Source organism: Bacillus sp. SKDU12 (assembly GCF_010093085.1).
GTDB classification, from domain to species: Bacteria; Bacillota; Bacilli; order Bacillales; family Bacillaceae; genus Bacillus; species Bacillus mexicanus.
Genome location: NZ_MSRC01000010.1, coordinates 57,672 through 115,342 on the forward strand (window position 1 = coordinate 57,672; position 57,671 = coordinate 115,342).

General features: G+C 45.1%; 55 protein-coding genes and 2 pseudogenes (2 of these 57 cut by a window edge). 23 read left to right on the forward strand and 34 right to left on the reverse strand.

Features of this window, described 5'->3' with window-relative positions; genetic code table 11:
• From BTW01_RS10580 to BTW01_RS10605, 6 genes are all read right to left on the reverse strand, one after another.
• On the reverse strand, positions 1-450 hold the 5' portion of the coding sequence (locus BTW01_RS10580; RefSeq protein WP_162102946.1) for a DUF6884 domain-containing protein. It extends 3 nt beyond the left edge of the window; 450 of the gene's 453 nt are visible here — the first part of the coding sequence; the start codon lies at positions 448-450; the stop codon falls past the left edge of the window.
• Between the two features lie 55 nt (positions 451-505).
• Complete coding sequence (locus tag BTW01_RS10585; protein ID WP_162102947.1) at positions 506-1,057, reverse strand: GNAT family N-acetyltransferase; 552 nt, start codon at positions 1,055-1,057, stop codon at positions 506-508.
• A gap of 232 nt (positions 1,058-1,289) precedes the next feature.
• Positions 1,290-2,273: a tRNA dihydrouridine synthase gene (locus BTW01_RS10590; protein WP_162103012.1), complete on the reverse strand. Its 984-nt coding sequence runs from the start codon at positions 2,271-2,273 to the stop codon at positions 1,290-1,292.
• A gap of 671 nt (positions 2,274-2,944) precedes the next feature.
• Entirely contained in the window at positions 2,945-3,244 is a 300-nt protein-coding gene (locus tag BTW01_RS10595) for a YfzA family protein (RefSeq protein WP_162102948.1), read from the reverse strand.
• 535 nt (positions 3,245-3,779) lie between these two features.
• On the reverse strand, positions 3,780-5,180 hold the full coding sequence (gene rlmD, locus BTW01_RS10600) for a 23S rRNA (uracil(1939)-C(5))-methyltransferase RlmD (RefSeq protein WP_162102949.1): 1,401 nt from the start codon (positions 5,178-5,180) through the stop codon (positions 3,780-3,782).
• Positions 5,181-5,292: 112 nt separating this feature from the next.
• Positions 5,293-6,156: a DNA-3-methyladenine glycosylase family protein gene (locus tag BTW01_RS10605; protein ID WP_162102950.1), complete on the reverse strand. Its 864-nt coding sequence runs from the start codon at positions 6,154-6,156 to the stop codon at positions 5,293-5,295.
• A gap of 117 nt (positions 6,157-6,273) precedes the next feature.
• Here BTW01_RS10605 and corA point away from each other — a divergent pair, with 117 nt between their 5' ends.
• Complete coding sequence (corA, locus tag BTW01_RS10610) at positions 6,274-7,233, forward strand: magnesium/cobalt transporter CorA (protein WP_162102951.1); 960 nt, start codon at positions 6,274-6,276, stop codon at positions 7,231-7,233.
• 99 nt (positions 7,234-7,332) lie between these two features.
• Positions 7,333-8,193 (forward strand): NAD(P)-dependent oxidoreductase, encoded by an 861-nt coding sequence (locus tag BTW01_RS10615; RefSeq protein WP_238391411.1) that lies wholly within the window; start codon positions 7,333-7,335, stop codon positions 8,191-8,193.
• A 38-nt stretch (positions 8,194-8,231) separates the two neighbouring features.
• On the opposite strand, the gene pdaA is transcribed toward BTW01_RS10615, so the two are convergent.
• The gene (gene pdaA / locus BTW01_RS10620; protein ID WP_162102952.1) at positions 8,232-9,023 is read right to left on the reverse strand and encodes a delta-lactam-biosynthetic de-N-acetylase; all 792 of its coding nucleotides are present in this window, start codon (positions 9,021-9,023) and stop codon (positions 8,232-8,234) included.
• 100 nt (positions 9,024-9,123) lie between these two features.
• Positions 9,124-9,309, reverse strand: coding sequence for an SE1561 family protein (locus BTW01_RS10625; protein WP_162102953.1), 186 nt, complete (start codon positions 9,307-9,309; stop codon positions 9,124-9,126).
• A gap of 145 nt (positions 9,310-9,454) precedes the next feature.
• Here BTW01_RS10625 and yfkAB point away from each other — a divergent pair, with 145 nt between their 5' ends.
• Both yfkAB and mscC read left to right on the forward strand, forming a co-directional pair.
• Positions 9,455-10,576 (forward strand): radical SAM/CxCxxxxC motif protein YfkAB, encoded by a 1,122-nt coding sequence (gene yfkAB, locus BTW01_RS10630; protein WP_162102954.1) that lies wholly within the window; start codon positions 9,455-9,457, stop codon positions 10,574-10,576.
• Positions 10,577-11,419, forward strand: a complete 843-nt coding sequence (gene mscC / locus BTW01_RS10635) for a mechanosensitive ion channel protein MscC (protein WP_162102955.1) — start codon at positions 10,577-10,579, stop codon at positions 11,417-11,419.
• Positions 11,420-11,454: 35 nt separating this feature from the next.
• On the opposite strand, the gene BTW01_RS10640 is transcribed toward mscC, so the two are convergent.
• On the reverse strand, positions 11,455-12,249 hold the full coding sequence (locus BTW01_RS10640) for a YfkD famly protein (protein WP_162102956.1): 795 nt from the start codon (positions 12,247-12,249) through the stop codon (positions 11,455-11,457).
• A 70-nt stretch (positions 12,250-12,319) separates the two neighbouring features.
• Positions 12,320-13,375, reverse strand: coding sequence for a calcium/proton exchanger (gene cax / locus BTW01_RS10645; RefSeq protein ID WP_162102957.1), 1,056 nt, complete (start codon positions 13,373-13,375; stop codon positions 12,320-12,322).
• A gap of 124 nt (positions 13,376-13,499) precedes the next feature.
• Here cax and BTW01_RS10650 point away from each other — a divergent pair, with 124 nt between their 5' ends.
• Positions 13,500-14,717: an MFS transporter gene (locus tag BTW01_RS10650; RefSeq protein WP_238391412.1), complete on the forward strand. Its 1,218-nt coding sequence runs from the start codon at positions 13,500-13,502 to the stop codon at positions 14,715-14,717.
• 195 nt (positions 14,718-14,912) lie between these two features.
• Here BTW01_RS10650 and BTW01_RS10655 read toward each other — a convergent pair whose 3' ends face one another.
• The 3 genes from BTW01_RS10655 to BTW01_RS10665 are packed head-to-tail and all read right to left on the reverse strand — an operon-like array spanning position 14,913 to position 16,572.
• Positions 14,913-15,740: a YihY family inner membrane protein gene (locus tag BTW01_RS10655; protein ID WP_162102958.1), complete on the reverse strand. Its 828-nt coding sequence runs from the start codon at positions 15,738-15,740 to the stop codon at positions 14,913-14,915.
• 23 nt (positions 15,741-15,763) lie between these two features.
• A complete protein-coding gene (locus BTW01_RS10660) occupies positions 15,764-16,084 on the reverse strand; it encodes a hypothetical protein (protein ID WP_162102959.1) in 321 nt (106 codons plus the stop codon).
• 17 nt (positions 16,085-16,101) lie between these two features.
• On the reverse strand, positions 16,102-16,572 hold the full coding sequence (locus BTW01_RS10665; protein ID WP_162102960.1) for a low molecular weight protein-tyrosine-phosphatase: 471 nt from the start codon (positions 16,570-16,572) through the stop codon (positions 16,102-16,104).
• Positions 16,573-16,774: 202 nt separating this feature from the next.
• Between BTW01_RS10665 and BTW01_RS10670 the strand changes: the two genes are divergently transcribed.
• Both BTW01_RS10670 and BTW01_RS10675 read left to right on the forward strand, forming a co-directional pair.
• Entirely contained in the window at positions 16,775-16,990 is a 216-nt protein-coding gene (locus tag BTW01_RS10670; RefSeq protein ID WP_162102961.1) for a DUF1128 domain-containing protein, read from the forward strand.
• Between the two features lie 169 nt (positions 16,991-17,159).
• Positions 17,160-18,350 (forward strand): MFS transporter, encoded by a 1,191-nt coding sequence (locus BTW01_RS10675; protein WP_162102962.1) that lies wholly within the window; start codon positions 17,160-17,162, stop codon positions 18,348-18,350.
• Positions 18,351-18,389: 39 nt separating this feature from the next.
• Here the strand turns inward: BTW01_RS10675 and yfkM are convergent, their stop codons facing one another.
• Entirely contained in the window at positions 18,390-18,908 is a 519-nt protein-coding gene (gene yfkM / locus BTW01_RS10680; RefSeq protein WP_162102963.1) for a general stress protein 18, read from the reverse strand.
• A gap of 239 nt (positions 18,909-19,147) precedes the next feature.
• Here yfkM and BTW01_RS10685 point away from each other — a divergent pair, with 239 nt between their 5' ends.
• Positions 19,148-23,536: a multifunctional 2',3'-cyclic-nucleotide 2'-phosphodiesterase/3'-nucleotidase/5'-nucleotidase gene (locus BTW01_RS10685; RefSeq protein ID WP_162102964.1), complete on the forward strand. Its 4,389-nt coding sequence runs from the start codon at positions 19,148-19,150 to the stop codon at positions 23,534-23,536.
• Between the two features lie 33 nt (positions 23,537-23,569).
• Here BTW01_RS10685 and BTW01_RS10690 read toward each other — a convergent pair whose 3' ends face one another.
• The 3 genes from BTW01_RS10690 to BTW01_RS10700 all read right to left on the reverse strand — a co-directional run bounded on the left by BTW01_RS10690 (position 23,570) and on the right by BTW01_RS10700 (position 26,449).
• Positions 23,570-24,238, reverse strand: a complete 669-nt coding sequence (locus BTW01_RS10690; RefSeq protein ID WP_162102965.1) for an NAD(P)H-dependent oxidoreductase — start codon at positions 24,236-24,238, stop codon at positions 23,570-23,572.
• A 276-nt stretch (positions 24,239-24,514) separates the two neighbouring features.
• Positions 24,515-25,930 (reverse strand): alanine/glycine:cation symporter family protein, encoded by a 1,416-nt coding sequence (locus tag BTW01_RS10695; protein ID WP_162102966.1) that lies wholly within the window; start codon positions 25,928-25,930, stop codon positions 24,515-24,517.
• Between the two features lie 141 nt (positions 25,931-26,071).
• Positions 26,072-26,449: a DUF1992 domain-containing protein gene (locus BTW01_RS10700; protein ID WP_162102967.1), complete on the reverse strand. Its 378-nt coding sequence runs from the start codon at positions 26,447-26,449 to the stop codon at positions 26,072-26,074.
• 256 nt (positions 26,450-26,705) lie between these two features.
• Between BTW01_RS10700 and ltaS the strand changes: the two genes are divergently transcribed.
• Positions 26,706-28,655, forward strand: a complete 1,950-nt coding sequence (ltaS, locus tag BTW01_RS10705) for a lipoteichoic acid synthase (protein ID WP_162102968.1) — start codon at positions 26,706-26,708, stop codon at positions 28,653-28,655.
• A 32-nt stretch (positions 28,656-28,687) separates the two neighbouring features.
• Here the strand turns inward: ltaS and nagE are convergent, their stop codons facing one another.
• On the reverse strand, positions 28,688-30,046 hold the full coding sequence (nagE, locus tag BTW01_RS10710; RefSeq protein ID WP_162102969.1) for an N-acetylglucosamine-specific PTS transporter subunit IIBC: 1,359 nt from the start codon (positions 30,044-30,046) through the stop codon (positions 28,688-28,690).
• Positions 30,047-30,215: 169 nt separating this feature from the next.
• Between nagE and map the strand changes: the two genes are divergently transcribed.
• The 4 genes from map to BTW01_RS10730 all read left to right on the forward strand — a co-directional run bounded on the left by map (position 30,216) and on the right by BTW01_RS10730 (position 31,934).
• Positions 30,216-30,965 (forward strand): type I methionyl aminopeptidase, encoded by a 750-nt coding sequence (gene map, locus BTW01_RS10715; RefSeq protein WP_162102970.1) that lies wholly within the window; start codon positions 30,216-30,218, stop codon positions 30,963-30,965.
• Between the two features lie 80 nt (positions 30,966-31,045).
• Positions 31,046-31,360: a DUF3243 domain-containing protein gene (locus BTW01_RS10720; protein ID WP_162102971.1), complete on the forward strand. Its 315-nt coding sequence runs from the start codon at positions 31,046-31,048 to the stop codon at positions 31,358-31,360.
• A 108-nt stretch (positions 31,361-31,468) separates the two neighbouring features.
• Positions 31,469-31,624, forward strand: coding sequence for a hypothetical protein (locus tag BTW01_RS10725; protein WP_162102972.1), 156 nt, complete (start codon positions 31,469-31,471; stop codon positions 31,622-31,624).
• 172 nt (positions 31,625-31,796) lie between these two features.
• A complete protein-coding gene (locus tag BTW01_RS10730; protein WP_162102973.1) occupies positions 31,797-31,934 on the forward strand; it encodes a YflJ family protein in 138 nt (45 codons plus the stop codon).
• Between the two features lie 41 nt (positions 31,935-31,975).
• On the opposite strand, the gene BTW01_RS10735 is transcribed toward BTW01_RS10730, so the two are convergent.
• Positions 31,976-32,641, reverse strand: coding sequence for an MOSC domain-containing protein (locus BTW01_RS10735; RefSeq protein ID WP_162102974.1), 666 nt, complete (start codon positions 32,639-32,641; stop codon positions 31,976-31,978).
• A 66-nt stretch (positions 32,642-32,707) separates the two neighbouring features.
• On the opposite strand from BTW01_RS10735, the gene BTW01_RS10740 reads away from it, so the two are divergent.
• On the forward strand, positions 32,708-32,983 hold the full coding sequence (locus BTW01_RS10740; protein ID WP_162102975.1) for an acylphosphatase: 276 nt from the start codon (positions 32,708-32,710) through the stop codon (positions 32,981-32,983).
• Here BTW01_RS10740 and nosA read toward each other — a convergent pair.
• The 6 genes and pseudogenes from nosA to BTW01_RS10765 form a co-directional block, all read right to left on the reverse strand.
• Positions 32,974-34,065, reverse strand: a complete 1,092-nt coding sequence (nosA, locus tag BTW01_RS10745; protein ID WP_162102976.1) for a nitric oxide synthase — start codon at positions 34,063-34,065, stop codon at positions 32,974-32,976. The genes BTW01_RS10740 and nosA overlap by 10 nt on opposite strands.
• A 120-nt stretch (positions 34,066-34,185) precedes the next feature.
• Positions 34,186-34,980, reverse strand: coding sequence for an MBL fold metallo-hydrolase (locus tag BTW01_RS10750; RefSeq protein WP_162102977.1), 795 nt, complete (start codon positions 34,978-34,980; stop codon positions 34,186-34,188).
• A 55-nt stretch (positions 34,981-35,035) separates the two neighbouring features.
• Positions 35,036-35,204, reverse strand: a pseudogene (locus tag BTW01_RS18710) (citrate transporter); the annotation flags it as partial.
• 91 nt (positions 35,205-35,295) lie between these two features.
• A complete protein-coding gene (locus tag BTW01_RS10755) occupies positions 35,296-36,732 on the reverse strand; it encodes an anion permease (protein WP_162102978.1) in 1,437 nt (478 codons plus the stop codon).
• A 127-nt stretch (positions 36,733-36,859) separates the two neighbouring features.
• Positions 36,860-38,122, reverse strand: coding sequence for a pectate lyase family protein (locus tag BTW01_RS10760; protein WP_162102979.1), 1,263 nt, complete (start codon positions 38,120-38,122; stop codon positions 36,860-36,862).
• Between the two features lie 191 nt (positions 38,123-38,313).
• Positions 38,314-38,661, reverse strand: a complete 348-nt coding sequence (locus BTW01_RS10765) for a general stress protein (protein ID WP_162102980.1) — start codon at positions 38,659-38,661, stop codon at positions 38,314-38,316.
• Between the two features lie 241 nt (positions 38,662-38,902).
• On the opposite strand from BTW01_RS10765, the gene BTW01_RS10770 reads away from it, so the two are divergent.
• From BTW01_RS10770 to BTW01_RS10795, 6 genes are all read left to right on the forward strand, one after another.
• Positions 38,903-39,271: a YfmB family protein gene (locus BTW01_RS10770; protein WP_162102981.1), complete on the forward strand. Its 369-nt coding sequence runs from the start codon at positions 38,903-38,905 to the stop codon at positions 39,269-39,271.
• 107 nt (positions 39,272-39,378) lie between these two features.
• On the forward strand, positions 39,379-40,326 hold the full coding sequence (locus tag BTW01_RS10775) for an ABC transporter substrate-binding protein (protein ID WP_162102982.1): 948 nt from the start codon (positions 39,379-39,381) through the stop codon (positions 40,324-40,326).
• Positions 40,327-40,397: 71 nt separating this feature from the next.
• The gene (gene fecD, locus BTW01_RS10780; protein ID WP_162102983.1) at positions 40,398-41,399 is read left to right on the forward strand and encodes a Fe(3+) dicitrate ABC transporter permease FecD; all 1,002 of its coding nucleotides are present in this window, start codon (positions 40,398-40,400) and stop codon (positions 41,397-41,399) included.
• Positions 41,396-42,397, forward strand: coding sequence for a Fe(3+)-citrate ABC transporter permease YfmE (yfmE, locus tag BTW01_RS10785; protein WP_162102984.1), 1,002 nt, complete (start codon positions 41,396-41,398; stop codon positions 42,395-42,397). Before fecD ends, yfmE begins: the two co-directional genes overlap by 4 nt.
• A 12-nt stretch (positions 42,398-42,409) precedes the next feature.
• On the forward strand, positions 42,410-43,213 hold the full coding sequence (yfmF, locus tag BTW01_RS10790; RefSeq protein WP_162102985.1) for a Fe(3+)-citrate ABC transporter ATP-binding protein YfmF: 804 nt from the start codon (positions 42,410-42,412) through the stop codon (positions 43,211-43,213).
• Positions 43,214-43,373: 160 nt separating this feature from the next.
• The gene (locus BTW01_RS10795; protein WP_162102986.1) at positions 43,374-44,393 is read left to right on the forward strand and encodes an NADP-dependent oxidoreductase; all 1,020 of its coding nucleotides are present in this window, start codon (positions 43,374-43,376) and stop codon (positions 44,391-44,393) included.
• A 53-nt stretch (positions 44,394-44,446) separates the two neighbouring features.
• On the opposite strand, the gene BTW01_RS10800 is transcribed toward BTW01_RS10795, so the two are convergent.
• Together BTW01_RS10800 and BTW01_RS10805 are read right to left on the reverse strand one after the other, a co-directional pair.
• Positions 44,447-44,893 (reverse strand): GNAT family N-acetyltransferase, encoded by a 447-nt coding sequence (locus BTW01_RS10800; protein WP_162102987.1) that lies wholly within the window; start codon positions 44,891-44,893, stop codon positions 44,447-44,449.
• Positions 44,894-44,961: 68 nt separating this feature from the next.
• The gene (locus BTW01_RS10805; protein ID WP_162102988.1) at positions 44,962-46,092 is read right to left on the reverse strand and encodes a DEAD/DEAH box helicase; all 1,131 of its coding nucleotides are present in this window, start codon (positions 46,090-46,092) and stop codon (positions 44,962-44,964) included.
• 174 nt (positions 46,093-46,266) lie between these two features.
• Between BTW01_RS10805 and BTW01_RS10810 the strand changes: the two genes are divergently transcribed.
• Positions 46,267-47,823, forward strand: a complete 1,557-nt coding sequence (locus BTW01_RS10810) for an ABC-F family ATP-binding cassette domain-containing protein (protein WP_162102989.1) — start codon at positions 46,267-46,269, stop codon at positions 47,821-47,823.
• A 119-nt stretch (positions 47,824-47,942) separates the two neighbouring features.
• On the opposite strand, the pseudogene BTW01_RS10815 reads toward BTW01_RS10810, so the two are convergent.
• The 7 genes and pseudogenes from BTW01_RS10815 to yfmT all read right to left on the reverse strand — a co-directional run bounded on the left by BTW01_RS10815 (position 47,943) and on the right by yfmT (position 55,584).
• Positions 47,943-48,096 (reverse strand): annotated as a pseudogene (locus BTW01_RS10815) (hypothetical protein).
• Between the two features lie 567 nt (positions 48,097-48,663).
• The gene (locus BTW01_RS10820) at positions 48,664-49,854 is read right to left on the reverse strand and encodes an MFS transporter (RefSeq protein WP_162102990.1); all 1,191 of its coding nucleotides are present in this window, start codon (positions 49,852-49,854) and stop codon (positions 48,664-48,666) included.
• A 65-nt stretch (positions 49,855-49,919) separates the two neighbouring features.
• Positions 49,920-50,342: a MerR family transcriptional regulator gene (locus BTW01_RS10825; protein ID WP_162102991.1), complete on the reverse strand. Its 423-nt coding sequence runs from the start codon at positions 50,340-50,342 to the stop codon at positions 49,920-49,922.
• Between the two features lie 123 nt (positions 50,343-50,465).
• Complete coding sequence (locus BTW01_RS10830; protein WP_162102992.1) at positions 50,466-50,912, reverse strand: YfmQ family protein; 447 nt, start codon at positions 50,910-50,912, stop codon at positions 50,466-50,468.
• A gap of 121 nt (positions 50,913-51,033) precedes the next feature.
• A complete protein-coding gene (locus BTW01_RS10835) occupies positions 51,034-52,923 on the reverse strand; it encodes an ABC-F family ATP-binding cassette domain-containing protein (RefSeq protein WP_162102993.1) in 1,890 nt (629 codons plus the stop codon).
• A 329-nt stretch (positions 52,924-53,252) separates the two neighbouring features.
• A complete protein-coding gene (locus BTW01_RS10840) occupies positions 53,253-54,113 on the reverse strand; it encodes a methyl-accepting chemotaxis protein (RefSeq protein ID WP_162102994.1) in 861 nt (286 codons plus the stop codon).
• A 13-nt stretch (positions 54,114-54,126) separates the two neighbouring features.
• Complete coding sequence (yfmT, locus tag BTW01_RS10845) at positions 54,127-55,584, reverse strand: benzaldehyde dehydrogenase (RefSeq protein WP_162102995.1); 1,458 nt, start codon at positions 55,582-55,584, stop codon at positions 54,127-54,129.
• 247 nt (positions 55,585-55,831) lie between these two features.
• Between yfmT and BTW01_RS10850 the strand changes: the two genes are divergently transcribed.
• Both BTW01_RS10850 and BTW01_RS10855 read left to right on the forward strand, forming a co-directional pair.
• Entirely contained in the window at positions 55,832-57,217 is a 1,386-nt protein-coding gene (locus tag BTW01_RS10850) for an amino acid permease (RefSeq protein ID WP_162102996.1), read from the forward strand.
• Positions 57,218-57,308: 91 nt separating this feature from the next.
• Positions 57,309-57,671 carry the 5' portion of a YjjG family noncanonical pyrimidine nucleotidase gene (locus BTW01_RS10855; RefSeq protein WP_162102997.1) on the forward strand. Its footprint extends 345 nt past the window's final position, so 363 of the gene's 708 nt are visible here — the first part of the coding sequence; the start codon lies at positions 57,309-57,311; its stop codon lies off the right edge, out of view.

A 57,671-nucleotide genomic window follows, 5' to 3' on the forward strand; every position in this document is an offset into this window, starting at 1 on the left:
CAATTCTTGCTTTTCTTCAACAGCCCGATTCAGCGCTTGAAGCATGTAGCCAATGCCTTTGTATGAGGACAGTGGCCAGCGAATATGCTGATGTTCGCCAACGACGGCGTTTAGGACGCTTCGATATTTTTTCCCGCCAAGCATGACGAGCTCTTCGATATCAGAAAATCCCTTTTCGCAAAATTGGCGGCGCAACTTCTCTGTTGTCATGATATCCAAATGACCGGTGCCAAACGTCACATCGTAATTTTCAGATACGATATCATCTGGACGCAGAAATCCGTGCTTCGCCGACAAAATCACCCACTCATCGAAAAATGTTCTTGCATATCGCTCGCACGCTTGATGGAACGGGCTAAGATAAGCGTCTTTCGCCCTTGTTGGTCCGGTATCCGGATAGACGTCCCATATTTTTTTCTTGCCGCAGGGGATGATGCATAGTCGTTTCATTTTTCTCTCCCCCTATTTCTGTTTCATATAAAAAAGGCATTAGGTAAAAATCATTTTACCTTCCAGATGTAAATTCTCCTTTGATCATTGAATACATATATAAATCTTCGAATCTACCACAAGCAAATTCATAATGTCTCAGCAAACCCTCTCTGCTAAAACCTTGTTTTTCTATGAGTTTTATCGAAGGGATATTAGAAGGTTCAATAAGAGCTTCAATCCTTTCCAGCTGCAAGTGGTTATATCCATATTTGACGACAGCTTCTAACGCTTCACTGACGATGCCTTTTCTCCAGTAATCTTTGCGTAATTCATACCCAACCTCAGCTCGATAATGTTTTGCGATTCTATTCAGAAATCCGCAACTTCCTATGACGATGCCAGAATCTTTAAGTGTAATGCCCCATCTGATTCCTGTACCTTTTTCAAATATGGATTGATACCACTTAATCTCTGTACAAACATCACTAGTTGTTTCAAAGGGGGCTAATCCCATCGGCTTTACAACATCTTGATCTGAAAGATACGGTAGCATATCCTTGGCATCTTCAACGTTTACTTCTCTTAAAATCAATCTTTTTGTTTCAATTATAGGAAATTCTTTCATATAATTAACCCCCTTCATTACAGCCCCTATGATTACCATGTATTTTATCTTATCCTTTTATATAAAAAAAGATAGCAAAGACAATGATCCCTGCTATCTTGATTCTTATAAGATTTCAACAATTTCTCGGCAGTTTTTCAAATGATGACAACCGGCAGGAATAATCCGGCGAAATACCGCATTATACCCGTTTAATATCCCTGCCCCGCTCACCTTGAATTGGAATAATTTTTCACTTTAGCTCCGCCCCGTCAAGATACTTTTCCTCAAATTCATCGAGCAATGCACGCACTTCATCCGTTGATTTTGTGTTCATGCATTGGTTTCTTAATTCACTTGCTCCGCGGAATCCACGGAGATAAATCTTGAAAAAGCGAGGAAGAGGCTTGTATGGACGGGCTTCTAATGCTGAATATTGATCATGAAGATCGAGATGCAGCCTTAAGAGATCCAGCAATTCTTTGCTGCTATGCTCTTTCGGCTCCTTTTCAAAGGCGAATGGATTTGTAAAAATACCTCGTCCAATCATAATTCCATCAACACCGTATTGTTCAGCAAGTTTTAAGCCCGTTTCACGATCAGGAATATCTCCATTAATAGTAAGAAGAGTATCCGGTGCCACCTCGTCACGAAGTTTCTTAATTTCCGGGATCAGTTCCCAATGCGCATCTACTTTACTCATTTCCGACCTTGTACGAAGATGGATGGAAAGATTCGCAATGTCTTGCTTCAAGATGTGTGTCAGCCAGTCGCGCCATTCATCCACATCCGTATAACCAAGCCTTGTCTTCACACTTACAGGCAGTCCCCCTGCTTTTGCAGCTTGTATTAATTCTGCTGCAATGTCAGGACGGCAAATCAGGCCGCTTCCCTTTCCATTCCTCGTCACATTAGGTACAGGACAGCCCATATTGATATCCAGACCCTTAAACCCTAATTCCGCCATCCCAATACTCATTTGCCGAAAGTTTTCAGGCTTATCTCCCCATATATGAGCTACCATTGGTTGTTCATCTTCTGTAAACGTCAAACGTCCGCGCACACTATCCTTCCCATCTGGGTGACAGTAACTTTCTGAGTTTGTAAACTCCGTAAAGAACACATCGGGTCTGCCAGCTTCACTTACGACATGGCGGAACACGACATCTGTCACATCTTCCATTGGTGCCAGCACAAAAAATGGTCGTGGCAATTCACGCCAGAAATTATCTATCATCACTCATTCAAATCCTTTCATTAGGGAATACGGCTGCATCATTTATTAAAAAACTGACCATGCTTTCCTTTTTACACTTATAGCACGCGAAAGCATTTCTTATCAAACGATAGTAAATTTTGAACATTTCACTTTTTACACTGAAAAAGTGAACACATTAATTGAGTTAACGTAATAGACACTGTCGCTATAGTTATCCTCATACCATTCATTTCTGATCAACACAGTCAAACTCCTTAACCTTTAATAGGTTCTAAGAGAAATAGTGTGATGATTATCTGCACCTTGTTTATATTGTGGTTTATTAATATTAGCGCTGACCTTCATCTTTCGTAGCGGTCTTACTTATGAACTTTTTGGATAAAAAGGATTCCAACCTAAATAGAATATCATATGAGTTCTCTCTATTACCAATGCAAAATAATTAGCCATATGTCAATATCTTTATAACGTTTTAGTTTTAAAGTTATACTTATAAACAAAATATCTGCATAAAAAATATAAATAATTACTTTTATAAGGCGCCGCCAGAAATCACCTATAAATATGTTTGGATAAGGTTACGATTCGGTAACTCTGATCCAAAACCAATAAAATAGACTGCTGACTAAGTGCCGCAGTCTTCATTCATAAGATTAATAAGAAAGTTTCTTTCATAATTAAATAATGCATCAGAAGTTATTGCTTTCATTTCGAATATCCTTTGTTATACCTGTGATGATTTGTATAATAGTGAAAATCCCCAAGAAAACAGTGACAATATTAAACCATGGATTATCATAGAATGAAAGACATTTTTGAAAGAAATCCAGTTCAACTATGTTTGCCGGGAATCCATTCATTTCTCTATACTTAGGACCCCATCCCGTTAATTCTACAAAATTAAAATAAAGCTGTGAAACTAAAAATGCCAAAACCGTGAGAAACCAACTTCTTTTATATAACGGTCGTTTTTTGTTTACTTTACCCATTTAATCAGTTTCCTTTTCTGCATTTTTTTACTAAGTGTCCATCTAAAATCATTATATTATGAAGCAGCAGATGTGCCAACTTCTTTTCTCACCACCTTCATAAGTCGGTATGTGGACTGTTTTAATTCCAACCTTCAATGATTATCATCGAACGATAAGTGTTAGAGTTTTAACTGTTTAATAACCTTTTTTAGGTCTTTTTTAAGAAACGACCAATTTTTATTATTGGCTGCCGCTATAACGGATTTGAGAACTGGATAGAGTTATGCCGGCACTTTCGGAGTAGTAAAATCTCTTCCCTCTTACTATGTACTTTTCCTAAATCAGACCCTTCCAACAATCCGCATTCCACCGTTCGAGTTGGAATAGACTTTTTCTGCATTTTTCTGCTCGAAATTAGCTGTTTTCATTCGCTTATCTCACGTTTTTTCAACTCTTTTCGTCAGTTAAAATAATAATCTGCACATGAAAAAGATCCGGAAATCGGCAATGTTCTTTCTGCCAAAATCCAGATCTGATGAGAAATTGTTTATTTTTAGTGAGACGATTTCAAAACAAGCTTCGCCACAGCTTCCACATGAGCCGTCTGCGGAAACATATCAACAGGCTGAATATATTCGACGCGGTAGTCCTTCGACAGCGCCTGCAAATCCTTCGCAAGTGTGGATGGGTTGCAGGAAACGTAGACAAAGCGTTTCGGTTTAACTTTTTTGATCGTCTCCAAGAATGTGCTGTCACAGCCGGTTCTCGGCGGGTCAACGATGACGACGTCCGGACGGAAGCCTTCTTTCGTCCATTTCGGGAGCCAGTGTTCGGCTGTTCCTGTTACATATGTGGCATTTGTCATGCCATGTTTTTTGGCGTTTTTCTTGGCATCATCAATTGAATCCTTAATGACGTCCATGCCGCGGACTTCCTTCGCTCCGTCCGCTACCCACATACCGATAGTGCCGACGCCGCAGTATGCGTCAACAACTTTTTCTTTCCCAGTCAGCTGTGTCGCTTTTTTCACTTCGTCATACAGCTTGACGGTTTGCTCCGGGTTGAGCTGGAAGAAGGCGCGGGCGCTCAGTTCAAAGGATACGTCACCGAGCACCTCTTGGATCACTGTTTTTCCGGCGAGCGGTTTTGATTTCTCACCGAAAATAACTGAGGTTTTCGCTCCGTTTACGTTTTGAATAATCGATTTGACCTCTGGCAAGCGCTTTTGGATCGCTTTGACGATTTCTTCCTTGTGCGGAAGGGTTTCTTTCGCCGTTACAAGCACGACCTGCACTTCGCCTGTTTCAAAGCCGACTCTCGTCACAATGGTGCGAACATCGCCTTTTCGTTTCCGTTCATTATAAACAGACACATTAAAATCCTCTAAAATGCGGCGGACGATGCCTGTTGTTTTGTTGGTTGCCGGATGCTGAACGATGCAATCTTTAATCGGGACGATGTCATGAGAATCAAGGCCGTATAAGCCGGCGATGATGCTGCCGCTTTGCGAGCGCCCGATCTGGAATTGGCTTTTGTTGCGGTAATTCCACGGGTCATCCATTCCGATCGTTTCTTTGATGTCCATACTTTCCACTTTAAACTTCGTATGGCGTTCAAGTGACTGAATGACGATGTCGCGTTTTTCACGAAGCTGCTGGCTGTATGCAAGGTGCTGAAGCTGACAGCCGCCGCACTGTTCATATACGGGACAAGGCGGTGCCACGCGGTGCTCCGACGCCTTGCGGATCTTCTTCACGCGGCCCTCCGAAAACTTCGGCTGAACCTTTGTGGCTTGCACGACAACCTCTTCGCCAGGAAGCGCGCCGGGTACAAAGACGACTTTTTTCTTAAAGTAGCCGACACCTTCGCCGTTAATGCCGAGACGCTTAATTGTCAGCGGAAAGGTTTGTCCGACCTTCAGTTCGACGGGCGCCTGTTTCTTTTGTTGATTCACATTGTTCTCTCCGTTTCTATATGAAGCTTTCTGCAGATGGCAGAAAGTGAAATGTTTTTTCACATCTTTCTAGTATAACACGTTTGAAGGATTTCCTTCATTGTCAGACGAATTATTCGATACTCCTCCATAAATACAAAGACGCATAGCTTAAATAAGGCTCCCATTCCTTGCTCATCGCCAGCATGACATCCTTTGCCGGTTTATCGTCCAGCTGAAAATGGCGTTTGATCGCATTCTGGAGGCCTATATCGGCAAGCGGGAATAAATTAGGGCGCCCAAGGCCGAACATGAGAACGTTTTGCACAGTCCACGGGCCAATCCCCCTGATTTTGACCAGTTTCTTCATGATATCTTCATCCGTCATATGCGGCAGTTCTGATAAGTCGAGTTCGCCCTCTGTGATCAGCCTTGATGTATCAATCGCATATTCTGCTTTTTTCATGCTGAATTGCAGATCGCGCAGATCTTGATAATCGAGTTCCGCAATGGTTTCAGGCTTTGGATAGCACCATACGCCGTCCTTCTGCTCGCCAAACGCATGGACAAACCGTTCTGTTAACGTATAAGCGAAGGAAAGATTGAGCTGCTGGTGGATGATGCATTTCATGATGCAGTTGTACACATTGTAGTCCAATACAATAGGCGTGCCGGCATGCTCTTCAAAAATGGCGGACAGACTCGTTTTCGAGAAATGATCGAGCACGTGCTGTAAATCATGTTCCCATTGAAAAATCCGTTTGATTTCCATCATCATCTCTTCCTGATCCATTTCCCCGCTGACAAGAAACTCAGGCGCATCCGCGTTTCCTAACGCCTGTACCTTTACAATACGTACGTCTCCCGCTTGGCTTCTGATCGGCACGCGAATATTCCTCGCTTCTCTATTTACCGCATTGAGAGGATCTAAAGACAGTCTGTCCAGCACGCGGTCAAAATGGTATGGAGGCGTGACAAATACGTTTTCCTTCCACATGAAATCCACCCTTTTTCCGTTTTTGTTCAGTATAACACGCCGCCGGTAATAGGCAGAGAACACCGTATACTTTTCTCATAAAGGCCGCATGATATAATGGCAGGTGGAGGGTTGTTTATGATCAACATTACCGCAATGACAACAGAGCATCAGCTGCTGAAAAATATATCAATCGAACGAGTGGAACAGCCTGATATCGTGTGGTACTGGGTTGACTTATACGGCCCGGAGGATACGGAAACGGCGTTATTGAAAGACTTTTTTCATTTTCATCCGCTTGCCATTGAGGATTGCTTCCAGCATATGCAGCGCCCCAAGCTTGACCATTATGACGGCTATCGCTTTTACGTGATTCATGCGCTGAACAAGGAAACGCTTGAGACGGAGGAAGTCGATATTTTTCAAGGCGAAAAATTTGTCGTCACCTTTCATTTACATGAAACGCCTGGTATTGCCAAAGTTCGAGAGCGTTTGCATGCATCACCGGATATATTGAAAAAAGGGCCTGGACATATTTCTTATATGATCATGGATCAGCTTGTCGATGAGTATTTTCCCCTTGTTTACAAAATTGAAGACCGGCTGAACGAAATTGAAGAAAGCCGCTCTCACAAAACGTATGGAACGCTAATGAACGAGGTGTTTGAACTTAGGACAGATTTGTTGCATCTGAGGCGGACGATTATTCCGATGCGTGATTTGCTATATCGGGTTTTAAGCCTTGAGCAAGTGAAAGAACAGCCGGAAACAAAAGCCTACTTCAGCGACATATATGATCATTTACTAAAATTATCTGAGATTGTGGAATCCAACCGGGACATGACATCCGACTTGCGCGACAGCTACGTGACCCTGAACTCAAATCGGATGAACGCGATTATGATGACATTAACGATTGTGTCGACCATTTTCATCCCGCTCACCTTTATTGCCGGTGTCTATGGAATGAACTTCGACAACATGCCGGAGCTTCACTGGAGATACGGATATTTTGCCGTACTCGGCCTGATGGCAGCTCTTGTCATCGGGATGCTGATGTGGTTTGTACATAAGGGATGGTTCAATATATTTAAATGAGGACAGCAGAAAGCTGTTCTTTTTATGTTGGCAAGCAATTTCCATGCACCTCCTGTTCAGATTGTTTATAATGAGAAAAACATTCAGGGAGTGATCGGATTGAAAATCGCTGTGATCGGACTCGGCAACATGGGACAGCCCATTGCTCGAAACGTGCTTCAAGCAGGCTATGAATTGGCTGTATATAATCGGACGAAACAAAAAACAGAAGATCTTGTAGCAACAGGCGCACAGGCAGTCGACACGCCGCGGCAAGCGGCAGAGTCAGCTGATATCGTTATCACGATGCTTTCAGATGACGATACTGTCAACGCCGTGACATTCGGAGAAGACGGACTGATGGAAGGATTAGCAAAGAACGGCATTCACATCTCGATGAGCACGATCAGTGTTGAGTTCTCAGAAAAGCTTGCTGCGGCCCATGCGGAGAAAGGACAATCTTTCCTTGCCGCTCCTGTGCTTGGCAGGCCCGATGCCGCCGCCAAAGCAGCACTCCGGATTATAACAGCCGGACCGGCGAAAGCGAAGCAAGCCGCCAAGCCTCTGCTTGAGAGTCTAAGCCAGCAAGTATTTGATGTCGGTGAAGAAAGCAAAACGGCAAATGCGGCTAAAATCAGTGTCAATTTCTTGCTCGTCTCCATGCTGGAGGCGTTATCTGAATCATTCTTAATGATGGAGAAGTACGGCTTAGAGCAAAAACAATTTTTAGAAATCGCCAGCTCGCTCTTTGGCTCTCCTGTCTACCAAAATTACGGAACCATCATGGCAGAGCAGAGATTCGAGCCTGCCGGTTTCAAAATGTCCTTAGGGCTGAAGGATACCAATCTGGCACTCGCCGCAGCTAGTCAGGTTTCTGCACACCTCCCTCTTGCCGAGCTGGCCAAGAGCCATTTTGAAAGCGGGATCGAACAAGGCTTAGAAGACCTGGATTGGGCCGCACTGATTAAATGTATAAAATAACAAGAAGGCCTCTCCTTTTTTTGGAGAGGCTCTTTCTATTACAAAGACGGCAGCTTCATTTCTTTCTCAAACATCAAATCATCAAGGCTTTTAAATGTATAGCCTTGTTTTTTCAGGTCTGTGATCGCATCATCCAATGCTTCAGCATTGTCCTTAGATACGGTGTGAAGCAGATAAATGGCTCCTGGGTGCGCCTGCTTGATCATATGATCGTAAGCGTATTTCTTCCCCTTTTGGTTGTTGATCTTCCAATCAACAAAAGCAACCGACCAGAAAACGGTTTGATAGCCAAGGCGTTTCGTTTCTTTCAGCACATACTCACTGAATACGCCGCGCGGCGGGCGCAGATACAGGTTGTCCCGCTTTCCCGTTATTTTATAGACCTCTTCATTGACGGAATCAAGTTCGTCCTGAATTTGGTCAGCAGTTTTTTTGGTCAGATCCGGATGATGAAAGGAATGGTTGCCGATAATATGGCCTTCGTCTGACATCCGTTTAATCAGCTCAGGCTGATCCTTTACGAAATGCCCTGTGACAAAAAAAGTTCCTGTTACGCGATGTTTTTTTAGGACATCAAGCACTTTTGGCGTATAGCCATTTTCATAGCCGTTATCAAACGTTAAGTAAATCGTTTTTTCCTTTGTATTCCCTAAATAAAACGCGTCGTATTTTTCAATTAAACTGTTCAGCTGCTTTCCGGCATCTGGCGGCTGATGATTGACACTTCGTTTAAAGCCCCAATTGATCGGCTCATTCGGCACCGCTTCCGCTTGCGCCGTGCCTCCGACAAGCAAGACGACGAGACAGCATATTGAACACATCCATTTCATGGCCAGCGCTCCTTCTGCATTTTTCCTTATTTTACAGAAAGGGGCCCCATTTTATACTGACGCTTTATGGCAAACAAAAAACCGCGGCGGGCGCGCGGTTTTATTCCCAGTCTTTTTTAAAGCGTTCGTATTTAGCTTCCAGATCATCAAGCATGCTGATGAGTCTGTCTATATCTTCAACATCGGTTGCTTCAGGGTCTAATGAATCGATGACATTCATAAACATGTCAAGTCTATTCTTCAAATAATCAATCTGCTGATCTTTATTGTTTATAGCGTTCCCCATTCTGTTCCTCCATTCATTTTTTATTATGGTAGCTCATTTTTTGCCGTTTTTCAATTGATGCGCTACTTGCGAACTTGGCAAATCAGGTCTAAAATGAACAGTTGGCAGCGTTAGTATGCCCTATTTATAAAGGAGTTAGATAGTCATGACACAAAACACAAAGCTGCGTCCGATTACACCAGAGTTTGATCCGTGGGAAGCCTATATGGATGTGGACCAGTATGGAGACATGCAACTGACAAATGTTGAATTCACAACAACAACACTGTGCAATATGAGATGCGAGCATTGCGCTGTAGGCTATACATTGCAGCCTAAAGACCCGAATGCTCTGCCAATAGATCTTCTGTTAAAACGGCTGGAGGAAATCCCGCGCCTGAGATCCATTAGTATTACAGGCGGAGAGCCGATGCTTTCATTAAAATCCGTAAAAGAATATGTCGTTCCGTTATTAAAATACGCCCGTGAACGGGGTGTGCGGACGCAGATTAATTCTAACCTGACCCTCGACATCGAACGGTATGAATGGATTATTCCGTATCTTGATGTCCTGCATATTTCTCATAACTGGGGTACGGTTGAGGACTTTGCAGAGATCGGCTTTGCCATGATGGACAGAAAACCGACCTTCGAACAGCGCGCGCGCTATTTTGAAAAAATGATTGAAAACAGCCGCACACTTGTGAATGCAGGGGTAATGGTATCTGCGGAAACGATGCTGAACAAACGAACACTTCCGCATATTGAGCATATTCATCGTCAAATCACAGAAGATATGAAATGTCAGCGTCACGAAATTCATCCTATGTATCCAAGCGATTTCGCGAGCGCTCTTGAATCTCTTAGCCTGAAAGAGATGAGACAGGCCATTCACCGCTTGCTGGATATTCGTGATGAAAAGACGTGGATGCTGTTCGGGACACTGCCGTTTTATGCCTGCAGTTCGGACGAAGACGATCAACAGCTGCTTCGCCGGCTGCGCGCGGCGAAAAACGTCACAGTGAGAAATGACCCTGACGGCCGTTCGCGCTTGAATGTGAACATTTTTGACGGAAACATCATCGTGACTGATTTCGGCGATACGCCGCCGCTAGGCAATATTCAGACAGACAGCCTCCCTTCCGCCTTTGAAAAATGGAGAGAGACGAAGCTTGCAAAAGAGCTGAATTGCCACTGCTCGAATGTCCGGTGCCTCGGCCCGAATGTTCTCGTCAAAAACAGTTATTATCAAGATACAGATTTCTCAAAACGTCAAGCCAGGAGTTAGATGCGGATGGAAGAAACATTCACGGAGATTTTCCAGAACAAAATCGTCGATATTCTCCTCGTTGCTGTTATCCTTTGGATCGGTGTCTTTATCATCAACCGGCTGGTGCAGCTGTTTTTTAAACGGACGGACTTTATTGAAGAAAAAAAGGAAAAAACCATTGAAAGCCTTGTCCGTTCTGTCACCCAGTATACGGCGACGATCGGTTTTATCTTTTACGTTATTTCTTTGTTTGTGCATGATTTCGGCAAGATATTAGCCGGGGCGGGCGTAGCAGGTATTGTGATCGGTTTTGGCGCCCAATCGCTGATTAAGGATGTGCTGGCGGGCGTGTTTTTCATTTACGAGCGCCAGCTGCATAAAGGCGATTATGTCACCGTCAACAATTTGTTTAAGGGGACAGTGGAGGAAATCGGCCTTCGCTCACTGCAAATCCGGGAATGGAGCGGTAAACTGCTTACCATCAGCAACGGTGAGGTCAGACAGATAGAGAACTACAATATCGATTTTATGCGAATAACAGAATCTATTCTCATCAGCTTTAAGGAAGATCCGGACCGCGTGTACAGTGTTTTGGAAGGGGCTTGTGACATGCTGAATGAAGAGCTTCGTGATTCATTGAAACGGGATGAATTCGGCAATCCGACAGAGCCCTTTCAAATACACGGGATCACCGCATTGAATAAAATCAATCGCGGCGTCGAATTTACAGTAAAAGGCATGGTGAAAGATGACGATTACTTTAGCGCCAGCCTTGCAGCAAGACGGGTTCTCGTCCGCCAGCTGTACCAAAACAATGTGCAAATGCTTGAGGAAGCGGTCAAAATCGAGCGAACGCAATAAAAAACTGATTCCAAAATGGAATCAGTTTTTTTTATTTATCTTGGCTGTGAGGAAATTTGAAAGCTGAATGTGACGTGGTCTTGAACCGGAATCCATGCTCCGATTCCCTGTGAGGTGACATTTTTTACGACAAGTTTTCGTTTATTCCCTTTCAGCACTAAGTATACTTCTCCGTAAGTCACTTTTCCTTTTTCATTTACTGCCGGTGCATATGCGTTCAGATAACCGAGTTTTTTGGGAGCCACTTTATAAATTTGATCCCGCTTTGTACCCGCTCCGACTACGGTATCAAAAGCAAGCGGAAGATTCGTTTTCTTCATCGCTTTCAGCATCATCATGCTTTTAACGTCTTCCGCATTGGGAACTTTAGCTGTCAGGCCGCCCTTTACCTTGTATTGCTGTTCTTGGGCATAATGCATTTCAGCTGTTTCTTTTCCGCCGCGGTTATCTGCACGATTTGTGTTGATTTTTTTATATTCCCAGTTCGCGACAGTTTCATTTGATTCATAGCCGAGCGCCCATTTCCCAAGAAATATTGTCGCCCGGTAGCCAACCGCAAGCGGTGTACCGGATATGTTGGATTCATTCAGCATTTTGATGAGATGAGGGTTTTCCACCTTCACCTCGGACTGATCGAGCAATTCCTTTGCCAGCTTGCTTGGCTGAAGCATCGGCTGATCCTGTGAAGCATTTGGATACGTGTTTTCCTTGGAAATGCTTGCGACAGAATTAGGAACCTTAAACTGCTTTTTCGCGTGGATAGGCTGAACGCCGAAAAAACTAAAGAATAACAGCACAATAAGTGTGGAATGAAATAGCTTTTTCATCATATCACTCTTTCTATGGCATTTTCCCTTAGTCTTTTCATCACGCGTTGTTGTTATCCAACATTTTTTTAAGTTATAGAAGGAAAAAGCCGATCGCCATAATGATATAGGCAGCAAGCAGTGTCGCTCCTTCAAACCAGTTAGAATCGCCGTCATTCGAAATGACGATCATCAAGAGAACAGACGATACCATCGCCACGAGCTCTGGGAGTGTAAACACAAGCGGCATGCTGACCGGGAAAAAGATGGAACAAATCACAAGAACCGGTGCGACAAACATAGCAATCTGCAGTGTTGAGCCGACTGCGATTTCAACAGCAATATCCATTTTATTTTTGTAGGCCATAATAATGGCTGATGCGTGCTCCGCAGCATTACCGACAATCGCCACGATGATGACCCCGATAAACAGCTCGCTCCAGCCGAACTGTTCAGCCACAGAGTGAAAGGTATGCACAAGGTTTTCGGATATGTACGCCACGACAATCGTTGCCGCAAACAAGACAATCGTCGCCACCTTGCCAGACCATTCCGGCTGCTCCTTTTCTTCGTGCTGGACGGCATTGTTCGGCTGATAAACTCCGCGGTGCGTGACCAGTTTAAAATACAGCGCGGCAACATATAACAGAATCATGATGATGCTGATTCCGATGCTTAAATTGAGCTTGCTCGTATCTCCCATTCCAATAGAAAATACTTCTGGAATCACGAAGGCGACAATGATGGCGAAAATTAGCAGCCCTGAATTATGGCGCGCGTCATGGACATTAAACTCCTGCCGCTTATATTTTAAACCGCCGATAAAAAATGAGAGGCCCGCTACCAGCAAGAGGTTTCCCAGCACTGAACCGGTTAAAGAGGCAAGCACGATTCCTGTCAGGCCTTCCTTTAATGCAAATATGGAGATGATCAGCTCAACCGCATTCCCGAAGGTGGCGTTCAACAAACCGCCGATCCGAGGTCCTGCAATAATGGACAGTGATTCAGTCGCCCTTCCCATATAACTCGCAAGTGCGATAATGGTGACGCAATACACTGCAAAAAGTATGGCAGAAGGCCAATGCATGAAACTGCCGATGACAGAAAGCGGAACACCAGCTGCTACTAAAATAAAAAAGATACGATTCATGGTGAAATGGCTCCTTTTTTATGACTTGTTTTATTTTATTCTTTACAAAAACCTTCATGATTACACGAGGGCAAATGCTCACAGGGATATAGGCTTTTTTCAGGTTGCCGGCTTTTGGAAATCGTTGTACGATCTACATAGATTCCACAGAAGGAGAACAAACACGATGTCACGATGTCATTTCTTTATCCTTGTGTTGCTCGTTTCCATTTCCGGTTTTTCACAAGGCATGCTGCTTCCTGTCATTTCGATTATTTTTGAAACGAATGGGGAATCAGCCGCTATCAATGGCCTGCACGCCACAGGACTGTATATCGGCGTGCTTTTGGCTTCACCGTTTATGGAAACACCGCTCAGAAAGCTCGGATTCAAGCCGCTGATTGTCATTGGCGGAAGCCTCGTGATTGTAAGCCTGTTCGGATTTATTTGGCTCCAGTCTGTTTGGACCTGGTTCCTGCTTCGCCTATTGATCGGAATCGGCGACCACATGCTTCATTTTTCTACACAAACATGGGTAACCTCCATGTCAGCCAAACAAAATCGCGGAAGAAACTTGTCAATTTACGGGCTTTCCTTCGGCCTTGGCTTTGCCGCGGGCCCGTTTATGGTTCCGCTTGTCAAACTGAATCCGGCGCTGCCTTTTATCGTGTCCGGCTGCTTCAGCCTGTTTGCGTGGCTTTTTGTTTTCTTATTACAAAATGCATACCCGGAAACCAGTTCTTACGAAACCAAATCAGATAATAGCTTCAGACGTTTTTATCAAGCCATACTGTTTGGATGGATTGCTTTTATGCCTACATTCGGATACGGCTTTCTGGAGACAGCGCTGAACGGAAGCTTTCCTGTGTATGCACTTCGTTTGGGGATTTCTGTAGACGCAGTGGCACTGATTCTTCCGGCATTTGCGATTGGAAGCATTATCTTTCAGTTTCCGCTTGGCATCCTCAGCGATAAATACGGGCGGCGGAAGGTTCTGCTTGTGATTTTGCTGATAGGGGCGCTCTGCTTTTTCATCGCCGGCGTGTTCCCTTCTCCTTATGTGATTGGCTGCAGCTTTTTTGTGGCAGGAATGGCTGTCGGTTCTACCTTTACACTTGGAATCAGCTATATGACAGATCTTCTTCCACCTCACCTGCTTCCCGCGGGGAATCTGCTTTGCGGCGTTACATTCAGTCTCGGCAGCATCCTCGGCCCGATCGCCGGCGGCTGGTATATGCAAGCATTCGAAAGCGCAAACTTGTTTTATTTCATCACGCTTACGCTTAGTGTTGTGTGGCTGGCCCTTGTGTTTGGCAAACCGAAGAGCTGGTCATCTGCTGAGACCTATTCTTCATCTTCTTAATCCAAAAGCCTCCTGACAAATGTCAGGAGGCTTTTGTTCTAATGATAGCCGTTTTGTCCGTTGGCGCTTCCGCTTGTTTTATGGCTCGATTTGCTTTTCGAATTTTGTTTGTTATGGCTTCCGCCTTTTTTCGTATGTTTGGTCATCACATAGCCCCCCGACTTTTTTTGAACCGAAGTTCATATATAGGGTGCACTAATGATAGGGATTTTCATCAGGAAGCTTTTTACGTTTATGTAAAAGAGCGTTGATTTCTCCTCCCAGGATAATTAAAATCCCGCTCAAGTAGAACCAAATCATCAGGACGATGATACCCCCGATGCTCCCATATGTGGCGCTATAGTTCCCAAACGTGCTGACGTAAAATGAGAACAGGGTGCTGACCACGATCCAGCCGATAGTCGCAAAGACCGCGCCCGGCATAACAAACCTGAGAGACAGCTTTTTGTTCGGCGCAATCACATACAAAGCGGAAAACACAATTAAAAGGACAAGCGGGCTGAGCCCCCAGCGAACCGCGGCCCACACAGATAAAAACAGATCCGATGCACCGGCAAAGTCAGAAGCGAGCCTCCCAATCTCCCGGCCGAATACCGGCAGGAGCAAGGCCACTAAAATCGTAAATACCATAGCAATCGTCAGAAAAATTGAGGTTAGACGAACAATGATAAAAGAGCGGTTTTCTTCCACATCATACGCGTGGTTTAATGAGCGGACAATGGCGTTCATTCCATTAGAAGCAGACCATAAAGCCGCGATTATCCCGAAGGACAGCAATCCGCCATTTCGATTATTTAAGGTTTGCTGGGTAATGGATTCAACGAGGGACATCGCGCTGTCAGGAGCATACTGTTTTACAACTCCCAGAACATCATCGGTCGAGATTGGAAGATACGCGGTGAGCGTCAGTATAAAAATCAAAAATGGAAACAACGACAATAGAAAAAAATACGCCAGCTCCGCAGATTTGCTTTGCCCTTCATGAAGGCTGTATCTGCTGAAAAGCTCTTTCAAGAAGTTCATGTTGTCTCACCTCGGCTATTCGATCATTTTTTAGAAAAGTGCTCTTTCGTTTCTTGTACGAGCTCCATCACTTGCGGTGTTGTTTTTTTCAGCTCTTTCACCTGCTGGCTGACAAAGCCAACTTCATCTGACAGCGTTTGGGCCAGCTTTTTGGCTTTATCCACCTTTGTAATGACTGTGTTTTTCAACAGCTCCGGATTGGTCTTGTATAGTGAAAGTGTATGCTTGCATGTCAGCCATCTCATGCCGCACGCCTGTCTTGTTGGCTTATGAAGCAGTGATAACGCCGCGCCTGCCGCAGCTCCGAGAAACATTCCTTTTAGCATCAAACGTTCGTTATTCATGCAAATTCCCCTTTCACTCACAATTGTTTTTCTTTTTGAATGGCTGCAAGCAAATGCTCACAGCCCGATTTGATTAATTGGCAAACCTCTTCAAAGTTTCCTGTGTAGTAAGGATCAGGAATGTCAGCCAAATCTGAATCGTCAACATAGTCCAAGAGCCTTTTGATATGTGACGTGTTTTTAAAACCTGCCATGCTTCTGAGACTCCCGATATTTTCTGCATCCATCGCAACGATGTAATCAAAATCGGCCAAATCCTGTTCGCTGACTTGACGCGCCAGCATGCCTTCATAGCTGATACCTTCTCTTCGCAATATCTCCTGTGTTCCTTGATGCGGCGGATTACCGATGTGCCAGCCGCCGATACCGGCTGAATCTGTCTTGATTTTCCCCTCTAATCCTTTTTTGGCTGCCAAGTCCCGAAAAATCGCTTCTGCCATCGGAGAACGGCAAATGTTTCCTAAACAAACAAATAACACGCTTATCATGCTGTACAACCTCCCTATTCTTTGCCCTTATTTCTTTAAAAAGAAACCTTTATGACTATCTTAGTAGGAAGTTCATGACCTTTTCAACTGATGTCTCCATTTTTTTCAAGCAGCAGCTAGCTTTTAGAATAGGGTTTTTTTCTGATCGAATTCTGTTAGAATAAAATATACCGAAAATCGCTCAAAGAAAGGATGGAACCACTTGTCCAGTCTAAATACAGAAACATTAACGCAAATGATTGAAGAGATTTCCCAAAAACTGAACATGCTGAACGTCGGCGTGATCAAAGCGGAGGACTTCAGTGATGAAAAGATTGAAGACCTCACATACCTTCACAGCATGGTGATGAAAAAACAATCTTTCAGCCCAAGTGAAATGCAGGCGATCGCACAGGAATTAGCCTCACTTCGTAAATAAATGAGACTGGCCGGTAACTCGGCGAGTCTTTTTTATACATTGCCCCAAAACCAGTGTTTCTTACAACAAACGTCATTCGCATTATTTTATGATGCGGCAGGGGGGCTTTCGCTTTCCGCTATTTGGCCGGTAAAGACCATGTTCGAAAAAGATTTGAAGGAGTACAAGCATGAAAACGACACCAATCAAGACAGCATCCGGAATGTATATCAATTACTTCTTTTTGGGAATGGTCAACATCATTCTCGCATCCAATATGTCTTCTTTAACGAAACAGTGGAATACCGATCCGACCGGCATTAGCTATGTCATCGCCGCTATCGGGTTCGGCAAGCTGCTGACATACGGCATTTCGGGCATTTTATCAGATAAAATCGGCAGAAAACCGCTTGTTGTCGCTTCCGCGGGAATTATGGCCGTCTTTTTAGTCGGTATTCCTTTATCACCAAGCTATGAATTGGCATTTGTGTTCGCTCTATTAGCCGGAGTCGCAAATTCAGCGATGGATGCTGGAACCTATCCAGCCCTAACCGAGCTCTTCCCGGCTGCTTCCGGTTCGGCGAATGTCTTAGTCAAAGCCTTTATGTCTGTCGGGGCCGCGCTTTTGCCGCTTTTGATCACGTTTTTATCAGACCGCAGCCTGTTTTACGGATTTGCTTTTTATCTCCCGGCAGCTGTCTATGCGCTGAATATCATTTATTTATCAACGCTATCGTTTCCTAAGAGACAGAAGAAGCCGACTGACAGCAGCAAACAGAAATCGTCCGCTTTCTTGTCTGAACCTGTTTTTCAGAAAGAAGGCACTGCACTGATCATTATCGGTTTTACATCAACGGCTTTATTTACCGTTTCTCAAATCTGGCTCCCGAGCTACGCGCAAAAGGCTGCCGGTTTAGCTGAAGCAGCATCCGTGCAATTGCTGAGCTATTACAGTATAGGGTCTCTGACATCGGTATTATTATTAGCCGTTTTGCTGAACAGATGGGTAAAGCCAGTCATGATTACGCTCTTATATCCTGTTATTACTTTATGTACGCTTGCAGTCATGCTGACCGTCCATATTCCGGTTGTGCTTGACATCACCGCCTTTTTCTTAGGTTTTTCTACTGCGGGTGTGTTTCAAATTACCATTACCTTAATGACAGAGCTTTTCTGGAAGCGAAAAGGAACCGTTACCGGAATTGTAGCGACCGCTTCAAGCATCGCGTCCATCCTGCTGCCGATTGCCACCGGGCTCATCGCAAAAGCTGGAGGCATCGCCCATATCTTTATGTTCGACTTTGGCATAGCAGTCATCGGAACCGCCGCTGCCGCCTTCTTATATTACAGATATAAGAAACTGACAAGTGTTCAATCATAAGCAATAAAAAAACGGACGCCCGAAAGCGTCCGTTTTTTCTTATTTCTCAAGCAATGCCAATGATTCGCGATTAAATGCCGGAATATCATCTGGTGTACGGCTAGTGACCAATTGGTTTTGGCAAACAACCACTTCTTGGTCCACAACGTTGGCACCAGCGTTTTCCATGTCAATACGAATGGACGTATAACCTGTCGCTTTTCGGCCATCGAGCGCTTTCGCGTTGATTAAAAGCTGCGGTCCGTGGCAAATCGCAAATACTGGTTTTTTATCTGTCATAAATGATTTTGTAAATTGAACGAAACGGTCATCAGCGCGAAGCTGGTCTGGTGAAAACCCGCCGGGAATCAAAAGCGCATCAAAGTCTGAAGGATCGACGTCATCGATGGACGCGTCAACTGTTACTTCCGCGTTCCCTTGCTTGCCTTTAACTGTTTTTCCTTTTTCATTTTCGATAACAGTCAGCTCATGTCCCGCTTCTTTAAAAGCTTTCGCAGGTTCAGTGTACTCACTGTCCTCAAAATAATCTGTTAAAACAACTGCAATTTTTTTTCCCATGATTCATAACCTCCCGCTTAATTTGTCTACATAAAACAATCTACCCCAGCCACACTAAAATAAACATTTTAAGGCCTGACAAACGATAGTCACAAATACCCGATATGTATCACAGATTTTATTACATAATACTCATTTTTCTCTCTTTTACAATTATTATAAAGAAACATCTACAAATAGTTACAAAATATTCTTACAATAGGAGCTGTAACACAATTTCGTTGAAAGGTGGAGAACTGGTGAGAATACAGAAAAGACGAACACACGTCGGAAGCATTCTCCGTATTCTTTTGCCCCCAATTATGATACTTGGCCTAATCCTTCCCACACCCCCCATTCATGCAAAAGAAAACGCCGTCTCTCAGGTACAGCTGAGTATTTTGGCCACGACTGACATTCATGCCAATATGATGGATTACGATTATTACAGCGACAAAGAAACGACCGATTTCGGGCTGGCGAGAACGGCACAGCTAATTGAAAAGCACCGTGAGCAAAACCCGAACACCCTGCTCGTCGATAACGGTGACTTGATTCAAGGAAATCCGCTCGGTGAATATGCGGTGAAATACGAAAAAGACAACATTATCTCCGGCGAGAAAACCCACCCGATTATCAGCGTCATGAATGCGTTACAATACGATGCCGGCACATTGGGGAATCATGAATTTAACTACGGGCTCGACTTTCTCGACAGTACGATCAAAGGAGCCGATTTCCCGATTGTTAATGCCAACGTCAAAACAACAAGCGGCAAACACCGTTATACGCCGTATGTCATGAAAGAAAAAACCGTCACTGATAAAAACGGCCATGAGCAGAAAATAAAGATTGGCTACATAGGCTTTGTTCCGCCGCAAATCATGACTTGGGACAAAAAGAATCTCGACGGCCAGGTTCAGGTGCAGAATATTGTAGAATCCGCTAATGAAACGATCCCGAAAATGAAGGCGGAAGGCGCAGATATCATCATTGCCCTTGCTCACACCGGCATTGAAAAACAGGCGCAATCACCAGACGCAGAAAACGCCGTGTTTGACCTTGCTACAAAAACAAAAGGCATTGACGCGATTATCTCGGGCCATCAACACGGACTCTTCCCTTCCGCCGAGTATGCCGGTGTTTCTCAATTCGATGTAGAAAAAGGAACGATTAACGGCATTCCTGTCGTCATGTCAAGCAGCTGGGGCAAATACTTAGGCGTGATTGACCTCACACTCGAAAAGAAGGACGGCTCGTGGAAGGTGGCAGATTCCAGAGGCAGTATTGAATCCATTGCCAGCACTGTCACATCCCGAAACAAAACAGTCACAAACACCATTCAGCAAACACACCAAAACACATTGAAATATGTCAGAAAACCAGTCGGCAAAACGGAAGCAGATATTAACAGCTTCTTTGCTCAGGTCAAAGATGACCCTTCCATCCAAATCGTGACTGATGCTCAAAGATGGTATGCCGAAAAGGAAATGAAGGATACCAAGTACAAGGACCTCCCCATTTTGTCCGCGGGAGCGCCGTTTAAAGCAGGCGGCAGAAACGGAGCCAATTACTATACGAACATTCCAGCCGGAGATCTTGCTATTAAAAATGTCGGTGACTTGTATCTTTACGATAATACCGTTCAGATCGTCAAGCTGACAGGCAGTGAGGTCAAGGACTGGCTTGACATGTCGGCAGGCCAATTCAATCAAATTGATCCGTCAAAAGGCGGAGATCAAGCTTTGCTGAATGACAGCTTCCGCTCCTATAATTTTGACGTGATTGACGGCGTCACATATCAAGTCGATGTAACAAAACCAGCAAAATACAATGAGAGCGGAAAAGTGATCAATGCCAACTCATCGCGGATCAGCAATCTTTCCTATAAAGGCAAGCCGATCAGCTCAAGTCAGGAATTTCTCGTTGTCACCAATAATTACCGCGCGTCCGGAGGCGGCGGTTTCCCTCATCTGACGAGCGATAAAATTGTCCATGGCTCCGCTGTTGAAAACAGACAGGTGCTGATGGATTACATTATTGAACAAAAAACAGTCAATCCAAAAGCGGACAACAACTGGTCAATCGCGCCTGTTTCCGGAACGAATTTGACGTTTGAATCCTCACTATTGGCCAAACCTTTCGCTGATAAGGCGGACGATGTCGCTTATGTAGGTGAGTCTGTGAATGAAGGCTATGGTGTGTACAAGCTGCAATTCGACGACGATTCAAATCCAGCCCCTCCCAAAGACGGACTGTGGGATCTGACTGTCATGCACACGAATGATACGCATGCCCATCTCGATGACGCAGCGAGACGAATGACGAAAATCAGCGAAGTGCGAAGTGAAACAGATCACAACATTCTCCTTGACGCTGGGGATGTGTTTTCCGGTGATCTGTATTTTACAAAATGGAACGGTTTAGCTGATTTGACGTTCATGAACATGATGGGCTATGATGCCATGACCTTCGGAAACCACGAATTTGATAAAGGCCCGACAGTGCTTTCTGATTTTCTCAGCGGAAACGGTGCAGCCGTAGATCCGGCAAACCTATACCAATTTGCAGCACCGACATTTCCAGTCGTCAGTGCAAACGTAGATGTGGCAAATGAGCCTAAACTGAGACCATTTGCAAAAAAGCCGCAAACCTTTACAGCAGGTGAAAAGAAGAAGCCCGGCATCCACCCTTACATTCTGTTAGACGTTGACGGTGAGAAAGTTGCCGTATTCGGACTGACAACGGAAGATACAGCCACCACATCAAGCCCGGGCAAAAGCATTGTCTTTCATGATGTGTTTGAAACCGCGCAAAACACAGTTAAAACGATTCAGGAAAAAGAAAAAGTAAACAAAATTATCGCTTTAACCCATATCGGACATAACCGCGATCTAGAGCTAGCTAAAAAAGTAAAAGGCATTGACTTGATCATTGGCGGACACACCCATACTCTCGTGGACAAAATAGAGGTTGTGGACAACGAAGAACCGACAATTGTGGCCCAAGCAAAAGATTACGGCCAATTTCTAGGCCGCGTTGACGTCACATTTAATGAAAACGGCGTTGTGCAAACAGATAAATCAAATCTAAGCGTGCTGCCGATTGACGAACATACAGAAGAAAACGCAGAAGCCAAAAAAGAGCTTGATCAGTTCAAAAGTGAATTAGAGGACGTTAAAAATGAAAAAGTCGGCTACACGGATGTGGCGCTTGACGGCCAGCGTGAGCATGTGCGATCGAAGGAAACGAATCTCGGAAACTTTATCGCGGACGGCATGCTGACAAAAGCGAAAGAAGCAGCCGGCGCCAAAATCGCGATCACAAATGGCGGCGGCATCAGAGCCGGCATTGACAAAGGCGATATCACACTCGGCGAGGTGCTGAACGTGATGCCGTTCGGCAATACACTTTACGTGGCCGACTTAACCGGAAAACAAATTAAAAAAGCTCTTGAACAAGGCTTAAGCAACGTGGAAAACGGAGGGGGCGCTTTCCCTCAGGTGGCCGGAATCGAATATACCTTTACATTAAACAAAAAACCTGGACACCGTGTGTTAGATGTGAAAATTGAATCGCCTAACGGAGACAAGGTTAATCTAAATACGGATAATACTTACCGTGTGGCAACAAATCAATTTGTCGGTGCCGGAGGAGACGGATATTCTGTCTTTACAGAGGCTTCCCATAAGGAAGACTTAGGCTACGTTGATTATGAGATTTTCACTGAACAGCTGAAAAAACTAGGAAACAAGGTCTCTCCTAAAATCGATGGACGCATCAAAGAAGTATTCCTGCCGACTAAGCAGAAGGATGGCAGCTGGACACTTGATGAAGACAAATTTGCGATTTACGCTACAAATGCCAACACGCCGCTTGTCTATTATGGAACACACGAAGGATCTCAAGAGAAGCCTATCAATCTTAAAATAAATAAAAACCAGATCAACCTGTTGAAAGAAAGAAAATCTGATCCTTCATTGACAGTATTCAACTACTGGTACAGCATGAAAATGCCAATGGCAAACCTCAAAGCCGCAGACACCGCAATCGGAATTACGTCAACGGGAGAATTGGATGTTTCGCTTGCGGATGTATATGACTTTACAGTGAGACAAAAAGGAAAAGAAATCAAATCATTCAAGGAACCCGTTCAGCTTTCGCTTCGCATGTTTGATATTGAAGAAGCTCATCATCCAGCCATTTACCACGTCGACCGAAAAAAGAAAGCTTTCACAAAGATTGAAAACGGATCAGTTGACAATGACGTTGTAACAGGATACACAAACCACTTCAGCGAATATACCATTTTAAACTCCGGCTCGAATAACAAACCGCCGGCATTTCCATCTGATCAGCCGACAGGCGGTGATGATGGCAGCAATGGCGGAGGCTCTGACAAACCAGGCGGCAAACAGCCAACCAACGGGAATGGAGGAACGGATACACCGTTCGGCACTGAGCCGACAAGCGGTTTCGGAGGAAACGGATCAAACAGATCAGGCACAGACAGCCCGGCTGGCGGCCTGCTTCCGGATACCGCCACATCCATGTACTCGGTCCTTTTGGCAGGACTTCTGATCAGCGCACTCGGAACGGCATTGTATTTGTATCAAAGAAGAAAACAGAATAAAGCAAATCAGACATAAAAAAAGAGCTGCTCGCTTAGCGAGCAGCTTTCTTTATTTAACCCATTTCACAACATCTTCAACAGCAGATCTTGTTTTCGGACGAGGGTCTCGTACACGGTAGCCGAATGCCACCATTACAGAAATATCGAAGCTTCCGTCTTCCAGAAGGCCTTCTTCTTCAAGAATGCTGTGAATGCGATCATACTGGAAACCTTCAATCGGACAAGAATCTACGCCGATTTGCGCAGCGGCAGTCATCATGTTGCCAAGCGCAATGTAAGTTTGTTTTGATGACCAGTCAAACAATGTTCGATCACTTTCAAGCAAATGCAAATCGTCTTTCTGGAACTCTTTCGTTTTGCTGATATAGCCTTCTGCCACGTCCTGAGGCATTTGTTTTACTTCTTTCAAATGACGTTTGATGTAGTCCGCATCAAATTTAATATCCTTCGCTGTACGCGCAAGAATCAGGACGAAATGGCTGGCTGTCGGAAGCTGCTTTTGCGCGCCCCATGTATATTCGCGAAGCTTCTCGCGGAATTCCGGATTTTGAACAACGACAAATTTCCAAGGCTCAAGGCCGAGTGAGCTCGGAGACAGTCTTCCTGTTTCTAAAATAAATTCAAAATCGCTGTCTGACACTTTTTTATTGGGATCAAATTCTTTTGTTGCATGTCTGAAATTGTATGCGTCCAGAATTTGTTTTTTCATATCTGCCATATGAAACACCTCTCCTTTTCATGACTCTATCTCTATTGTAGCCATTATGATAAAGAAGTAAAAGTACGCACATTTTTGTTGGATAGTATCAATTTTGATACTAAACAAAAAAAGCGCACTGCCGCAGGCAGGCGCCTCTTTCATTTTCCTCATCGGACAAAGTTGACAAACCGGGATTTGTCGAGACGCTATTGAAACAAGCTCATATCCTCCAAAAAGGTCACAACAATATTATAAGCACATCAGATCGAAAGACCGAACTCTCTTTCATTAACGTTAGGAATTTTCAGCTTTTTTTTCCTGGTACACTGGGCTCTGTTTCGTTTTTCTAATATCTTTCAAGTAATACTGTTCAGATGTAAAGAATTCGGTATACAGCGCTTTTACCTTTCTGCTCAACAATAACAGTGCAATCACATTTGGAACGAGAATAAAAGCCAATGCTAAGTCCAAAAACCCCCAAATGGCTTTTGCTCCGCCTGCGGCACCTATGATAATAGCTGCTAAATAAACGAATTTGAGCACATGCCCTGCCAGCCGGCCGAACAGAAATTCAGCTTGCTTTACGCCGTAAAAAATGACAACCATTATGGTCGATATAACAAAGAAAACGAGAGAAACAGAGACAAAATACCCTCCGCCAGAACCGAAGTAGTGCTGAAATGCAGCCGTCGTCAGTGCTGCCGGATCATTTGAGGCATCTTTTCCTGTCCAGACATCGGAGGCAAGAACGACAAATGCCGTAGTGGTGCAAATGATCAAAGTATCAATCACAATGCCTATCACAGACCAGAAACCCTGTCTGACAGGATGATCAGTCATAGCCGCCGCATGGGCAATCGGGGCTGTTCCCATTCCGGCCTCATTCGAATACAGCCCGCGGGCAAATCCCCAGCGAACGGTCTCAGCCAGCGCAGCACCCGCGAATCCCCCAACGGCTGAAGAAGAGGTAAACGCATTCGAAAAGATAAGAGAGAAAAACGCCGGGACTGACGACAGATTCATCAGAACAATCAGGAGACCCGCTCCTGCGTATGCCCCTGCCATAATAGGCACGACAAGCTCTGTTACTTTTCCAATCCGCTTTACCCCTCCTATTACCACTAACCCAATCAAAAACGCTATACCGATTCCCGCGTATATCTTATTGAAAGAAAATGTTTCGGCAAGAGAAACTGAAACCGAATTCCCTTGAACCATGATGCTCGGGATCAGTTCAATGATCAGCGCAACAGAAAAAAATACGCCGAGCCACTTCATGCGCAGCCCTTTTGTTATGTAATACATCGGTCCCCCAACAAATTCTCCCTGCTCATTTTTTTCTCTATAATGAACAGCAAGCACACTTTCAGAAAACTTAATCGCCATCGCAAATAAGGCAACCAGCCACATCCAAAATACGGCGCCAGGTCCGCCAAACATAATAGCGGCAGGCACGCCAACTATGTTCGCCGCACCAATCGTAGAACTGAGAGCTGACGTCAACGCCTGAAGCGGTGTGACTGTGCCCTCTCCCTTCGGCTTTTTTCCGACGCTGCCGATTGTCTGTTTGAAAATATATAAAGGATAGCGAAATTGAAAACCTTTCAGCAAAATAGTGAAATACAATCCCGTTCCCGTCAGCAAGATGATTAGCGGCGGTCCCCACAGCCAATCAGATATACGTCCGATCCATTCCAATAGTCGTTCCATCCCATCACCCTTTTTCGTTTATGATTCCTTACCCCACAGATGATTGAACATAAACCTTTTAGACTAAGACCACTGGAACGTAAAGAGGATGGCTGATATTCATCGCCATCCTTCAGACAAGACAAATCAGCTGGAAGAAGGTCAGTTTCGTCCAAGCCGGTCATATACTTTATTTTTATAAAAAGCGGACGCCGGTTTTGAAAACATGCCTTTTTTGTCGACAAGCTTATCAAGCAACACCTGCTTTTCGCTTTTCTTTCTGATTAATTGCTCGCGTTCTTTCTCGTCATAGCATTTTGCGATTAAATGGTCGATGGTCATGAGCTCTTTTTTTAGCGCACCCTCGTCCTCTGCCATTCCTGCATTTTTTAACATACGGTAGCCCATGCGGAGCGATTCCGGCAAGTGTGCCGCATCATCCTTAGGCAGCGGTTTTCCCATTCCCGGCAGGTTTTTAAATTCCCCGTCTTTAATGGCGCGTTTGATTTTATCTTCAGACACAATATGGGCAAAATCCATCCTTCCACCTCTTTTCATTTATGCTTATATTTTATCATACACCCTGACAACATCCATTTTATTCCTTTGTTTACAGTAACAAATCCTATTTTACACTTGGACATATATCAAGCAAAACGTTGATTCGACAGCGTTTTTCGCTATGTTCTCCCCTCGTCGATTTTCACTTTTCTAATCTGCTGATTCATGTTATATTGAATACGTTCGTTTTTTCTATCGTTTCGCTCGAACTGTGATCGGAAAAAGGAGTGTAACAATGAAAACATTTATAAAAGAAAGAGGATTGACCTTCTTCTTAATAGCGGTCGTCCTGTTATGGATCAAAACGTATGTCAGTTATGTCCTGAATTTCAACTTAGGGATAGACAACACGATACAAAAAATATTGCTTTTTGTGAATCCTCTCAGCTCAAGCTTGTTCTTTCTTGGCTTTGGACTCTTGTTCAAGAAAAAATTACAGCAGACAGCCATTATAGTGATTCATTTTTTAATGTCTTTTTTACTGTACGCAAACATTGTGTACTACAGATTTTTCAATGATTTTATTACAATTCCGGTCATGATGCAGGCTAAAACAAACGGCGGGCAACTCGGTGACAGCGCATTTTCGCTGATGAAACCGACTGACGCCTTTTACTTTATCGATACGATCATTCTGATCCTTTTGGCGATCAAAATGAACAAGCCTGCCGAAACGTCCAGCAAAAAATCGTTCCGAATCATTTTTGCGTCATCGATTCTTGTGTTCTTAATCAACTTGGCAGTTGCCGAAACAGACCGTCCTGAATTACTGACAAGGTCATTCGACCGAAACTATCTCGTGAAATATTTGGGAACATACAATTTCACGATTTATGACGCTGTGCAGAATATCAAATCCAACAGCCAGCGCGCGCTTGCCGATTCCAGCGACGTGACAGACGTTGAAAACTACATGAAAGCCAATTACGACGTGCCGAATAACGTGTACTTCGGCAAAGCGGAAGGAAAAAACGTGATTTACGTTTCTCTAGAATCTTTGCAGTCATTTATTATCGACTATAAAATAAACGGCAAAGAAGTCACACCGTTCATGAATAAATTAGCGCACGATAACGAAACGTTCTATTTCGATAACTTTTTCCACCAAACAGGGCAAGGTAAAACATCTGATGCTGAATTTATGATGGAAAACTCTCTGTACCCGCTTGCTCAAGGTTCAGTTTTCGTAAACAAATCACAAAATACGCTTCAATCTGTTCCAGCGATTCTGAAATCTAAGGATTACACATCTGCTGCGTTTCACGGAAACACGCAGACGTTCTGGAATCGTAATGAAATGTACAAAGCGGAAGGCATCGATAAGTTCTTCGATTCTGCCTACTATGACATGAGCGAAGAAAACACGAAAAACTACGGTATGAAAGATAAACCGTTTTTCAAAGAATCAATGCCGCTGTTAGAAAGTCTGCCGCAGCCGTTCTATTCGAAATTCATTTCCCTTTCCAACCACTTCCCATTCGGAATGGATGAGGGCGATACAGACTTCCCGGCTGGAGACTTTGGTGACTCTGTCGTCAACAACTATTTCCAGTCAGCCCATTACCTTGATCAGTCCATTGAGCAATTCTTCAATGACCTGAAAAAAGACGGGTTATATGATCAATCAATTATTGTGATGTACGGAGACCACTACGGCATCTCTGAAAACCACAATAAAGCGATGGCAAAAGTGCTCGGCAAGGATGAAATCACTGATTATGACAATGCTCAGCTTCAACGAGTGCCGCTCTTTATCCACGCTGCCGGCGTGAAGGGCAAAAGAGTTCATAAATATGCCGGAGAAGTCGATGTGGCTCCGACCATTCTGCATTTGCTCGGAGTGGATACGAAAGACTATCTGATGTCCGGTTCTGATATTTTATCGAAAGAACACCGTGAAGTGGTTCCGTTCCGTAACGGAGACTTTATTTCACCGAAATACACGAAAATATCCGGCAAGTATTATGATACGAAAACCGGAAAAGAGCTTGATGAATCTGAAGTCGACAAATCAGAAGACACACTCGTCAAGAAGGAACTTGAAATGTCCGATAAAATTATAAACGGCGACCTGCTGCGCTTCTATGAACCAAAAGGTTTTAAAAAGGTGAACCCTGCCGATTATGATTACACAAAACATGACGAGGATTCTTCCGAAACGTCAACCGATAATGAAGAGAAATAAGTAAAAGCGGAGAGGGTGCCCTCTCCGCTTTTTTATTTCACCGCAGCTCTCAATTCCTCCGCCGCGAATTCCACATTTGGCCCAATGATGACTTGAACCGATGATCCGCCTGATTTGACGACCCCTTTTGCGCCTGCTATCTTTAGCAGCGCTTCATCAACCAAAGCGGCATCTTTCACAGTTAGCCGCAGCCTTGTCGCGCAATGGTCAATGGTTTGAAGGTTTTCTTTTCCGCCGAGCCCCTTCAGCATTATGTTTTCATTCACATCCTGAACAGTATTTTCATCCAGCACTTCACCCACATCATCATCTTCCCGCCCTGGCGTTTTTAAATTCAATGCCTTAATCAGCACATAAAACACGATAAAATAGACTGCCGCATAGCATATACCTATCAGAAGCAGCAGCAGCGGTTTTTCTGCAATTCCGTAGCTAAGCACATAATCGATAGCACCGGCTGAAAAAGAGAAACCCGTGCGAATGCCGAGCCAGTTAACAATAAATAAAGACAGCCCGGTCAGGACCGCGTGAACAGCGTATAAGAGCGGCGATAAAAACATAAATGCAAACTCAATCGGTTCCGTAATCCCTGTAATAAATGCTGTCAAAGCAAAGCCGATCATCATTCCTGCCGTTGCTTTCCGTTTGGAGGGCTTGGCAGTCACAATCATGGCCAGACACGCCGCCGGCAGACCGAACATCATGATTGGGAAGAAGCCGGTCATATATGTCCCTGCTGTCGGATCTTTCGCGAAAAATCGTGCCAGATCCCCTGTCACTCCATTATATTCACCGAATTGGAACCAGAAAATATTGTTCAGCACATGATGAAGGCCAAGCGGGATTAACAGCCGGTTGAACAGGCCGAATATGCCTGCTCCGACGCTCCCAAGTCCCAGCATCCATTCCCCAAACTCGTTAATCCCCGATTGAATCGGCGGCCAAACGATGCCAAATAGGCCTGCCAAAATAATCGTTATAATGGCTGTTACAATCGGCACAAGCCTTCTGCCGCTGAAAAATCCGAGATATTCAGGCAGCTTTGTATCTTTGAAGCGGTTATAGGTGTAACCCGCAATTAAACCGGCAATGATTCCCCCAAACACCGCCATGTTGTTTGTTTTATCAATTGTCTTTGTCGCCGCATCAAGCATCAGATATGATATTGCTCCTGATAATCCTGCGGCCCCATTGCTGTCCTTTGATATCCCGATGGCGATTCCGATCGCGAAAATAAGCGGCAGATGATCAAAAACCGATGTTCCCGCTTGATAGATAAACGGGATATCTAATACATCCTCTCTCCCAAGCGCAAGGATAATGCCCACCGCAGGAAGAACCGCAATCGGAAGCATAAACGACTTCCCGAGCTTTTGTAAAAATGAAAGCATCCCCATCCCCCTCATCCCTTTTTTTCAAATATACCATATGGGATATTTAACGATCTATACCGATTTCCCCGGGTATTTCTTTGTTTTTGCAGGTCCGTGTGTTTCCTATTTTTAAGACAGTTGTGGTAAGCTTAAACTAGATTATTTAAAAAGAAAGCAGGAATGACAGATGATTGTAACAAACGATCAAGAATTAGAAGGCCTGAAAAAAATCGGCAGAATTGTCGCATTGGCGCGTGAAGAAATGAAACAGAAAGCAGAGCCGGGCATGAGCACAAAAGACCTTGACCTGATCGGAAAAGCGGTGCTTGATGAGCATGGCGCCGTTTCAGCCCCTGAAAAAGAATACGACTTTCCGGGCGTGACATGCATCAGCGTAAATGATGAAGTGGCTCACGGCATACCAAGCACTTCCACCATTTTAAAAGCCGGAGATCTTGTGAACATTGACATCTCCGCTGAATTCGGCGGCTTCTATTCCGACACAGGCATTTCATTTGTGCTCGGTGAAGGAGAAGAACGCCTTCATAAGCTTTGCCAATGTGCCGAAGACGCTTTTCAAAAAGGGCTGAAGCAGGCAAAAGCAGGCAAGCGCCAGAACCAAATCGGCAGAGCCGTTTATCATGAAGCACGCTCTCAAGGCTTTACCGTCATCAAAACCTTGACTGGCCACGGAATTGGCAGAAGCCTTCATGAAGCGCCGAACCACATCATGAATTATTATGATCCGTTTGATAACGCGCTTTTCAAAAACGGCACAGTCATCGCGCTTGAACCGTTTGTTTCAACGAAAGCGGAAACGATTGTTGAAGCTGGAGACGGCTGGACGTTCAAGACACCGGATAAAAGCATGGTTGCACAGGTTGAACACACGATCGTCATTACAAAAGACGAACCGATTATCCTGACAAAGCTGTAAAACACATTCCGGTATGGCGAAAGGTTTAACTTCCTCTAATTGCAGGTAAAACACCAATATTCTGCAGGAGGAGGCCTATCATGAACAGAGATCAAGAAAAAATCCAAATTGAAAACGAATTGAATGCCATGCACGGCACAAACAAAGAAGAGATTTTAAAAGACTTTGAGGAATTTAAAGAATACTTGAGTAAACAAGTCAACCGAGGCAAAAAGATGGGATTGGATGACAGCAAGCTTGTGAAAAGCGCCGCAATCCTGGGAGACTACCTCGCTAAGCACGAAGAGCCGCACAACAGTGAAGAAATGCTGCTGCAAGAGCTGTGGAGCATTGCGGACGAAGATGAGAAAAAACATTTGGCACAGCTGCTTGTCAAATTGGTTGATAAGCAATAAAACAAGAGCCGGGCGATATATACGCCCGGCTTTTTTGATATTGTCACAGCCCGGCTCCTCCAGATATGCTACACTACTATTATGTCTGTGAAAGGAGCCTTTATCTGCATGTGGTTTATTATTTTCGGCATCATTTTTTTCATTGAAGGCATCATGATAACCGTTTACGGCGTAAAGAAAAAAAACGGGATGCTCACATATATCGGCATTGTTTTCAGCATTATGACATTCGGCGTTGTCATAGCCAAACTAACCGGCCACTAAATCATATCCAGCCTTTACCCTGCATATACATACAGAAGAACATTCGTGCATCTAGTGCGAATGGCTTAGTTTTTCCCGCACCCCTTTTCAGCATCTTTCCATAGATGTTACAATGCCAATCGCTTGGTAAAATCCTCTCCATTGGGAGAGATAGGGAAAGGAGTTTTCTGACATGCATTACGGCAGTAAAGGCTGGTATGTGGCAGAATTGAAAAAGCAGGGGATCACGCACCACGAAGGAAGAAAGCTTCAGAGCTTTAAAACCTATTTTCTTGCCAACCTGCTCGAAACAAAGAAAAAAACATCTTAAAAATGGTAAAGCCGCGCACATTGATAGGCGCGGCTTTTTTTCTATTCAACAGGCAGCAGCCGGTCCTTTTTTTTCATAAAGGAGGCTTTCCAGCTTGCCGACAGCGCGCCTTCACTTAAAATCCGGTCAATGGCAGCGAGGTTTTTTACGTCATGATATTTGATGCGGTTCGCAAATTGGACTGATATGGCTTTCTCTCCTCTGGACAGCAATTCCAGCTTGGCGTCAGGAGCCACTCTGCCCTCTTCCAAAACACGAAAATAAAAGCCGGTATAGCCGGTTTGCTGTACCTTTAACACCATTTCCTTTACGCCAAACCTTTTCGCCAATTTTACACATGGCTGGCGGGGCTGGCTAATCTGAACAACAGCTTCATCAAGCTGGAATATATCCCCGATGAAAACGTTCTCCTCGGTCAGACCCGCGATCGTCAGATTTTCACCAAATGCGGCGCTGGGCAGCGGTCTTGAGAGGAACTCTTCCCAAAACGGATAATGCGCTGCCGGGTAGACACAGACAGCCTTATCAGGTCCGCCGTGATTGATGAGGTCCGCCTGTCCGTCTCCTTCAAAATTCGTCCGATACAGCATGACAGCGGAATCAGCCGGCCGCTTCATGATGCCAGTTTCGATTTTCTTGCCGTCATACTCAAGCGTCTGCGGCTTTCCCAGATTAAGAGAAAGAACTGAATAATGCGCTGGCTTCATACAAACACATCCCCTTTACAGGTTGTAAAATGATTGATTATCATAAAAAGAAAAGGTGGTTTTCACATGCTTCAATACCGAATCGTTGTAAACGGCCGGGTTCAAGGTGTGGGTTTTCGCTATTTTGTTCAAATGGAAGCTGATAAACGAAAATTGGCCGGCTGGGTCAAAAATCGTGATGACGGCCGGGTTGAGATTTTGGCTGAAGGCCCAGAAAACGCCTTACAATCGTTTGTTGAAGCTGTAAAGAAAGGCAGCCCTTTCTCAAAGGTCACCGACGTCTCTGTCACAGAATCCCGCAGCCTTGAAGGCCATCACCGATTTTCTATTGTTTACTCGTAAGGCTTGTCCTGATAAAAGTAATTTGGCTTAACGATTGAGTTGTCATAGGACCGGTGGAAGATATGTGTGGCAGCTGGCGAAATCGGCGGAATCAGCCACGTCCAGTCTCCCGTCAGCTTTCTGCCCGCTTCTTCCTCCTGATCTTCAAACCGTTTAAACTGGCTTGCGGCCGTATGATGGTCAACGATGCTGACACCTTGCTTTTTATACGAGTGAAGCACAGCTTTATTCAATTCTACAAGCGCCCGATCCTTCCATAAATCCGTATTGTAATCCGTAGAAATCCCGATAACGGACGCCACTTTTTTGAGCATGTCGTACCGCTTGTCATCTGCCAGGTTTCTTGCTCCGATCTCTGTGCCCATATACCAGCCGTTAAACGGCGCGGCATTATAATGAATGCCGCCGACTTCAAGCTTCATATCCGAAATGATCGGTATCCCGTACCATTTCAGCTTCAGATCAGAAAACGCTTCGATTACAGGATGTGTGATTGGAACCTCGATGACAAGAGAACGAGGCAGCTCATACCAGACCGGCTGTTCGTCGCCCTTCATGCGAAAAATGAGCGGCAGCAGGTCAAAATCCGTTCGTTCTCCGCGCCAGCCGAGCTGTTCGCAGGCTGCGGTCAGGGAACAAGAAGCCGGGTCGCCGATTTTTTCTCCGTCTGATTCATACCCAGCATACCGAATCAGCTGATGATTCCAAATCTCGACTTGCTTTTCACCCTTCTCTTCCGGAGGGAAAATTGTAATAGTCGGCCTGATTTTCCCGTTATTGGTTGCGGTTTCAATATGATGAAAGAGAGCGTCGCGCACTTCTTCTTTCGTCGAGACGTCACGCCTGTCAATGACATTCAGCGAATTCCAAAACAATCTGCCAATACAGCGGTTGCTGTTTCTCCAAGCCATCTTCGCCCCGTGCTCAAGCTCTTCCTTCGTATGTACATAGCTTCCTGTCCGGTCAATTTCACGTTTAATGTTATCAAGACGATCGTACGCTTCCTCCCCCTTTCCCAATTCTTGATAGCACACAGCAATAAACGCCTTCGCTTCATTCCAGAGTATTTCTTTTTCTTTCAACAAACTCTCTCCTTCACATCACATTCATGCTTTTCATTGTATCGTTTTTAAGCGGGAAGACAAATGATTTTTCTGTATCTTCTTGGAAAGACAATAAAAAAACACCCGCATGTGCAGGTGTCAAAGAGACGATAGGCGATTTGACAATTCTGTTAAGTCACTGCGAAAGTTTTGGCCGGTCATCGGAATGCCATGCCCGGTCAGCAGTGCTTCCGGTTCAAGGCCGGCGAGCTGCTGAATGGATTCGGCAGCCGTCTCAGTGTCAGGCGTAAAATAAGCCGGCGGTCCATGAAGCTCCTGTTTTTGAATCAAGACATCTGTCATTTTCTCTTGTTCAACCGTAATAACAGCATCACCTGCCACAAGCACGCGTCCGTCCTCGCGGAATAACGAAATATGGCCGGGGGTGTGTCCCGGTGTCGCTATCCATATCCACTCGTCAAGAAACGGTACGGAGCCGTCTTCCGGCAGTACTTGCACATGTGAGGAAATATCAATAGAGTGCCGCGGAAACAGCGGCGACAGCTTGGCGACCAGCCCGCTTTTGCTGTCGGGACGAGCCGGCGGATAATCCGCTTTCCCTGTTACATAGGGCATTTCCCGAGAATGGACATAAACAGGTACATCCCAATGTTCAAGGATCTCTTCGATTGCCCCAATATGGTCAAAGTGCCCGTGTGTGAGGATAATCGCCTTCAGCTGAAACCCTTCACCGAATCTTTGTTTGGCTTCATTGACAATCATGCCGGCTGATTGAGGCATGCCGGCATCAATTAAAACAAATGAGTGAGGTTCAGAAGGCAGCTGAATAAAATAGACATTCGCAATTTGCACAGTCAGGCCGTGCACCCCTTTTGCCGCCTCGAACCCCGTTCCGCTTCTGACTGAAGTCATCGGCATATAAGGATCACTCATAATGACACCTCCGGAATGTTGTATGCCGTTAGTGTGTGTCATTACGCCTGAATTATCATACGGAAATAGAGATCGCGCCTATCAATAGAGCAACAGCCGTCATGACGATAACCACGAGAATCGCCCGCATCAATGCAGCTTTTTAGTGATCGTCAATTGCCCCTCGTCCGACGAATGGATGGCACAGTCGGGCTAAGCATATGAATCGGCTGGCTGATGATAGTTTTTCACCACATTTCTGCCTTACAGGAAGAAATATGGTGTACAGGGGCTTTCTTTAAAATAAAAAAGGCAGACGCGGTCTGCCTTTTTCTTCTACCATATTCCAAGTACTTTCCACCATAATCCGCCGATCACAAGCCATACGACAATATGGACGATCGAGAGGATAAATCCGATGGACCACCATTTGCTTTGCGGAACGTAGCCCGCTCCGAAGAAAACTGGAGCTGCTCCAGCACCGTAGTGAGTCGTTGATCCGAACAAGTTACTGAAGAACGCGAGGCTGAGCGCTGCGAGAAGCGGCGGTGCGCCCGCTGCTACGATGACAGCCAAAAATGCTGAATACATCGCGCTGATATGGGCTGTCGCACTTGCAAAGAAGTAATGTGAATAGAAATACACAACAATTAAAATTAAGAATGCCACAATCCAAGAGAATCCAGATACAGATGATTTCATAGCATTACTGAACCAAGACACCATGCCCAGCTCATTCAGGAAGTTGGCCAGCATGACAAGCGCCGCAAACCAAGTGAGCGTATCCCAAGCGCCCTGTTCTTTTTTGATATCATCCCAAGTCAGAACCTGTGATAATAAAAGAACGGCCAAACCGATCAATGCGGTTGTGGTTGCGTCGATGTTGAAGCTTCCGCCAAAAATCCAAAGCGCAAGCACCAAAAGAAAAACGATCACCATAGAAAGTTCTGATTTCTTAAATGGCCCCATTTCTTTCAGTTTTTCTGTTGCGATTTTCGCCGCATCCGGTGTTTCTTTAATTTCCGGCGGATACAGCTTGTAGATCACAAGCGGTGTGATGATTAAACTTACAAGCCCCGGTACAATCGCGGCAATCGCCCAGCTTGTCCATGTTAAGTCCACCCCTGCGACATCATGGGCCAGCTTGGCAATCAGCGGGTTCGCCGCCATCGCCGTTAAAAACATAGCAGATGTAATCAGATTTCCCTGAAAACCGGTTTTTAATAAGAATGCACCGATTTTTCTCTCTGTTCCATTTGCCGGACTTGATCCAAATGTTTCGGATAATGATCTGATGATAGGAAATATAATGCCTCCTGCACGCGCCGTATTACTTGGAATAGCAGGTGAAAGTATTAAATCACTGAACAGCAGTGAATAAGAAAGTCCAAGGGTTTTCTTCCCGAATTTCTGAACGAATACATACGAAATCCTCGCACCGAGCCCGGTTTTGATAAATCCCCGAGAAATAAAGAATGCGATGACAATAAGCCAGATGGTCTTATTCCCGAATCCGCTTAGCGTATTCTCAATTGATAATGTTCCAGTTAGTGCAGTAACCGCCAATGCAAAAATCGCAATTGCACCCATTGGCAAGGGCTTGGAGATAAAGCCGATAATTGTCGCGACGAATATCGCAAACAAATGCCAAGCTTTAGGTTCAAGTCCGGACGGAGTGGGAATAAACCAGATAATTAATCCCACAGCGACAGTAATCAGTAGTGGAACAAGCTTGACTGCTGACTGTTTTCCTGCGTCTTTTTCTGAAGCCATAAATAGGTCTCCTCCTATATACTTGTTTTCCGATCCCCGTTATCATTTTACTCCTTAACTAAGTTAATAAACATTTTAATTAATTAAAAAACACAAAGGGGAGCAGCCCTTTGTGTTTTTTACTTTCTTAATGTAATTTACCCGCACCCGCTTGATTTATAACATTCGATTTCACCTTTGCGGAAGCGGCGATTGTGCCATGCAGAGAAGGCTTCCAGCCGACAGAAGAACTCAGCCCGTTTGCAGCTGATGCGTTGATCTGTGTGCCATTCAGCAATGTGCCGGAATCATATAAAGCCGTTCCTCCACTGAACACGCTGATCGTTTTAGCAGCCGGAAGTCCCGGTACGTCAATGACATTGTTTTGAGCATAGATTTTAGAAGATTTTCCGATTCCCCACGCATAGTTGAACGCATAACCTGAGGAGCTTTTGCTGCCTTCATAATAGTTATTGTATACGTGCACCTGTCCAAAGCGGACTCTCGGTGCGCGCTGAACGATGTTTTTATATCGGTTGTGGTGCAGCGTAATTTTTAATTTACCGTCATCGGATGTTTTGCTGTCGCTTGATCCGAAAATGGAGCTTTTATCATGGTCGTGATAATCATTGTAAGACATCGTGATATAGTTGGCACCGTTAGAGGCATCAGTTTGGCCGTCATGGTGCTGATATTTTCTGCCGAAATACTTTGGTGATGTGCTGTCCGGACGGGAGCCGTCATTAAATGTACAATGATCAATCCATATGTGTGTGCCGCCGTTTATCGTGATGTTGTCGTATTGCGAGTTCCAGTTTCCTGAGCTGCCGTCAGTCGGATCCCACTGCGGAAAATAATCATAGGCGTCCTGGAATTCAAGATTGCGGATAATGACGTTATCACTCTTGATCTGGAAATTCCCGCCCGCGATTTTGGCATTTGTCCCCGAACCGACAATTGTCGTATTCGAAGGAATGTCGAGCACCACACGTGCTTTTTGGTTTTTCTGAGAGCGTGCTCTCGCCTCCTCTTGTGTTCCCGATGGCTCTTTTTTGCCCCATGTGCTAGGATCATAGGCTTTCAAATATTTATCCAACTCGTACTCTGGATCTTTATAGTCATTTAGGTCAAGCGGCTTCAGATCATCATCCACGTTCATGTCAATCGTTCCCTTGATATAAATGATTTTGGGCGTTGTATTGGTGTTCTTGCCTAATGCCGAGACAAGCTGGTTTCTGTTGCTGACGGTATACACGTTCGAAGACGATGCTTTAGATCCGCCTGTCGTTCCGGTTGAATACGCGCCCCAGCCATCATTTGACCCTAATGCCTGATGGCCTAAATCAGTTGCATTCACGCCAGCGGGAGTCAATCCTAAAAGCAGAGCAGCGGCTAACATTACTTTTTTCATTCGCTCTGAACCCCCAGTTTCTATTTTGTGTGATTTTTCCCATTTTCACATCAAATATAATAGCAAATGGAGGGGCTCTCAGAACCGAAAATGTTCCGCTATCTCATTGCGGCATTCTGCAAACCATATACCGCAAAGACCGCAAAAAAACCCAAAAGGCTCACGGTCGCCTTTTGGGTTCTATCACTGGATTATGCCCAGGATTTCACTTTTTCGTTATCTGTCACAAAGAGAAGCACTTTCCCTTCATCTAAACGTTTTTCGAATTGTGCGGCCTCATCTTTAGAAAAGCCGATTTCATGAATTTTGTTGCGAAGCTCGTCTCCTTTTTTATTAAACATGTTGCCTACCACATGTTTGAGACCTGTTTCTTTGGCTCCGATCGTGTTGGCATTCGTGTTGTCTGCCAGCCGTTCCGTTCTGTCATCGTCGTGAGATAAGACGTATACATCTTCTTTCGCAACACCCATTTGCTGTAATTCTTCTACATCCTTCATGAGCTGTTCGTCGTTTGTATACTCTTTTACAACTGGTTTCATTTCGATCTTCCTCCTTCATGATTATTATATTTCTTTCATACCCGATCCCATGTTGCTGAAACAGATTCTAGAACATTAGGAGAAAAACAGGAAGAATGGTGGTAGCCATTACTTTCCGCGCGTGGTAAAGTAATAGGAATGACGAATATTTTCAGAAAAGTCAAAACTGAAGAGAAACTGCTGCCCGGAGCAAACGATCATGAATGGCTTTATATATCCGTACGAGCAGGAGGTATGTCTAATGCAATATTTTTCACCAGAACAGCAATACAATGCTTGGGTTGTGAGTGATTTAGTCAAACAGATTTTTCATCAGCGCGTCGGCTGTTCACCCGGAATTCACGAGCTTGCAGTCTTTGCCGAGGAACATTTTCATATTGATATCGACTTTGTGTTTTCGATTATTATGAATATCGGCGACATCGAATTTGCTCTCACAGAAGAAATAGAAAAGAAATTGTCCAGCTATCTCGGCACTCTCCTTCCATATGTCAATAATGATATGCTTGAAACCTCTAAAGCCAATGCCAATGCCTATTTATCCCGCCAACACGGCAATACTGTATACCACTTATTTGTCTCAGACGATGCTTTCATGAGAAAGCAGTAACATCACTCTTTCTCTGCTAAAAAAATATTGACATCATAAGCCATACTATTATAGTGTTTACATGTGATAATGATTCTCATTACTAAATCTGAAAAAGGAAGATTGACATGCGGACCTATTCTAACAAGTTAATTGCCATCATGAGTGTTGTATTGATTGCCTGCTTCATCATATCGGGCTGTTCATCCAGCCAAAATAACAGCGGAAGCGGCGAAAGCAAGTCTAAGGATTCAAGAGTGATCCGGCACGAAGAAGGAAAAACGCCAGTAAGCGGCACACCTAAACGGGTGGTTGTCCTTGAGCTTTCATTTTTGGATGCTGTTCATCATCTCGGCATTACGCCGGTGGGTATCGCCGATGATAACAAAAAAGATATGATTAAAAAGCTTGTCGGCAGCTCCATTGATTATACATCTGTCGGCACACGCAGCGAACCGAATCTTGAGGTTATCAGCTCTTTAAACCCAGATTTAATCATCGCTGACGCTAAACGCCATAAAAACATTTACAAACAGCTGAAAAACATCGCACCGACGATTGAATTGAAGAGCCGGGAAGCGACATACGACGAAACGATCGACAGTTTCACAACGATCGCTAAAGCATTAAATAAAGAAAGTGAAGGGAAAGAAAAGCTCGCCGAACACAACAAAGTCATTAACAATCTAAAAGCGGAGCTTCCGAAAGATGAAAACCGTAATATTACTCTCGGAGTAGCAAGAGCTGATTCGTTCCAGCTTCATACGTCATCATCCTATGACGGAGAAATCTTCAGCATGCTCGGCTTTACACACGCTGTGAAGTCTGATAATGCCTATCAAGAGGTAAGCCTTGAGCAATTGAGCAAAATCGATCCTGATATTTTGTTCATCTCTGCCAACGAAGGCAAAACCATTGTAGACGAGTGGAAAACGAATCCGATCTGGAAAAACCTCAAAGCGGTGAAAAATGGACAAGTCTATGATGCGGACCGCGACACGTGGACAAGATTCAGAGGCATCAAGTCTAGTGAAACAAGCGCCAAAGACGTGCTCAAAAAAGTGTATAATAAGTAGGACAAAAGAGAAGCGAGGGGGAAATCCTTGCTTCTTCGTTTTTGACCAGACGCAGTAAGGAAGTGAACCTGTTGTATCATTCTGCCAAACGGCGTTCATCATCAAGACTGATGATGTTCACCATCGCACTCATCATTTTCATATTCGGGCTTGGGCTGAATCTTTCAGTAGGAGCCTCAGACATCGGCATCATAGATTCATTGAAATATCTTTTTGTATGGGATGGTTCAAAGGAACAGCTCATCATCTCTACTCTTCGTCTTCCCCGCACATTAATCGGCGTTTTTGTCGGCGCGAGCCTGGCCGTAGCAGGAGCGCTGATGCAAGCCATGACCAGAAACCCTCTGGCTTCACCTCAAATTTTCGGTGTGAATGCGGGTGCGTCGTTTTTTGTCGTTGCTTCTCTCGTTCTTCTGCCGGCATCATCCTACTCTTCGGTAGTATTCGCTTTTGCAGGTGCGGCTGCTGGCGGTGCGATTGTGTACATGATTGCCTCCTCGGGCGGAATGACGCCTGTTAAGCTCGCGCTGTCAGGAATGGCGGTGCATTTGTTCCTCTCCTCTATGACACAGGCCGTCATTATCTTAAATGAGTCGGGAGAGGATGTGCTGTACTGGATGACAGGCGCGATTGACGGAAGCAACTGGCAGGACGTCATGACCATCGCTCCGTTTTCTGTCATCGGCATCGGACTGGCTCTCGTATTTTCCGGTTCTGTTTCTGTACTTGGTCTCGGCGACGAAACAGCAAAAGGGCTCGGGCAAAATATGAACGGCATCCGAATTCTGATCAGCTTTATCATCTTAATTCTTTCTGGCGCTTCCGTAGCTGTCGCCGGGCCGATCGGCTTTGTCGGACTTCTCATTCCGCATATTGTCCGCAAGCTGATCGGAGAACATTATCAATACGTCCTTCCGTTTTCGGCGCTGTTCGGAGCCATTTTGCTGGTGTACGCAGATGTTCTGGCCAGATGGATTGCATTTCCTTATGAATCACCGGTCGGCATCGTCACCGCGATTATTGGAACACCATTTTTCTTATATTTGGCAAGGAAAGGGCGAAACCTGAAATGAAGAAAACAACTAGAAAACAAAAACGCCCCTTGCTGGCGATACTTATATTGGCTGCACTTCTGATCATTCTGTCCGTCATCAGCATTGGTTTCGGTGCATTATACATTTCACCGGGTGCTGTGTTGGCGAATTTGCTGGGGATAGATCATTCCTTTGAATTCATTATCCAGCAATACCGTCTTCCGCGAATATTATTAGCGATTTTGGCCGGTGCCGGGCTTGCCGCGGCCGGAGCGATTTTGCAGGGGGTCATTCGCAACCCGCTCGCTTCTCCGGACGTTGTCGGCATTTCAAAAGGATCAGGGCTTGCCGCGATGGCGGTCATTCTGGTCTTCCCTGAATCACCGGTATACGTGCTTCCGTTCTCCGCATTTGCCGGCGCAGCCATTATTGCTGTACTATTATTAGTGATAGCCCGTAAAAAAAGCATCCAGCCTTCTTCATTGGCTTTATCAGGCATCGCCTTAGGCGCGGTCTGCCATGCCGGGATGCAATATATGATGGTTAAGTTTCCGGGCGATGTGAATGCTGCACTCATTTGGCTGACAGGCAGCCTTTGGGGAAGAAACTGGGAAGAAGTCAAGCTGCTCGTGCCATGGCTTTTGATTCTTTTGCCGATCGTCTGCATTCTCATACCGAAACTGGATCTTATGTCACTCGGTGATGAGCTTGCGCAGGGTCTCGGAGAAAACGCAAACCGTTTGAGATTCACCCTGATTTTCACCGCGGTTGCACTGGCGGGAAGCTGTGTAGCCGTCGTCGGCTCAATCGGTTTTATCGGCTTGCTTGCTCCGCATATCGCCAGACGGCTTGCCGGAGAAAAAGCTAAATATTTACTGCCTGCATCGGCACTGATTGGTGCTATTATATTATTAATTTCAGATACGCTAGGGCGCGGCATTATGCCCCCCGTTGAAATACCGGCCGGAATATTGACAGCCGTGATCGGCGCGCCTTATTTCTTATATTTATTGAAATTCGAAGCGAGGAAACAGTAGGGAGAGGATACCATGGGAAAACTGGCTGCAGACCAGCTCACTCTTTCATATGACAGCACAGTGATTATTGACGGAGTCGACTTAAAGATAGAAGAAGGAAAAATCACTGCGCTCATCGGCGCCAATGGCTGCGGGAAATCAACAATTCTTAAATCGCTCGCCAGGCTGATGGCTCCAAAAAGCGGTACGGTCCTATTGGAAGGAAAAGATATCCACCGCCAGCCGTCCAAAGAAGTCGCAAAAAAGCTGGCCATTCTTCCTCAAGCTCCTCAGGCCCCTGAAGGATTGACGGTAGAGGAATTATGCTATTTCGGCAGACATCCTCACAAAAAGCTGTTATCCAAGCATACCCAAGAGGATCATGACATGGTAGAGTGGGCGCTGGAAGCAACAGGCATGATTGAGCTGAAGGAACGCACGCTGGATGCCCTGTCAGGCGGCCAAAGACAAAGAGCATGGATTTCCATGGCGCTTGCGCAAGGCACTGATTTGCTGTTGCTTGATGAGCCGACTACGTATTTAGACATCTCACATCAGATTGAGGTGCTCGAGCTGCTGAAAAGGCTGAACCGTGATTATGGCCGCACCATAGTCATGGTGCTTCATGATTTAAATCAGGCCGCTCAATATGCTGACTATCTGGTCAGTGTGCTGGACGGTAAAATCTATAACGCCGGAACACCGGAAGATGTGTTTACCCAGCCATTTTTCCGTGAAGTCTTCGGCTTGGAATGCTGCATCATGAGAAGCCCGATCGACCACAAGCCCATGTGCCTGCCGACGGGACTGTGCCCGAAATTACGGGCGACAACTTAAACATGTTGGACAAAAGCTCAAAACGATAAACGTTTTGAGCTTTTGTTATTCTTTCAGCAAAATTAAAGAACAATTGACGTATACCAGCTTACCTTTTGTATTTCCACTCCTCTCCATGTTACAGTGGTGTCAAATCAAGTAAAGTGATAGGAGGATGAAAATGACAGCATCTCAGCAGCAAATTCAATTAGCAAGACGTCCGAAGGGTGTTCCCGTTCACGAAGACTTCCGTTTTGAAAGCATTCCGGTCCCCGAAGCAAAGCAGGGGGAAGTGCTTGTCAAAACACTTTATGTATCGGTTGATCCTTACATGCGCGGACGTATGCAGGATACAAAATCATATGTTGAACCGTTCGCTCTGGATGAAGCGCTCTCCGGCGGGGTCATCGCTGAAGTTATGTCAGACGGTGATCATTTGAAAAAAGGTGATATTGCCATCGGAAACCTCAGCTGGCAGGAATTTTCCGCTGTAAGCGAGTCCGCTTTGCGAAAAATTGATACAAGTCTCGCTCCCGCTTCGGCCTATCTAGGCATTTTAGGGATGACCGGCTTGACGGCATACTTCGGACTGCTGGATATCGGGCGTCCGAAAGAGGGTGAAACCGTGGTCGTCTCCGGAGCTGCGGGAGCCGTTGGTTCAACGGTCGGACAGATTGCTAAAATTAAAGGCGCGCGAGTCGTCGGCATCGCGGGCTCTGATGAAAAAATCAAGTATTTAAAACAGGAGCTTCAGTTTGACGAAGCCATCAATTACAAAACAGCAAATGACATCCAAAAAGCGCTTGAAGACGCTTGTCCTGACGGTATTGATGTGTATTTTGACAATGTCGGCGGGCCGATTTCAGATGCGGTCATGAATCTGCTTAATGAATTTGCCCGCGTCCCGGTGTGCGGCGCCATTTCTTCCTACAACGCGGAAAGTGAAGCAGACGACATGGGCCCTCGCGTCCAATCAAAGCTGATCAAAACGAAGGCACTGATGCAAGGATTTATCGTAAGCGACTACTCTGATCGCTTTTCTGAGGGAGCAAAACAGCTGGCCGAATGGCTGAAGGACGGCAAGCTCCATTACGAGGAAACGATCACAGACGGCTTCGACAACATTCCTGACGCGTTTCTCGGCTTATTTAAAGGCGAAAACAAAGGAAAACAGCTGATTAAAGTCACTGATCCGAGTTAAATTGCCGTTGAACAAGGAGGTCTTTTTGCCCTCCTTGTTGTGTTTATTCGACATCAGCAGCGAAGAGTCAAAGTGAAAAACCCATCGTCATCAGGTTTCGTTTCTTCCAACTTAAAACCAACTGCTTGAAAGCAAGCCAAACTGATTTGATTGTCTTCTTCGATACATGCAGCCCATTCCCGCACACTAGAAAAATCAGGTTCGTTCAGCAGTTTTTTTAATATTTGTTTTCCGTACCCTTGAAGACGGTACAGAGGATTGACGATCAATCCAATATACGTCCGCTTCTCTCCGAACTCAATAACGGCCATGCCCGCCGGCAGCTGTCCATCATATGCCATGATAACAGTATCTTCTTTATCTTTACTCACTCGTTCATACCATATACCTAATGGCAGCATCCCATCCATTCTCCGTTTCGTATCCTCATTTTTAAACCACTGTTTAAGGATTACCAGCTCAGATTCCTCCATTATTTTAAACCTATCTATTGAGACCATTTCTCATCCCCCTGTATAATATTTTCTATTATTTTACAACAAAAAAAGAGGGCTTTCCGCCCTCCTTTTTATTTTGTCTTCAGTTTTCCGCCTGTATAAACAGCTTCACTCAGCTCCACGCCAAGCTTCTTCGCCATTTTTTTCAGCTTTGATTCTTCCAATTTCGTAACGAGGCTCAGCACGCTGCCTTCTTTTCCGGCCCGGCCTGTTCGGCCTGATCTGTGAACATAGCCATCTTCGTCAGGAATATCGGCATGAATCACGTACGGAAGATTTTCAATATCTAAGCCGCGTGCGGCAATATCAGTTGCCAATAAGAGCGGGAATTCTCCGTCTTCGAATGCGGCAATGATCTTCGCCCGCTCCATTTTTTTCGCTTCACTGTGTAAAACGCCGAGATCGACATGGTGATACGCCAGCTTTTCCGCGTACACACTCAGGTTGCCGATGTCTCTCACAAATACGAGCGCCTGCATGCCTTGAAGTCTTGACAGCTTTTGCAGCAACTTCACCTTGTCGCGCTGGTCGCAAATTAGGTATTGATGCTTCACTTTTCCAGCTTCCGTCTTGCTTCGCTGTACCTTCAGCACTTCAGGCTCTTGCGTCAATTCACGAAGTACATCCTCTGTTTCTTTTTTGAGCGTGGCAGAAAAACAAAGAAGCTGGCGGTCTCTTAATGTTGTTTTAATGATTTGCTTCATCGTTTCGCGATGCTCCGGCAGAATAAGCTGATCCGCTTCATCGAGTACGATTGTTTTCACTTCATGCATTTTGAGCTTCTTCGCTTTAATCAGTTCAAACACCCTGCCCGGCGTCCCAACGATGATATGCGGGTGTTTTTTCAGCTTCTCTAGCTGCTTCTTTACATTCGCCCCGCCGATTAAGGAAGCCGCGCGCAGCTCTGATCCTGCTTTCCAATCCTGAATCACCTGAAAAATCTGCATCACCAGCTCACGGGAAGGCGCTAAAATCACCGCCTGCGGATGCTTCTGGTCAGGCTTGATCCTCTCTAAGACTGGCAGTGCGTATGCAAGTGTTTTACCCGTGCCTGTCGGTGACTCCGCGATAACATCCTTTCCGTCCATGATCAGCTGTGCTGTCTGCTCCTGTACAGGAGTTGGCTTTTGAAAGCCCGAAGTATTCCAATTCTCTTGTATAAATGATTGTGCATTATGTAAAAATGGCCAAGTTTGCGTCATTTTCGTTCTCCTCAATTCTTGAAATCTATTCCATAGTATCTCAAAACCTCGTCCGGAACGCAATTTTTCTTTTTCTTTCCTATACCTTTCAACATTCTGATTCCTCCTTTATAATCAAAAGGGTGAATATTACACGGCGATTGCCCGTGTTTGATAAACGATAGAGGTGTAAATATGAGTATTTTATCTGTAAAGGATTTAAGCCACGGCTTCGGTGACCGTGCCATTTTTAATAACGTCTCCTTCCGTCTGTTAAAAGGCGAACACGTCGGGCTGATCGGCGCGAACGGCGAAGGAAAATCGACCTTCATGAATATTATTACCGGAAAGCTTGAACCTGATGAGGGAAAAGTCGAATGGTCAAAAAATGTTCGTGTCGGCTACCTGGATCAGCATACTGTTCTGGAAAAAGGAAAATCCATTCGTGATGTCCTGAAAGACGCGTTCCATTATTTATTTGCGATGGAAGAGGAAATGAATGAGATTTACAACAAAATGGGTGAAAGTGATCCCGATGAGCTTGAAAAGCTTCTCGAAGAAGTCGGCGTCATTCAAGACGCGCTGACAAACAATGATTTTTATATCATTGATTCCAAGGTGGAAGAAATCGCCCGCGGCCTCGGTTTGAGTGATATCGGTTTGGAGCGCGATGTCACTGACTTGAGCGGCGGACAGCGCACGAAGGTTCTTCTCGCCAAGCTTCTCCTTGAAAAGCCGGAAATTCTGCTTCTCGATGAGCCGACCAACTATCTTGATGAACAGCATATTGAATGGCTGAAACGCTACCTGCAGGAATACGAGAACGCGTTTATCCTGATTTCCCATGATATTCCGTTCTTAAACAGCGTCATCAACCTGATTTATCACGTTGAAAATCAAGAGCTGACACGCTATGCCGGCGACTACCATCAGTTTATGGAAGTCTACGAGGTGAAGAAACAGCAGCTTGAAGCGGCCTACAAAAAGCAGCAGCAGGAAGTTGCAGAGCTGAAGGATTTCGTTGCCCGCAACAAAGCGCGCGTCAGCACGAGAAACATGGCGATGTCCCGCCAAAAGAAACTCGATAAGATGGATATGATTGAGCTTGCGGCAGAAAAGCCAAAGCCGGAATTTCACTTCAAGCCGGCAAGAACGTCAGGCAAGCTGATTTTCGAAACGAAGGACCTTGTGATCGGTTACGATTCTCCGCTGTCACGTCCGCTCAATCTCCGCATGGAGCGCGGCCAAAAAATCGCTCTTTACGGCGCGAACGGAATCGGAAAAACGACATTGCTGAAAAGCCTGCTTGGTGAGATCCAGCCGCTTGAAGGTTCGGTTGAACGCGGCGAGCATCTCTTTACCGGCTATTTCGAGCAAGAGGTCAAGGAAACAAACAACAATACGTGTATCGAAGAGGTATGGAGCGAATTCCCTTCTTATACCCAGTATGAAATCCGTGCCGCACTGGCAAAATGCGGACTGACGACAAAACATATCGAAAGCCGCGTCTCCGTATTAAGCGGAGGCGAAAAAGCGAAAGTCAGATTGTGCAAGCTGATTAATTCAGAAACAAATCTGCTTGTGCTCGATGAGCCGACAAACCACTTGGATGTCGACGCGAAAGAAGAACTCAAGCGCGCCCTAAAAGAATACAAAGGCTCGATTCTGCTCATTTCCCACGAACCAGAGTTTTATATGGATATCGCGACAGAAACGTGGAACTGCGAGTCTTGGACGACGAAGGTGCTTTAATTCATAAAAAAATCCGCCTGCTGAAGGGCGGATTTTTTACTGCCATTTTTTCTGAACGATTCTCAAAAGCTCTCTGTCTTTTAAAATGAGCTGCAATGGCGATGTGAATTCATCAAGTGTCAGCTCTCTTTTGGCAGACAACTCAAAGTCCTCCTCATCAGCCCAAGCGGTGAACCACTCAACTGAAAAGCTGTTTTTCATGACGCTGTGTATATATTGATAGAGCGTTTCTAAACATTTTAAATCTAACTCTGTAGGTACTGGTTTGTCCATTGCAAAAGTGCCTAAATATTCATGAATTTGTACTTGATAAGGTAAAGTGAGATGATTAGAAACATTTCCGATTTCTTCAACATAAATACCAGCTGCCTCAGGCCCTGTCCTTACTGGATGACCTTTATTAGTTGTAGCTTTTGTATGACCAAAAAACCTGTTTTTAATGGTTTTTTTGCAGCTAGGTAATAAAATTGAGTCATTTTTTCTCTTTTCCTTCCTGTTTTAATACTATAATATAAATTAATGACACCAACTATTCATAAAATAGACATTAATCCATTGTGCAAAATAAATGTGCCAAAAAACTAATACCTTGTCAACTATTACTAAAATATATTTTAGGGGAATGCCTTCGGAGAAAACATTGGAAGGCCAGGATTAAAAATATCCTGAACGATGCCCCCAGAAACTGAAAGGGAGCAATAGTTACAGACGTGTAAAAGATGCTTTAATATCGTGATTCCAATAGAAATTAAACGACCTGAGCCCATCATGTACATATAGGACTCAGGTCGTTTAAAACCTTTTTATTCCTGCCTACTTGACAGGAATAACTATTCCTTTTTAATGACCCGCCTTAACTCCGGCAAGATGTTTACGTCCCATGAGAAGGACAAGCATGCCGACAAAAACGACGATTCCGCCTACCGTATATGGTGTGCTTGCGGTAAAGTGTTCTGACAGCATTCCCGCAATCCACGGAGCGAGCGCACCGCCGATAAAGCGGACTGAGCTATAGGCTGAAGACGCGATGGAACGTTCAACCGGCGCAGCACCCATTACAGCTGTTGTCATGATCGTATTCACCATACCGAGGACAGCACCAGCAATAACAATACATGTAATAATCAATGTTTGATGGTCTGTCCAAACCCCCATGACGATGAGAATGACCGCAAAGGCGATAAAAAGTACGACGAGCGAACGCACTGTGCCCAGCGCTTTATGAACGATCGGCGCCGTAAAGACTGACGTAATCGCCAGCAATAAGCCCCAGCCGAAGAAGACATATCCAAGACCGTGTTCATCTAAATCCAGTACGAACGGAGAATAGGCAAGCAAAATAAAAAATCCAAAGTTGTATAAGAATGCAGATGTCGCTATTGTTAAAAGGCCTTTATATTTGAGCGCCTTCATCGCATCAAATACACCGACGCGTTTTGCCGGTGTCGGCAATTTCGGAAGCATGAAAGAAATCGCGATTAACGCAATAAACATGAGGACAGACACTCCGAAAAACGGCGCGCGCCATGAAATACTTCCAAGCTCTCCGCCTGCAAGCGGTCCGACAGAAATCCCGAGACCGAGCGCCGCCTCATACAAAATAATGGCTTTGGCGCTTCCCCCGACTGACACGCCGACGATAACCGCAAGCGCTGTGGAAATAAACAAAGCATTACCTAATCCCCAGCCGCCGCGATAGCCGACTAGCTGAGCAATAGAGCCTGAGCTGCCTCCAAGCCCTGCAAACACAATAATAAAAATAAGTCCGAGAATTAACGTCCATTTCGCGCCGATGCGGCTGGAAATAGCTCCTGAGAAAAACATCATAAATCCGGTTACAAGCAAATAACTTGTAAACAAGAGTGATACTTCACTAGGTGAAGCATGTAATTGTGCGGCGATTGCCGGAAGAATTGGATCGACCAGCCCGATTCCCATAAAGGAAATCACACAGGCAAACGCGACAGCCCATACAGCTTTCGGCTGGCTAAGCAAGCCTGTTTTCTGATTCACTTGTTTTGTTTTATCCATTTGACCTGACCTCCATCTTTATTCCATTAAAAGAAACGCTACTAAAATAGCGTTTAACAAATTTTTCATTCGATTGATTGAATGGCACGTTCCGCTTTATCGTTCATGTCTTGCAGACGTTTTTTAAAGCTTTGGAATGTGCGGATCTTCTCGTCAATCAAATCCAGCTGGTGATTCAGGGTTTCCTGAATTTCCTCCAGTTTTTCTTTCCGTTCCTTTGGATCCAGTGACAACAAATACCCCTCTTTGTTTAACTCTAGCTGGCGGCTGGTTTCCATGAAATGCTGTAGCTCCTGAAGAGAAAAACCAAGTACCTCTTTTGTATTGATGACTTTCTCAAGCTCCTCCATATCATCCTCTGAATAAAGCCTTACGCCGCCATCTGTCCGTTTCGGCGCCGGAATCAAGCCGATTTCTTCATAAAACCGGATGGTCCGCTTTGTCAGCCCGCTTCTTTTGGCCACTTGATCAATCTTCATCCATTCCAAGGTAAATCCCCCTTCGCCGTTTCTGTTATTATTATACACCTTTCAAACCTTTACGTAAACGTTAAGTTTTAAAAACCAATAAAAAAGACGAGTGCATCAATCACCCGTCTTTCATTGTCCTGTCTAAGCTAAACTTCCTGCCACTGACAGAGAATCTTTTTGAAGGCTTTCAGAAAGCAATTGATATGCAATGACTTTCTTCTTGTACTGTTTCACGACGTCGATATGGTCGTCGTAGCGATATACAAACAGCCTGACATCATTTTTGCCTTTTTTCGTATCTATCACCAGCGGCATTCCGCCGTTTTCCGGATGTAAATAACGCTCTTCGTCGCCTGGATAAATATAATATTTCTCCAGAAAGACAGCTTCGTTAAATTGATCAATCACTTTCTGCTTCTCTTCACCCTCGAGACGTTTGCCATCTAGTGAAAGAACAGCATGTTCGTCATTCAGCTTGGCATGTACCGCAAATTTGCTGAGCAGCCATTCTATGACACCTGTTGGAAGACAGGTTAATAAAATTTTCACCAAACTCATGGCGATTAACATCACGATCACCCATGTCATACTTCATCATCTCCAATAGTTTTCCATGTGCTGCTGACACACAATTCTATCCTATCATAAGCAGGGCGCCTCGTTTTTGTACATTATGTGAAAAACACGGCATTCCGCGGGCAGCGCTTTTTCAGCTATCCAGCTCTTCTATCATGAGGGACAATTCTGTCCAGCGGTCCATCGCGGCCTCAAGCTCTTCCGCAGTTTTCGCCTGTTCAGCCATCAGCTCTTGAATTTTTCCGAAATCACTGCCTGCTGCGGCGATGTCAGCTTCAAGCTGCTCATGCTTTTCTTCCAGCTGGGCAATTTTATCTTCAATGCCATCCCATTCAAGCTGGTCTTTGTAAGAAAGTTTTTTCCGTTTCTTCTTCGGCTCGGCTGAAGCCGTTTTTTCTTCAGATACCGGTTTCGGAGCGGTTTTTTTCGCTTTTGACTCCTCCATATAGTCACTATAGGAGCCTTGAAAACGAGAAATAACGCCATTTCCTTCAAACACAATCAAACGGTCGACGACCCGGTCAAGGAAGTAGCGGTCATGGGATACGGTAATGACGACGCCAGGAAATTGGTCGATATAATCCTCAAGGACGCTTAATGTTTCAGTATCCAAATCGTTCGTCGGCTCATCGAGAAACAGGACATTCGGCTCCTGCATGAGAACCTGAAGCAAGTATAAACGGCGTTTTTCCCCGCCGGACAGCTTGCGGATGTACGTTTGCTGCATGGAACGCGGGAAGAGGAAACGCTCCAGCATTTGTTCAGCTGTAATGATATCGCCATCCACTGTTTTGACGATCTCCGCTGTTTCTTTTATATAGTCAATGACCTTTAGCTCGCCATTCATTTCACTATGATCCTGAGTATAGTAGCCGATTCTGACAGTCTGTCCGATCGTAATATGACCGCCGTCTGGCGCATGACGGCCGGCAAGGGTGTTTAAAAGCGTTGTTTTTCCAATGCCGTTGGGTCCTATGATCCCGATCCGTTCACCCGGTATCACCAGCTCATGAAAGCGGTCGACGAGCACGCGGCCTCCATAAGCGATCATCACGTTTTCCGCTTCTATGACCTGTTTGCCAAGACGATAAGAGCCAATCGCAAAGTCGAGTGAGCCCGAGGACTGAGGGCCTTTCTGCTCCTTAAGCGACTCCACTCGGTCAATTCTCGCCTTTTGTTTTGTGGAGCGCGCCTTCGCTCCCCGTCTTAGCCATGCCAGTTCGCGGCGCAGCAGGTTTTGCCGTTTCGTTTCCTTTTGCTCAGCTTGTACTTCCCGTTCCGCGCGTTTTTCTAAAAATACTTCATAGTTGCCTTTGTATGTGTAGAGACTGCCTCGTTCAAGCTCATAAATACGGTTCGTAACACGGTTTAAGAAATACCGGTCGTGCGTCACCAGCATCACGGAGCCGGGGTATTGACTTAAATACCCTTCAAGCCATTCAATTGTTTCATTATCCAAATGGTTGGTCGGCTCGTCTAAAATAAGCAGATCAGCGGGCTGAATTAAGTTTTTGGCAATGGCCACCCGTTTTTTCTGACCGCCTGAGAGCTCGTTGACTTGCTTTGTTACGTCGTTTACACCCAGCTTAGACAATACGGTTTTCGCCAGTGTATTCGCATCCCACGCGTTGTTCGTGTCCATTTTCGCCTGCGCTGCCAGCAGGTGTTTTTGGCGCTGTTCATTTTCGGGATCTTCCCCTAGCTCATACAGCGCTTTTTCATATTCACGCAAGGTTTTCATTACAGCCGATTCACCGGAGTAGATATGCTCCAGCACAGTCTGCCCAGCAGGAAGCTCCGGGTCTTGATGAAGAAATTCGACGTGTACGCTGCCGGATTTCGTGATGTCACCCTCTTCAATAGATTCCAAGCCGGCAATCACTTTCAGCAGCGTTGATTTTCCTGTTCCATTCGGCCCGATTAATCCGATTCTCTCATTCTCTTCAATATGAAAGGAGATGTGGTCAAATAATATTTTATCTCCGTATGTTTTATATACATGTTCCGCTTTTAGTATGCTCATGATTCCTATCAATCCTCACGTAAGTTCATGTGTTCATTTTAAATCAGCCGCTGGAATAAAACTAGTAAAACGTCATACAAATTTCATGGACATGCTGGATAGAAAAAGACCGGGGACGTTTGTCCCCGGTCACATTATTGTTGACAAAAACCTAAAATGTTTTAGGTTTTTGTCCTCTTTTCAGCGTGATTGAAAACCCTTGAACTCTAGGAAGGGCGAGCATCGGAGCGGAGCGAATGTCCTTATTCGTGAGCACCGACGCGCAGGTCTGACAACGAATGCAAGGATTTGCCGACACGCTGAAACCGGGGACGTTTGTCCCCGGCCTCTTATTCTTCCTCTATCGCTTTTTCTGCCATTTTGGCGAGATGCTGCGCGCTTCCTGAAATCTCCTGCATTGTGGCTGAGATTTGTTCAACAGCGGCGGCTTGTCCATCTGTATGCTGATTTATCGATTCAATTGATTCCTCAAGCCCTTTCAGCAGGCTATGGATTTTTTTCGTGATCTGGTCAATCTGGCCGACATTTTCTTTTGAATGTGTCGCTAGCTTTCTGATTTCATCTGCGACGACAGAAAAGCCTTTTCCAGACTCACCCGCTCTTGCCGCTTCAATCGCGGCGTTCAAACCGAGCAGGTTGCTTTGGTCAGAGATGCCTTTCACGGTTACTGAAATATCAGCGATTTCACCGGCGCTTTCGCTTACCTTTTTCGCCTGAGAGGAAATGCCTGTCATTTGAGATGAAAACCCGTTAATTGATTCAGAAATATCGGAAATAGCTGCGGCCGTTTGTTCAACGACAGCTGATAAGCTTTCGGCCACATGATGAAGCTTTGACGATTCCTCAAGGCTCGTTCCGAGACCAACACCCCCAATCACTTTTCCATTTTCGTCGTGGAGCGGGATGGCGCGTGCAATCAATGGAAAGCCGAATAATTCTTTCGGAACCATGCTCGCCTTCTTCTGATTGCTGCGGATGGCGTCTGTGATAATATCTCCCTTCTGCAGCGGATCGCCGGCTTTTACGTTCAAAGAAAAGGTTTTAGCCGGTATATTCACGAGCAGTTTTTCCGTATCGTAAATGCCGATTGTAATATCATCCTGTACCAGACTGTTTAAATAAGGGGCTACTTTGATAAATGCTTCAAGAAGATCTGTGGTTTCTTTTTCCGTTCTTATACTCAATTCCATTCACTCCTTTTGATTAATAAGGGAAGCTGCGTTTCTCGTGCTGGACCGAGATCCATTTAAGTGTCGTAAACTCTTCAAGGCTCCATTCGCCGTTCAAACGGCCGAGACCTGATTGCTTTTCACCGCCGAAGGCCACATTTGGTTCATCGTTGATGGTCGTGTCATTGACATGAATCATGCCTGTTTCAATGCGCTTCGCAAAAGCCACGCCGCGCTCAAGATTTGACGTATGTACGGCACCGCTCAAGCCAAATGGGGTTTCGTTTGCGATGTCCACAGCTTCGTCTTCTGAATCAAACTTCATAAAGGAGACGACAGGTCCGAACAGCTCTTCTTTAGCAATGCTCATGAACGGCTTTACATCTTTTAAGATCGTCGGTTCCACGATTGTCCCGTTAAATCCGCCAAGCTTCACTGGGACAGCGCCTTCTTCAATCGCTCTCTCAACCGATTTCATCAGCCCGTCCGTCTGTCTGCTGTTGATTAAAGGCCCGATGATTGTGTCAGGGTCCATCGGATCGCCGACCTTCAGCGATTCCACTTTTGCCTGATACAGCTCAAGGAACTTGTCATAAATTGAAGAATGAACAAGCACGCGGTTGGCTGACATGCAAATCTGGCCTTGGTGTGTAAATCGGCTGAACACCGATGCGTTAACCGCGTGTTCGATATCTGCATCCTCAAGCACGATGAAGGCGCTGTTACCGCCGAGTTCAAGAAGCGGCTTTTTAAAATGCTTCATCGCAAGCTGGCCGATGTAGCTGCCGACTTTCGTAGAACCTGTAAATGAGATGATCCGCGGCACAGGATGTTCGACAAAACTGTCTCCGATTTCTGCTATGTCAGTGACAACGACATTCAAAAGCCCTTCCGGTATTCCCGCATGCTCGAAAATTTTTGCAATCAGCGTACCTCCGCAAATCGGGGTTTCTTCATGTGGCTTTAACACGACGCCATTGCCTGCTCCGAGTGCGGGTGCCACTGATTTCATAGATAAAAAGAATGGAAAATTAAATGGACTGATAACGCCGACAACACCTGCCGGCATACGATATAATCTATTTTCCTTGCCGTCTATTGTGGACGGAAGTATTTTTCCTTCCATGCGGACAGGGAACGTTGCCGCTTCTTTCATAATGTTTTTGACAAGCCCGATTTCAAATGCTGCTTTGAGCCTTGTCCCGCCAAGCTCTTCCATAATCAAATAAATGATGGCTTCTTCGTTCTCCTCAATATACGCGACGGCTTTTTCTAAAATGGTTCTTTTCTCAAACGGATTGACCGCATCCCATTTTTTCTTCGCCAGTGCCGCTGCCCTGTATGCTTCATCTACATCGTCAGCAGTTGCTTTTTGAAAGGATGTGAATGTTTTTTGAGTGTAAGGATTTTTGTTTTCCAAGACATTGGGGCTGCTGCCCTCCCGCCATTTCCCGCCAATAAATTGTTTATTCAGCTCTTCATATTGAAACATGTCAGCATCTCCTTTTTAACCGCAAGTCAAAATATGTGTGAATCTATTTTTTCTATCGGTTCACACTGGATAAAATTGAATATCATATGAGTAAAATTTCCCATTCTGTCCTACATCAACGCTGTTTCGCTTCTATCTTTTAAAGTAAGAAAATATATGATTGACCGCGCCAAATTCCGACAATATAATACAATAAGAACTGCGTAAAACGATTAGGATATTCTGAATCCTCCAGGAGGAACTTTTAATGAGTTCATTATTTAGAAAAAAACCGCTTGACACATTGAGCGCGCAAAGCAAGTCAAATAGCCTCGCCCGTACGTTAAGCGCATTTGATTTAACCTTGCTTGGCATCGGCTGTGTAATCGGTACCGGGATTTTTGTCATAACAGGGACAGTGGCGGCAACTGGTGCAGGGCCCGCTCTCATCATCTCGTTTATTTTAGCGGGGCTCGCCTGTGCGCTCGCTGCCTTTTGCTATGCCGAGTTTTCGTCTTCGATTCCGATTTCAGGAAGCGTGTATTCATATTCCTATGTAACACTCGGAGAGCTGCTCGCCTTTTTGATCGGATGGGACCTTATGCTTGAATATGTCATTGCACTGTCGGCGGTTGCCACCGGCTGGTCTTCCTACTTTCAATCACTGCTTGCCGGCTTCAGCCTTCATATTCCGGCCGCATTGGCAGGAGCGCCGGGAAGCACACCGGGCGCCGTGTTTAATCTTCCGGCTGCACTGATCATTCTCCTCATCACTGCGATTGTCAGCAGAGGCGTCAAAGAAAGTACACGCTTTAACAATGTCATCGTATTGATGAAAATCGGGATCATTTTATTGTTTATCATCGTGGGAATCGGCTATGTCAAACCGGATAACTGGTCTCCTTTTATGCCGTTTGGGATGAAAGGCGTCATTGTCAGCGCGGCAACTGTATTCTTCGCGTATCTCGGGTTTGATGCGGTTTCTAATGCTTCAGAGGAAGTGAAAAATCCGCAAAAAAACATGCCGGTCGGCATTATTTCGGCTCTTGCCGTTTGTACCGTTCTGTACATCACGGTATCGCTTGTGCTGACAGGTATGATGCCTTATACGAAATTGAATGTCGGTGATCCGGTGTCCTTTGCGCTGAAATTCGTCGGTCAGGACGCTGTTGCCGGCATAATCTCTGTCGGTGCCATTATCGGGATTACAACGGTGATGCTCGCTTTGCTGTACGCTCAGGTTCGTTTGACATTTGCCATGAGCAGAGACGGCCTGCTGCCCGGATTGTTCGCAAAGGTCCATCCGTCATTTAAAACGCCGTTCCGCAACACATGGCTGACAGGTATTGCTGCGGCGGGGATCGCTGGGTTTATTAATCTTGGAACGCTGGCCCATTTGGTGAACATGGGAACATTGGCCGCGTTTACGATCATTTCAATCGCTGTCATTGTGTTAAGAAAGAAATATCCGGAAGTCAAAGCTTCCTTTAGAGTGCCATTCGTTCCGGTTGTGCCGATTATCAGCGCAGGCATCTGCCTTTGGTTCATGTACAGCCTTCCCGGTGTCACGTGGCTTTCATTTGTGATCTGGATCGCTGTTGGAACGATGGTTTATTTCCTGTACGCAAGAAAACACAGCTTATTAAACAAATAATCCTTTTCAGCTGGCGGTGCCTTACCCGCCGGCTTTTTTCTTTTTTCATGTGCTATACTTTGAGTACATATACCGAAAGGGAGACAAACGGATGACACATTACCGCACTTTATTATTTGATATAGATGATACCATCCTTGATTTTAAAGCGGCAGAAGCATTGGCGCTGCGTTTGCTGTTTGAAGATCAGAACATTCCTTTAACAGCTGACATGAAGGAGCAGTATAACATAATCAATCAAGGCCTGTGGAGAGCTTTTGAAGAAGGGAAGATTACACGAGATGAAGTCGTGAACACCCGTTTTTCCGCTTTGTTCAAGGAAAATGGCTATGAGGCGGACGGCGCCTTGCTTGAGCAAAAATACCGAAGCTTTCTTGAAGAAGGACATGAGCTTATGGACGGCGCCTTTGAGCTTATCTCAACTCTGCATCATCAGTTTGATCTGTATATCGTG

Excerpts from the sequence above, each read along its gene's own strand:
- corA (WP_162102951.1), top strand. The coding sequence starts at position 6,274 with ATGATCAACATTACCGCAATGACAACAGAGCATCAGCTGCTGAAAAAT.
- BTW01_RS10735 (WP_162102974.1), bottom strand. The coding sequence starts at position 32,641 with ATGAAGCCAGCGCATTATTCAGTTCTTTCTCTTAATCTGGGAAAGCCG.
- BTW01_RS10850 (WP_162102996.1), top strand. The coding sequence starts at position 55,832 with ATGAGTTCATTATTTAGAAAAAAACCGCTTGACACATTGAGCGCGCAA.
- BTW01_RS10665 (WP_162102960.1), bottom strand. The coding sequence starts at position 16,572 with ATGATAAGCGTGTTATTTGTTTGTTTAGGAAACATTTGCCGTTCTCCG.
- yfmE (WP_162102984.1), top strand. The coding sequence starts at position 41,396 with ATGAAGAAAACAACTAGAAAACAAAAACGCCCCTTGCTGGCGATACTT.
- BTW01_RS10760 (WP_162102979.1), bottom strand. The coding sequence starts at position 38,122 with ATGAAAAAAGTAATGTTAGCCGCTGCTCTGCTTTTAGGATTGACTCCC.
- BTW01_RS10775 (WP_162102982.1), top strand. The coding sequence starts at position 39,379 with ATGCGGACCTATTCTAACAAGTTAATTGCCATCATGAGTGTTGTATTG.
- BTW01_RS10740 (WP_162102975.1), top strand. The coding sequence starts at position 32,708 with ATGCTTCAATACCGAATCGTTGTAAACGGCCGGGTTCAAGGTGTGGGT.
- BTW01_RS10640 (WP_162102956.1), bottom strand. The coding sequence starts at position 12,249 with ATGATGAAAAAGCTATTTCATTCCACACTTATTGTGCTGTTATTCTTT.
- BTW01_RS10820 (WP_162102990.1), bottom strand. The coding sequence starts at position 49,854 with ATGGATAAAACAAAACAAGTGAATCAGAAAACAGGCTTGCTTAGCCAG.
- BTW01_RS10595 (WP_162102948.1), bottom strand. The coding sequence starts at position 3,244 with ATGGGTAAAGTAAACAAAAAACGACCGTTATATAAAAGAAGTTGGTTT.
- BTW01_RS10655 (WP_162102958.1), bottom strand. The coding sequence starts at position 15,740 with ATGAACTTCTTGAAAGAGCTTTTCAGCAGATACAGCCTTCATGAAGGG.
- BTW01_RS10660 (WP_162102959.1), bottom strand. The coding sequence starts at position 16,084 with ATGAATAACGAACGTTTGATGCTAAAAGGAATGTTTCTCGGAGCTGCG.
- pdaA (WP_162102952.1), bottom strand. The coding sequence starts at position 9,023 with ATGAAATGGATGTGTTCAATATGCTGTCTCGTCGTCTTGCTTGTCGGA.
- nagE (WP_162102969.1), bottom strand. The coding sequence starts at position 30,046 with ATGCTTTCATTTTTACAAAAGCTCGGGAAGTCGTTTATGCTTCCGATT.
- BTW01_RS10590 (WP_162103012.1), bottom strand. The coding sequence starts at position 2,273 with ATGATAGATAATTTCTGGCGTGAATTGCCACGACCATTTTTTGTGCTG.
- BTW01_RS10755 (WP_162102978.1), bottom strand. The coding sequence starts at position 36,732 with ATGGCTTCAGAAAAAGACGCAGGAAAACAGTCAGCAGTCAAGCTTGTT.
- BTW01_RS10800 (WP_162102987.1), bottom strand. The coding sequence starts at position 44,893 with ATGGTCTCAATAGATAGGTTTAAAATAATGGAGGAATCTGAGCTGGTA.
- yfmT (WP_162102995.1), bottom strand. The coding sequence starts at position 55,584 with ATGTTTCAATATGAAGAGCTGAATAAACAATTTATTGGCGGGAAATGG.
- map (WP_162102970.1), top strand. The coding sequence starts at position 30,216 with ATGATTGTAACAAACGATCAAGAATTAGAAGGCCTGAAAAAAATCGGC.
- BTW01_RS10795 (WP_162102986.1), top strand. The coding sequence starts at position 43,374 with ATGACAGCATCTCAGCAGCAAATTCAATTAGCAAGACGTCCGAAGGGT.
- BTW01_RS10605 (WP_162102950.1), bottom strand. The coding sequence starts at position 6,156 with ATGTGGAAGGAAAACGTATTTGTCACGCCTCCATACCATTTTGACCGC.
- BTW01_RS10770 (WP_162102981.1), top strand. The coding sequence starts at position 38,903 with ATGCAATATTTTTCACCAGAACAGCAATACAATGCTTGGGTTGTGAGT.
- BTW01_RS10730 (WP_162102973.1), top strand. The coding sequence starts at position 31,797 with ATGCATTACGGCAGTAAAGGCTGGTATGTGGCAGAATTGAAAAAGCAG.
- BTW01_RS10725 (WP_162102972.1), top strand. The coding sequence starts at position 31,469 with ATGTGGTTTATTATTTTCGGCATCATTTTTTTCATTGAAGGCATCATG.
- BTW01_RS10840 (WP_162102994.1), bottom strand. The coding sequence starts at position 54,113 with ATGGAATTGAGTATAAGAACGGAAAAAGAAACCACAGATCTTCTTGAA.
- yfkM (WP_162102963.1), bottom strand. The coding sequence starts at position 18,908 with ATGGGAAAAAAAATTGCAGTTGTTTTAACAGATTATTTTGAGGACAGT.
- BTW01_RS10830 (WP_162102992.1), bottom strand. The coding sequence starts at position 50,912 with ATGACATGGGTGATCGTGATGTTAATCGCCATGAGTTTGGTGAAAATT.
- yfkAB (WP_162102954.1), top strand. The coding sequence starts at position 9,455 with ATGACACAAAACACAAAGCTGCGTCCGATTACACCAGAGTTTGATCCG.
- BTW01_RS10625 (WP_162102953.1), bottom strand. The coding sequence starts at position 9,309 with ATGGGGAACGCTATAAACAATAAAGATCAGCAGATTGATTATTTGAAG.
- BTW01_RS10690 (WP_162102965.1), bottom strand. The coding sequence starts at position 24,238 with ATGGCAGATATGAAAAAACAAATTCTGGACGCATACAATTTCAGACAT.
- BTW01_RS10750 (WP_162102977.1), bottom strand. The coding sequence starts at position 34,980 with ATGAGTGATCCTTATATGCCGATGACTTCAGTCAGAAGCGGAACGGGG.
- BTW01_RS10675 (WP_162102962.1), top strand. The coding sequence starts at position 17,160 with ATGAAAACGACACCAATCAAGACAGCATCCGGAATGTATATCAATTAC.
- BTW01_RS10810 (WP_162102989.1), top strand. The coding sequence starts at position 46,267 with ATGAGTATTTTATCTGTAAAGGATTTAAGCCACGGCTTCGGTGACCGT.
- BTW01_RS10765 (WP_162102980.1), bottom strand. The coding sequence starts at position 38,661 with ATGAAACCAGTTGTAAAAGAGTATACAAACGACGAACAGCTCATGAAG.
- ltaS (WP_162102968.1), top strand. The coding sequence starts at position 26,706 with ATGAAAACATTTATAAAAGAAAGAGGATTGACCTTCTTCTTAATAGCG.
- BTW01_RS10720 (WP_162102971.1), top strand. The coding sequence starts at position 31,046 with ATGAACAGAGATCAAGAAAAAATCCAAATTGAAAACGAATTGAATGCC.
- BTW01_RS10585 (WP_162102947.1), bottom strand. The coding sequence starts at position 1,057 with ATGAAAGAATTTCCTATAATTGAAACAAAAAGATTGATTTTAAGAGAA.
- BTW01_RS10695 (WP_162102966.1), bottom strand. The coding sequence starts at position 25,930 with ATGGAACGACTATTGGAATGGATCGGACGTATATCTGATTGGCTGTGG.
- BTW01_RS10805 (WP_162102988.1), bottom strand. The coding sequence starts at position 46,092 with ATGACGCAAACTTGGCCATTTTTACATAATGCACAATCATTTATACAA.
- yfmF (WP_162102985.1), top strand. The coding sequence starts at position 42,410 with ATGGGAAAACTGGCTGCAGACCAGCTCACTCTTTCATATGACAGCACA.
- BTW01_RS10700 (WP_162102967.1), bottom strand. The coding sequence starts at position 26,449 with ATGGATTTTGCCCATATTGTGTCTGAAGATAAAATCAAACGCGCCATT.
- cax (WP_162102957.1), bottom strand. The coding sequence starts at position 13,375 with ATGAATCGTATCTTTTTTATTTTAGTAGCAGCTGGTGTTCCGCTTTCT.
- BTW01_RS10835 (WP_162102993.1), bottom strand. The coding sequence starts at position 52,923 with ATGAGCATACTAAAAGCGGAACATGTATATAAAACATACGGAGATAAA.
- mscC (WP_162102955.1), top strand. The coding sequence starts at position 10,577 with ATGCGGATGGAAGAAACATTCACGGAGATTTTCCAGAACAAAATCGTC.